Source organism: Streptomyces sp. NPDC007863 (assembly GCF_040633895.1).
Lineage (GTDB): Bacteria > Actinomycetota > Actinomycetes > Streptomycetales > Streptomycetaceae > Streptomyces.
The window spans coordinates 112,005-169,675 of the sequence record NZ_JBEYEI010000012.1 but is presented as its reverse complement, the minus strand read 5'-3'; the positions used below and the strand labels follow the sequence as shown (position 1 = coordinate 169,675).

The 57,671-nt window shown below is 74.3% G+C and carries 44 protein-coding genes, 3 tRNA genes and 1 pseudogene (2 of these 48 cut by a window edge); 20 read left to right on the top strand and 28 right to left on the bottom strand.

Features of this window, described 5'->3' with window-relative positions:
- The 4 genes and pseudogenes from ABZ621_RS20415 to ABZ621_RS20400 form a co-directional block, all read left to right on the top strand.
- A pseudogene (locus ABZ621_RS20415) lies at positions 1-589 on the top strand (rod shape-determining protein) (its annotated part extends 440 nt beyond the left edge of the window); the annotation flags it as partial.
- 147 nt (positions 590-736) lie between these two features.
- Positions 737-2,215 carry a GAF domain-containing protein gene (locus ABZ621_RS20410; RefSeq protein WP_360606396.1) on the top strand — a complete coding sequence of 493 codons (1,479 nt, stop codon included), beginning with the start codon at positions 737-739 and terminating at the stop codon, positions 2,213-2,215.
- 124 nt (positions 2,216-2,339) lie between these two features.
- A complete protein-coding gene (locus tag ABZ621_RS20405) occupies positions 2,340-3,524 on the top strand; it encodes an MFS transporter (protein WP_360606558.1) in 1,185 nt (394 codons plus the stop codon).
- A gap of 60 nt (positions 3,525-3,584) precedes the next feature.
- Entirely contained in the window at positions 3,585-5,027 is a 1,443-nt protein-coding gene (locus tag ABZ621_RS20400; RefSeq protein ID WP_360606394.1) for an acyl-CoA synthetase, read from the top strand.
- Between the two features lie 48 nt (positions 5,028-5,075).
- Here ABZ621_RS20400 and ABZ621_RS20395 read toward each other — a convergent pair whose 3' ends face one another.
- From ABZ621_RS20395 to ABZ621_RS20380, 4 genes are all read right to left on the bottom strand, one after another.
- The gene (locus ABZ621_RS20395; RefSeq protein WP_360606392.1) at positions 5,076-8,744 is read right to left on the bottom strand and encodes a S8 family serine peptidase; all 3,669 of its coding nucleotides are present in this window, start codon (positions 8,742-8,744) and stop codon (positions 5,076-5,078) included.
- Between the two features lie 143 nt (positions 8,745-8,887).
- Positions 8,888-10,183, bottom strand: a complete 1,296-nt coding sequence (locus ABZ621_RS20390; RefSeq protein WP_360606389.1) for an MFS transporter — start codon at positions 10,181-10,183, stop codon at positions 8,888-8,890.
- Positions 10,180-10,674, bottom strand: coding sequence for a GNAT family N-acetyltransferase (locus tag ABZ621_RS20385; protein WP_360606387.1), 495 nt, complete (start codon positions 10,672-10,674; stop codon positions 10,180-10,182). Before ABZ621_RS20385 ends, ABZ621_RS20390 begins: the two co-directional genes overlap by 4 nt.
- A gap of 82 nt (positions 10,675-10,756) precedes the next feature.
- On the bottom strand, positions 10,757-11,242 hold the full coding sequence (locus tag ABZ621_RS20380) for a MarR family transcriptional regulator (RefSeq protein WP_360606385.1): 486 nt from the start codon (positions 11,240-11,242) through the stop codon (positions 10,757-10,759).
- Positions 11,243-11,353: 111 nt separating this feature from the next.
- Between ABZ621_RS20380 and ABZ621_RS20375 the strand changes: the two genes are divergently transcribed.
- From ABZ621_RS20375 to fxsT, 4 genes are all read left to right on the top strand, one after another.
- Complete coding sequence (locus ABZ621_RS20375) at positions 11,354-11,770, top strand: organic hydroperoxide resistance protein (protein ID WP_360606383.1); 417 nt, start codon at positions 11,354-11,356, stop codon at positions 11,768-11,770.
- Positions 11,771-11,926: 156 nt separating this feature from the next.
- Positions 11,927-13,480, top strand: a complete 1,554-nt coding sequence (locus ABZ621_RS20370; RefSeq protein ID WP_360606381.1) for a hypothetical protein — start codon at positions 11,927-11,929, stop codon at positions 13,478-13,480.
- Positions 13,477-14,607, top strand: coding sequence for a MoxR family ATPase (locus tag ABZ621_RS20365; RefSeq protein ID WP_360606379.1), 1,131 nt, complete (start codon positions 13,477-13,479; stop codon positions 14,605-14,607). The genes ABZ621_RS20370 and ABZ621_RS20365 overlap by 4 nt, the downstream gene beginning before the upstream one ends.
- Complete coding sequence (gene fxsT / locus ABZ621_RS20360; RefSeq protein ID WP_360606377.1) at positions 14,607-19,037, top strand: FxSxx-COOH system tetratricopeptide repeat protein; 4,431 nt, start codon at positions 14,607-14,609, stop codon at positions 19,035-19,037. The genes ABZ621_RS20365 and fxsT overlap by 1 nt, the downstream gene beginning before the upstream one ends.
- A 67-nt stretch (positions 19,038-19,104) precedes the next feature.
- Here fxsT and ABZ621_RS20355 read toward each other — a convergent pair whose 3' ends face one another.
- The gene (locus ABZ621_RS20355) at positions 19,105-20,472 is read right to left on the bottom strand and encodes a cation:proton antiporter (RefSeq protein WP_360606375.1); all 1,368 of its coding nucleotides are present in this window, start codon (positions 20,470-20,472) and stop codon (positions 19,105-19,107) included.
- 125 nt (positions 20,473-20,597) lie between these two features.
- Between ABZ621_RS20355 and ABZ621_RS20350 the strand changes: the two genes are divergently transcribed.
- The 4 genes from ABZ621_RS20350 (at position 20,598) to ABZ621_RS20335 (ending at position 24,986) form a co-directional block, all read left to right on the top strand.
- Entirely contained in the window at positions 20,598-21,788 is a 1,191-nt protein-coding gene (locus ABZ621_RS20350) for a hypothetical protein (protein WP_360606373.1), read from the top strand.
- Positions 21,785-22,903 carry a caspase family protein gene (locus tag ABZ621_RS20345; protein ID WP_360606371.1) on the top strand — a complete coding sequence of 373 codons (1,119 nt, stop codon included), beginning with the start codon at positions 21,785-21,787 and terminating at the stop codon, positions 22,901-22,903. Before ABZ621_RS20350 ends, ABZ621_RS20345 begins: the two co-directional genes overlap by 4 nt.
- An 83-nt stretch (positions 22,904-22,986) precedes the next feature.
- On the top strand, positions 22,987-23,169 hold the full coding sequence (locus ABZ621_RS20340; RefSeq protein WP_360606369.1) for a hypothetical protein: 183 nt from the start codon (positions 22,987-22,989) through the stop codon (positions 23,167-23,169).
- A 17-nt stretch (positions 23,170-23,186) separates the two neighbouring features.
- Positions 23,187-24,986, top strand: coding sequence for an HEXXH motif domain-containing protein (locus ABZ621_RS20335; RefSeq protein WP_360606367.1), 1,800 nt, complete (start codon positions 23,187-23,189; stop codon positions 24,984-24,986).
- Here ABZ621_RS20335 and ABZ621_RS20330 read toward each other — a convergent pair.
- The 17 genes from ABZ621_RS20330 to ABZ621_RS20250 all read right to left on the bottom strand — a co-directional run bounded on the left by ABZ621_RS20330 (position 24,967) and on the right by ABZ621_RS20250 (position 39,671).
- Entirely contained in the window at positions 24,967-25,707 is a 741-nt protein-coding gene (locus ABZ621_RS20330) for an alpha/beta fold hydrolase (protein ID WP_360606365.1), read from the bottom strand. The two genes, ABZ621_RS20335 and ABZ621_RS20330, sit on opposite strands and share 20 nt — an antisense overlap.
- Positions 25,708-25,787: 80 nt before the next feature.
- The gene (locus ABZ621_RS20325) at positions 25,788-27,485 is read right to left on the bottom strand and encodes a class I adenylate-forming enzyme family protein (RefSeq protein ID WP_360606363.1); all 1,698 of its coding nucleotides are present in this window, start codon (positions 27,483-27,485) and stop codon (positions 25,788-25,790) included.
- A gap of 1 nt (position 27,486) precedes the next feature.
- Positions 27,487-27,774, bottom strand: coding sequence for a phosphopantetheine-binding protein (locus ABZ621_RS20320; RefSeq protein WP_360606361.1), 288 nt, complete (start codon positions 27,772-27,774; stop codon positions 27,487-27,489).
- On the bottom strand, positions 27,771-28,676 hold the full coding sequence (locus tag ABZ621_RS20315) for an alpha/beta fold hydrolase (RefSeq protein WP_360606359.1): 906 nt from the start codon (positions 28,674-28,676) through the stop codon (positions 27,771-27,773). The genes ABZ621_RS20320 and ABZ621_RS20315 overlap by 4 nt, the downstream gene beginning before the upstream one ends.
- Positions 28,677-28,678: 2 nt before the next feature.
- On the bottom strand, positions 28,679-29,785 hold the full coding sequence (locus tag ABZ621_RS20310) for an SDR family oxidoreductase (RefSeq protein WP_360606357.1): 1,107 nt from the start codon (positions 29,783-29,785) through the stop codon (positions 28,679-28,681).
- Positions 29,782-30,621 carry an aminoacyl--tRNA ligase-related protein gene (locus tag ABZ621_RS20305; protein WP_360606355.1) on the bottom strand — a complete coding sequence of 280 codons (840 nt, stop codon included), beginning with the start codon at positions 30,619-30,621 and terminating at the stop codon, positions 29,782-29,784. Before ABZ621_RS20305 ends, ABZ621_RS20310 begins: the two co-directional genes overlap by 4 nt.
- Positions 30,618-31,796, bottom strand: coding sequence for an acyl-CoA dehydrogenase family protein (locus ABZ621_RS20300; RefSeq protein ID WP_360606353.1), 1,179 nt, complete (start codon positions 31,794-31,796; stop codon positions 30,618-30,620). The genes ABZ621_RS20305 and ABZ621_RS20300 overlap by 4 nt, the downstream gene beginning before the upstream one ends.
- Entirely contained in the window at positions 31,793-32,071 is a 279-nt protein-coding gene (locus ABZ621_RS20295; RefSeq protein ID WP_360606351.1) for a phosphopantetheine-binding protein, read from the bottom strand. Before ABZ621_RS20295 ends, ABZ621_RS20300 begins: the two co-directional genes overlap by 4 nt.
- A 10-nt stretch (positions 32,072-32,081) precedes the next feature.
- Positions 32,082-33,011, bottom strand: a complete 930-nt coding sequence (locus tag ABZ621_RS20290) for a BtrH N-terminal domain-containing protein (protein ID WP_360606349.1) — start codon at positions 33,009-33,011, stop codon at positions 32,082-32,084.
- Positions 33,008-34,117: a DUF3419 family protein gene (locus ABZ621_RS20285; protein ID WP_360606347.1), complete on the bottom strand. Its 1,110-nt coding sequence runs from the start codon at positions 34,115-34,117 to the stop codon at positions 33,008-33,010. Before ABZ621_RS20285 ends, ABZ621_RS20290 begins: the two co-directional genes overlap by 4 nt.
- A gap of 144 nt (positions 34,118-34,261) precedes the next feature.
- Positions 34,262-35,551 carry an ATP-grasp domain-containing protein gene (locus ABZ621_RS20280; RefSeq protein WP_360606345.1) on the bottom strand — a complete coding sequence of 430 codons (1,290 nt, stop codon included), beginning with the start codon at positions 35,549-35,551 and terminating at the stop codon, positions 34,262-34,264.
- Positions 35,552-35,561: 10 nt separating this feature from the next.
- On the bottom strand, positions 35,562-36,863 hold the full coding sequence (locus tag ABZ621_RS20275) for an MFS transporter (RefSeq protein WP_360606343.1): 1,302 nt from the start codon (positions 36,861-36,863) through the stop codon (positions 35,562-35,564).
- Positions 36,841-38,133 carry a hypothetical protein gene (locus ABZ621_RS20270; protein ID WP_360606341.1) on the bottom strand — a complete coding sequence of 431 codons (1,293 nt, stop codon included), beginning with the start codon at positions 38,131-38,133 and terminating at the stop codon, positions 36,841-36,843. Before ABZ621_RS20270 ends, ABZ621_RS20275 begins: the two co-directional genes overlap by 23 nt.
- On the bottom strand, positions 38,130-38,924 hold the full coding sequence (locus ABZ621_RS20265) for a methyltransferase domain-containing protein (protein ID WP_360606339.1): 795 nt from the start codon (positions 38,922-38,924) through the stop codon (positions 38,130-38,132). Before ABZ621_RS20265 ends, ABZ621_RS20270 begins: the two co-directional genes overlap by 4 nt.
- Positions 38,925-39,272: 348 nt before the next feature.
- Positions 39,273-39,346 (bottom strand) — tRNA-Ile (locus tag ABZ621_RS20260).
- 174 nt (positions 39,347-39,520) lie between these two features.
- Positions 39,521-39,593, bottom strand: a tRNA-Asn gene (locus ABZ621_RS20255).
- Positions 39,594-39,598: 5 nt separating this feature from the next.
- A tRNA-Asn gene (locus tag ABZ621_RS20250) sits at positions 39,599-39,671 on the bottom strand.
- 147 nt (positions 39,672-39,818) lie between these two features.
- Here ABZ621_RS20250 and ABZ621_RS20245 point away from each other — a divergent pair.
- The 5 genes from ABZ621_RS20245 to ABZ621_RS20225 are packed head-to-tail and all read left to right on the top strand — an operon-like array spanning position 39,819 to position 46,715.
- On the top strand, positions 39,819-40,133 hold the full coding sequence (locus ABZ621_RS20245) for a YtxH domain-containing protein (RefSeq protein WP_360606337.1): 315 nt from the start codon (positions 39,819-39,821) through the stop codon (positions 40,131-40,133).
- A gap of 36 nt (positions 40,134-40,169) precedes the next feature.
- On the top strand, positions 40,170-41,609 hold the full coding sequence (locus ABZ621_RS20240) for an FGGY family carbohydrate kinase (protein WP_360606335.1): 1,440 nt from the start codon (positions 40,170-40,172) through the stop codon (positions 41,607-41,609).
- A gap of 51 nt (positions 41,610-41,660) precedes the next feature.
- Positions 41,661-43,394: an ABC transporter ATP-binding protein gene (locus tag ABZ621_RS20235; RefSeq protein ID WP_360606333.1), complete on the top strand. Its 1,734-nt coding sequence runs from the start codon at positions 41,661-41,663 to the stop codon at positions 43,392-43,394.
- Complete coding sequence (locus ABZ621_RS20230; protein ID WP_360606331.1) at positions 43,394-45,322, top strand: ABC transporter ATP-binding protein; 1,929 nt, start codon at positions 43,394-43,396, stop codon at positions 45,320-45,322. Before ABZ621_RS20235 ends, ABZ621_RS20230 begins: the two co-directional genes overlap by 1 nt.
- A gap of 46 nt (positions 45,323-45,368) precedes the next feature.
- Positions 45,369-46,715, top strand: coding sequence for a TerD family protein (locus ABZ621_RS20225; protein ID WP_360606329.1), 1,347 nt, complete (start codon positions 45,369-45,371; stop codon positions 46,713-46,715).
- Here ABZ621_RS20225 and ABZ621_RS20220 read toward each other — a convergent pair.
- The 6 genes from ABZ621_RS20220 to ABZ621_RS20195 form a co-directional block, all read right to left on the bottom strand.
- Positions 46,712-47,710 (bottom strand): RNA polymerase sigma factor, encoded by a 999-nt coding sequence (locus tag ABZ621_RS20220; protein ID WP_360606556.1) that lies wholly within the window; start codon positions 47,708-47,710, stop codon positions 46,712-46,714. The two genes, ABZ621_RS20225 and ABZ621_RS20220, sit on opposite strands and share 4 nt — an antisense overlap.
- Before the next feature lie 134 nt (positions 47,711-47,844).
- A complete protein-coding gene (gene dnaG, locus ABZ621_RS20215) occupies positions 47,845-49,737 on the bottom strand; it encodes a DNA primase (RefSeq protein WP_360606328.1) in 1,893 nt (630 codons plus the stop codon).
- Positions 49,738-49,766: 29 nt separating this feature from the next.
- A complete protein-coding gene (locus ABZ621_RS20210; RefSeq protein WP_360606326.1) occupies positions 49,767-51,026 on the bottom strand; it encodes an FAD-dependent oxidoreductase in 1,260 nt (419 codons plus the stop codon).
- Between the two features lie 128 nt (positions 51,027-51,154).
- Positions 51,155-52,456 carry a deoxyguanosinetriphosphate triphosphohydrolase gene (locus ABZ621_RS20205; protein ID WP_360606324.1) on the bottom strand — a complete coding sequence of 434 codons (1,302 nt, stop codon included), beginning with the start codon at positions 52,454-52,456 and terminating at the stop codon, positions 51,155-51,157.
- A gap of 35 nt (positions 52,457-52,491) precedes the next feature.
- Positions 52,492-53,346 (bottom strand): sirohydrochlorin chelatase, encoded by an 855-nt coding sequence (locus ABZ621_RS20200; RefSeq protein ID WP_360606322.1) that lies wholly within the window; start codon positions 53,344-53,346, stop codon positions 52,492-52,494.
- Positions 53,347-53,594: 248 nt separating this feature from the next.
- On the bottom strand, positions 53,595-54,293 hold the full coding sequence (locus ABZ621_RS20195; protein WP_360606320.1) for a hypothetical protein: 699 nt from the start codon (positions 54,291-54,293) through the stop codon (positions 53,595-53,597).
- A 75-nt stretch (positions 54,294-54,368) separates the two neighbouring features.
- Between ABZ621_RS20195 and ABZ621_RS20190 the strand changes: the two genes are divergently transcribed.
- The 3 genes from ABZ621_RS20190 to ABZ621_RS20180 form a co-directional block, all read left to right on the top strand.
- Positions 54,369-55,091: an aquaporin gene (locus ABZ621_RS20190; RefSeq protein WP_360606318.1), complete on the top strand. Its 723-nt coding sequence runs from the start codon at positions 54,369-54,371 to the stop codon at positions 55,089-55,091.
- A gap of 38 nt (positions 55,092-55,129) precedes the next feature.
- The gene (locus tag ABZ621_RS20185) at positions 55,130-55,807 is read left to right on the top strand and encodes an ElyC/SanA/YdcF family protein (RefSeq protein ID WP_360606554.1); all 678 of its coding nucleotides are present in this window, start codon (positions 55,130-55,132) and stop codon (positions 55,805-55,807) included.
- A gap of 73 nt (positions 55,808-55,880) precedes the next feature.
- A protein-coding gene (locus ABZ621_RS20180) for a molybdopterin oxidoreductase family protein (protein WP_360606316.1) crosses the window boundary here: on the top strand, positions 55,881-57,671 show its 5' portion. It continues 297 nt past the right edge of the window; only the first 1,791 of its 2,088 coding nucleotides appear in the window; it begins with the start codon at positions 55,881-55,883; the stop codon falls past the right edge of the window.

Here is a 57,671-nt window from a genome sequence, read left to right as displayed (position 1 = left end):
CTGCGGCCTGCCGGTGGAGCAGCCGACCGCCACCATGATCATGGTGTGCGGGGCGGCGACGACGCAGGTCGCGGTGCTCTCGCTCGGCGCGATCGTGACCGCCGAGCGGATCCCGGTCGGCGGCGACGCCATCGACCACGCGATCATCCAGCACCTGCGCCACCACCACGAGCTGATGCTGCCGAGCCAGTCGGTGCGCCCGCTCCAGCTCGCGCTGAGCGGCAACGGCCTGACCCCGCACGGCCCGGCCTCCACCGAGATCCACGGCCGGGACGTCGCCACCGGTCTGGCCCGCTCGGTCACCGTCGACACGGCCGCCGTGCGCGAGGCCATCCACACGCCGCTGACGGCGGTGCTCGACGGCATCGGGAAGGTGCTGCGGGACTGCCCGCCCGACCTGGTGGCCGACCTCGCGGACCGCGGGATCATGATGGTCGGCGGCAGCGCGCTCCTCCCGGGCCTGGACCAGATGCTGCGGGACGCCACCGGGATGCCGGTGCACATCGCCGAACGCCCCGACGTCTGCGCCGTGCTCGGCCTCGGCGCGATGCTGGAGGGCAAGGTCCAGCCGATGGTCCTCGACCCGCTGGGCGACCACCGCGGCCTGGCGGACGACCGGGACCGGGACCGGGACCACGACGGGGGCCGCGACCGCGACCAGGCGTACGCCGACGACCTGACGGAGTGACCAATCCCGACATCACCCGATTCATGCGTGGATGAGACCATGGTGATCATGGACGAGGACGTGACCGGGGAGGTGTCCGGGGAAACGGCCGGGGAAGCGGCCGGGGGCACGGAGCCGGAGCAGGCCCGCCTGCCCCTGCTGCTCGAAGCCGTCCTCGGCGTCGGCACGGACCTCGAACTCCGCGCCACCCTCCAGCACATCGTGGACTCCGCCACCGAACTGGTCGGCGCCCGCCACGGGGCGCTCCGGGTCGTCGACCCCGAGCGCCCCCGGCTCACCGGTCTGTTCACCACCGGGATGACCGAGCAGGAGCGGGCCCGCGTCGGCCCGCTCCCCGACGGCGCCGCCGAGGGCCTCGGCGTCCCGATCCGGGTCCACACCCAGGTCTTCGGCAACCTCCACCTCACCGGGAAGGAGGGCGGCTTCACCGAGGAGGACCTGGCCCTGCTGCGGGTCCTCGCCGCCCAGGCCGGCATCGCCATCGGCAACGCCCGGCTCTACGAGACCGCCCGGCAGCGCGAGCGGTGGATCGAGGGCGCGGCGGCCGTCACCACGGCGCTGCTCACCGGCGAGTCCGCCGAGGACGCCCTGATGACCGTCGCCGAGCAGGCGAGGATCCTCGCCGGCGCGGCCGCCGGAGTGATCCTCCAGCCCACCCCCGAGGGCGGCATGGAGATCGTCACGGCCTCCACGGCCGGCGACCCCGGCGAGCTGGTCGGCACCACCATCCGGCCCGGCTCCGCCGTCCTCGTCCAACTGCTCGGCGGGGAGCCGGTCTTCGTCGAGGACTCCGCCACCGACCCCCGGATGACCACCCCGGTCCGCTCCCGCTTCGGCCCCTCGATGATGCTGCCGCTGCGCAGCGGCGGGCGGCTGATCGGCACCCTGGCGCTCCCCCGCCACCGGGACGCCGAGCCGTACTCGGCGGTGGACCGGCTGCTCGCCTCGCAGTTCGCCTCGCAGGCGGCGCTCGCGCTGGTCCTGGCGGACGCCCGGCACGACCGGGAGCGGCTCGCCGTCTTCGAGGACCGCGACCGGATCGCCCGGGACCTCCACGACCTCGTCGTCCAGCGGCTGTTCGCCACCGAGATGATGCTGGAGTCGACCCGCCGCCGGGCCGGCGGCTCCTCCGCGGAGGACGAGCTCCTGGGGAGGGCGGTGGACGAGCTGGACTCCACGATCCAGGAGGTGCGGACGACGATCTTCGCCCTCCAGCAGCCGCCGGCCGAGGCGCCGACGACCTTCCGGGGGCGGGTGCTGCGCGAGACCGGCGGGGCGGGGGTGCTGCTCGGCTTCCAGCCGTCGGTGCGGTTCACCGGCGCGGTGGACACCCTGGTGGCGGAGCCGGAGGCGCGCAGGCTCCTCGCCGCGCTGCGCGGGGCGCTGGCCGCGGCCCACCGGCGCCCCGGGATCGGACGGATCACGGTGGACGTCGGCGTCGGCGAGCGCGACGGCGGCACCGGCGGGGGCGCCTGGCTGCGCGTCGAGGACGACGGCACCCCGCCGACGACGGTGACCTGGCCCTGAGCCCGCCGCCGGGGCTCCCCCGGACGGAGCAGTCCGGCGCGCCGGGCCGCGGTGCCGGATCTTGACTGAGGGGGTGAACTCCGACGCCAAGCCCCCGACCGCCGCGGCCTACCGCAACCTGGTGATGGCCACCATCGGCTTCACGCTCACCTTCTGGGCCTGGGACCTGATCGCACCGCTCGGCAGCTGGTACGGCGAGCGGCTGGGCCTCAGTTCGTTCCAGCAGTCGTTCCTCGTCGCCGTGCCGGTGCTCGTCGGCTCGGTGGGCCGGATCCCGGCCGGCGCGCTCACCGACAAGTACGGCGCGAAGCTGATGTTCCCGCTCGTCTCCGCGCTGACGATCATCCCCGTGCTGCTGCTGATCGTGGTGAAGGACTCCTACGGTCTGATGCTCGTCGTCGGCTTCCTCCTCGGCCTCGGCGGCACGACCTTCGCGATCGGCATCCCGCTGGTCAACTCGTGGTTCCCGCCGGAGAAGCGGGGCCTGGCGCTCGGCGTGTTCGGCATGGGCATGGGCGGCGTGGCGCTCTCCGGCTACTTCACGCCCCGGATCGCGAAGCACGGCGAGAACCTGCCGTTCGTCGTCGTGGCGGTCGCGCTCGCGGTGTACGCGGTGCTCGCCGCCGTCCTCATCACCGACCGCCCCGACCGCCCGGTGCCGACCGCCTCGCTGGCGACCCGGCTGGGTTCGGCGGGCCGGCTGCGGGTGACCTGGGAGCTGTCGGCGCTGTACGCGATCGGCTTCGGCGGCATCGTGGCCTTCGGCGTCTACCTGCCGACGTACCTGAAGACCTGGTACGACCTCGACCCGACCGACGCGGGCACCAAGGCGGCCGGATTCGCCCTGGTCACCGTCGTCTTCCGGCCGTTCGGCGGCTGGTTGTCGGACCGGGTCCACCCGGCGGTCGTGACCTCCTGGGCGCTCGGCACCGTCGCGCTCCTCGCGATCGTCCAGGCCTTCGACCCGAAGCTGAACCCGGGCGGCACGATCGCCCTGCTGATCATGGCGGCCGGTCTGGGCACCGCGAGCGGTTCGGTCTTCGCGCTGGTCTCGCAGGTGACCCCGCAGGCGCAGGTGGGCTCCGTGACCGGCATCGTCGGCGCCATGGGCGGCCTCGGCGGTTTCGTCCCGCCGCTGGTCATGGGCGCGATCTACAGCGCCAAGGACTCGTACTCGATCGGCTTCATGCTCCTCTCCGACCTGGCGCTCGCGGGCTGCGTGTACGCGTACGGGCGGATGCGCGGGATCCGGCCGGACGGCGGCGAGCCGGCGCCCGGGGCGACGAAGGTCACGGCCGCGAAGCCCTGACGGAGCGGCAGAATGCCCCTCGGCAGCCGCGTTTTCCGCCCGACCCGAGGAGTACGACCGGTGAGTGCCCTCTTCCCGGCCCTGGAGGCCCCCACCGACCGCCCCGCCCTGCGCCACGGCCCGGTCTCGCTCTCGTACGAGGAGCTGGCCCTGGCCGCCGGCGGGCTCGCGGCCCGGCTCGGTGACGTCCGGCGGGTCGCCGTGTGGGCCGTGCCCACCGCCCGGACGGCGGTGGCCACCGTGGCGGCGCTGCTCGCCGGCGTCCCCGCCGTGCCGCTCAACCCGCGCTCCGGCGAGCGGGAACTGGCGCACATCCTCGGGGACAGCGCGCCGGACGCGGTGCTCGCGGGCCCGGAGGACGAGCTGCCGGCCGCGCTCGACGGCCTCCCCCGGATCGCCGTGGAGCTCGACGGGCCCTCCCCCGCCCCGGCGCCGAAGGACGTGGACCCGGAGGCGACCGCGCTGATCGTCTACACCTCCGGCACCACCGGCCCGCCGAAGGGCGTGCTGCTCTCCCGCCGGGCGGTCGCCGCCTCCCTCGACGCGCTCGCCGAGGTCTGGTCCTGGACGGCGGACGACGTCCTGGTGCACGCGCTGCCGCTCTTCCACGTGCACGGCCTGGTCCTCGGGATCCTGGGCCCGCTGCGGCGCGGCGGCGAGGTCCGCTACCTGGGCGCGTTCTCCGCCGAGGGCGTCGCGCGGGAGCTGGCGGACGGCGGCACGATGCTCTTCGGCGTCCCCACCATGTACCACCGGCTCGCCGACGCCCTCCCCGGCGACCCGGCGCTGGTGACGGCGCTGTCGGGGGCGCGCCTGCTGGTGTCGGGCTCCGCGGCGCTGCCGGTGCACGACCACGAGCGGATCACGGCGGCGACGGGCCGGACGGTGGTGGAGCGGTACGGGATGAGCGAGACGCTGATGAACACCAGCGTCCGGCCCGGCGGGCCGCCGCGTCCCGGCACGGTGGGGACGCCGCTGCCGGGCGTGGAGGTGCGGCTCGTGGAGGAGGACGGCTCGGTGCTCGCCGCGTCGGACGGGGAGACGGTCGGCGAGGTGCAGGTGCGCGGACCGAACCTCTTCTCCGGCTATCTGAACCGGCCGGAGGCGACGGCGCAGGCGTTCCGGGACGGCTGGTTCCGCACCGGCGACATGGCGGTCCGGGAGGCCGACGGGACGATCCGGCTGGTGGGCCGGAAGGCCACCGACCTGATCAAGAGCGGCGGTTACAAGATCGGGGCGGGCGAGATCGAGAACGCCCTGCTCGACCACCCGGGGGTCCGGGAGGCGGCCGTCACCGGCGAGCCCGACCCGGACCTGGGCGAGCGGATCGTGGCCTGGATCGTCCCGGCGGATCCGGCGGACCCGCCGGGCGCGGAGGAGCTGGCGGACCACGTGGCCCGGCTGCTCGCCCCGCACAAGCGGCCCCGGGCGGTCCGCCTCCTCGACGCGCTCCCCCGCAACGACCTGGGGAAGATCCTGAAGAAGCAGCTGCCCCGGGGGTGACGGCGAAGGGCCGGACCCGACGGGTCCGGCCCTCCCCCGCGCGGCGGGCTACTTCACGCCGACCGCGTGGATCAGCTCCTGGGTGACGGAGCCGCCCCGGTCGTCGGTGGCACCGGCCCGCAGGGAGACGGCCGCCGCGCCGGACGGGACGCGGAGCTCACCGGTCCAGGAGGCGCCGTGGCCCTTGCGGAGGGACACCGTGCGCCAGGTGGCGCCGTCGTCGTACGAGACCTCCAGGGTGCCGCCGGTGATCGTGCCGGTGCCGGTGGCGCCCTTCACGTACTCGGCGAAGACGCCGACCGGGATCCGGGAACCGGCCCGGACGTTCCCGTACAGGTCGGTGTCGAGTTCGAGGCCGAGGTTGAGCATCGGCAGGAAGGCGTACCGGCCGGCCGGGGTCTCGGCGGAGCGGACGGTCCACTCGCTGTGGCCGCGGGCGGCGAGCCGCCAGCGCGCCGGGTCGAGCGCGGTCTCGGTGACGACCTTGTACGTGGCCTCCTGCGCGGGCGCGTCCCAGAGGTTGTAGCCGGAGCCCTTCTTGCGGCCCTTCGAGACGCCGTCCACGAACACCTCGGTGGTCTGGCTCACGGTGGGGTCGCCCCACACGTCGCCGAAGCCGGTGTGGTCGGAACCGGAGTCGCCCCAGCCGGGGGTGTTGAAGCGCAGGTCGTTGCCGGCGCGCTGCTGGCCCCAGCCGAGGCCGGTGCCGAGCCAGGGGTGCCAGACCGGGCCGAACCAGTCGAGGCGCGGGGAGGTGCCGCCGCGGTAGGCGGAGAGGCCGCCGCGCTCCTCCAGGGAGGTGCCGAGGTCGACGGACTCGTGCCAGCGCTGGCCGGTGCCGGTGGAGACGTACTCGGTGCGCTCGGCGGGGAAGGCGATCCGCTCCTTGAAGCCGACGCCGACCGGGAAGGCGTCGGTGATCGAGTAGCGGAACTCGCCGCCGTCCTCCGTGCGTCCGGTGGGGGCGTGGAAGGTGGAGCGGACGGCGGCCAGGTCGCGGTCGCCGGGGCGGAAGACCAGGTCGGTGCCGATGCGGCCGGGGTGGCCCTCGGAGAGGTCGTAGACGTACGGGGTGAAGCGGGTGCCGGTGAGGTCGACCGACCCGCCGCGGGCGGCGCCGGCGGCGATCCGGGCGGCGTCGGCGCGGTTCACGGTGGCGACGGCGAGCGGGCGGTCCTCGTACGCGGCGGTGCCGAACCACTTCATCAGCCGGCCCGGGGCGTCGTCGGTGACGATCAGCGCCTTGGCGCCCGCGTCCTGGGCGGCCTGCGCGATCCCGGCCGGGTCGGCGCCGGGGGCGAGGCGGACGAGGACGGCCTTGCCGGTGACGTCCTTGCCCGCGTACTCGGCGGGGGTGCCGGTGCCCGCGTCGGCGAGGGCGAGGCGGTGGCGGCCTTCGAGGAGGCCGGCGCCCGCCTGCGGGCGCAGGTCGGCGAGGCGGTCGCCGTCGACGCTCGCCTCCAGGACGGGCTTGCCGAGCCGCCAGACCGTCCGGTACTCGAAGGTGCCGTTCGCGACGGGCGCGGTGGGCGCGGCGAAGAGCGAGTCGTAGGTGAGGGGCACCTGCACGATGTCGGTGTAGGAGACGCCGTTCGCCTCGCGGTCGTACTCCATCACCAGCTGGCGGCTCTCGGTGCGCCGGCCGGCCTCGGCGCGTATCTCGCGCAGCTGCCGGCCGTCGAGGGTGATCTCGCGGTCGCGGTCGAGGACGACCTCGGGGGCGGCCATGAAGCCGAGGCCGAGGGAGTCGGCGCCGTGGGCTCCGCGCACGTCGAGGAAGGTGTCGACGGTGTACGTGCCGGGCTTGAGGCGCAGTTCGACGGTGCCGGAGTCGCCGACGGAGGCCGGGAAGGGGTCCGTGCCGGTGGTGAGGTTGCGCAGGCCGAGGCCGGCGGCCGTGGCGGCGCCGTCGCGGTCCTTGACGTGGACCGTGAGGGTGTAGCGCTCCTCCTCCTTGACCAGGCCGAGGGCGGTGTGGGCGACCGGGGCGCCGCCGGCGGTGGCGGTGACGCGGCCGGAGCTGGTGCCGACCGGGGCGCCGGTGCCGTCTCCGGTGACGGTGGTGGAGGCGGTGCCGTGCGCGGGGACGGTGAGGGTGGTGTCGGCGAGGGTGGCGGTGCCGGCCGGCATGCCCTCGACGGCGAGGTCCAGCTGGACGGCGGTGTCGGAGGCGTTGGTGTAGGTGACGGTCCTGGTGACCGGCTCGTTCGCCTCGTACGGCCAGGCGAAGAAGCCGAGGTCGGCGGAGCCGGTGGCGGTGACGTCGGCGGCGATCGCGGCGGCGACGTCGACGCGGCCGGCGCCGAGGGCGTACGCGGAGGCGTCGAGGGTCTTGGAGCTGGACATGAGGGCGTCCTTGAGGCGGGCGCCGGTCCAGTCGGGGTGCCGCTCGGCGAGGAGCGCGGCGACTCCGGCGACGTGCGGGGTCGCCATGGAGGTGCCGTTCATGGAGGTGTAGAGGCCGGTGCCCTCGGTGAGCTGGGAGCGGGCGGCGAGGATGCCGACGCCGGGCGCGGAGAGGTCCGGCTTGAGGGCCTGGTCGCGGTAGCGGGGGCCCTGGCTGGTGAAGTAGGCGGCCTCGTCGGCGGAGTCGACGGCGCCGACGGTGAGGGCGGAGTCGGCGGCGCCGGGCGAGCCGATGGTGCCGGGGGCGCCGGAGTTGCCGGCGGCGATGACGAAGAGGGCGCCGGTCTCGGCGGAGAGGGTGTTCACCGCCTGGGCCATGGGGTCGGTGCCGTCGCTGCCCTCGCGGGAGCCGAGGCTCATCGAGACGATCTTCGCGTCGATGTCCTTGGCGGCCCACTCCATGCCGGCGATGATCTCCGACTCGCTGCCGAAGCCCTCGTCGCTGAGGACCTTGCCGACGGCGAGGGTGGCGCCGGGGGCGACGCCCTTCTCCTTGCCGTCGGAGCCGGCGCCGCTGCCGCCCACGGTGGAGGCGACGTGGGTGCCGTGGCCGTTGCGGTCGGCGACCTCCTGGCCGGCGATGAAGGACTTCGACTCGGCGACCCGGCCGGCGAGGTCGGGGTGGGAGGCGTCGACGCCGGTGTCGAGGACGGCGACCTTGACGCCCTTGCCGGTGAGTCCGGCCTCCCAGGCCTTGGGGGTGCCGATCTGCGCGTTGGAGTCGGCCATCGTCGCCCGGACGCGGGCGTCGAGCCAGACCTTGGCGGGGGCGGCGGCGCGGGCCTGCCGGGAAGTGAGGGACTGCCAGAAGGCGGCCGGGTCGGTGGCGGTGACGGCGGCGCCGGAGACGCTGGGCAGCGCGCGGACGGTCTCGGTGCCGCGCGGGGCGCCGGCGGCGCGGGTGCCCTTGCCGTAGGTGACGATCAGCGGGAGTGCGCCGGTGACGCCCTGCTCGGCGAGGCCGGTGACGTCGAAGAGGCGCGGGTCGAGGACGCCGGAGGCGAGGAGGGCGCGGGCCTCGTCGGGGACGACGGTGACCCGGCCGTCGGTGACCTGGGTGCGGACGGCTCCGGTGGCGCCCTCGGCCCGGTCGACGGTGACGGTCTGCCGTCCGCCGTCGAGGGTGGTGAGGGTGACCCGGTCGCCGGTGACGAGGGTGACGGTGGTGGCGGTGGCCGGGCCCTTGAAGGTGTCGGGCACGGCGGCGGCCGTGGCGCCCGGCGCGGCGGCGGTCTGCCCGGCCGAGAGCAGCACGAGGGAGACGCCCGCGGCGATCAGCCCGGCCCTTCCCCTGGTCAGCGGTGCGGTCATCGAACGACTCCTCGCGGACCCGGGGTTCGGGGGTGGAGATTCCGGATCCGCGAGGAGTCTGGACGCTGGGAGGGGGAGTTGACCCCCGTCCCGGCTGGCGGCTATGTGCCGTGGCGGCCAACCGCCAGGTGGGCCGGGCCCGTTCAGGGCTTCGGGTCGAGGGCGTCGTACCGCCGGAAACCGCGTGCGTACAGGGAGAACGCGCCGATGCCGAGGACGCAGGCGAGGCCGCCGCCGGTGATGGCGACCATGGGCGAGGTGAGGTCGGCGACGGAGCCGGCCACGAAGTCGCCGAGCCGGGGCCCGCCGGCGACGACCACGATGAAGACGCCCTGGAGCCGGCCGCGCATCTCGTCGGGGGCGGCGACCTGCATCATCGTGTTGCGGAAGATCATCGACGAGGTGTCGGCGTAGCCGGCGACGGCGAGGCAGAGCAGCCCGATCCAGAGGTTCCGGCTGAGGCCGAAGGCCGCGATCGCGAGGCCCCAGGCGGCGACGGAGACGAGGATGGCCTGCCCGTGCCGGCGGATCCGGCTCTGCCAGCCGGAGATCACCCCGCCGAGGAGCGCGCCGAACGCGGGCGCGGCGACGAGGAGTCCGGTGGTCTTGGCGTCGCCGCCGAACCAGAGGACGGCGACGGCCGGGAAGAGCGCCTTCGGCTGGGCGAGGATCATCGCGAAGAGGTCGGAGACGAAGGTCGCCCGCAGGTTGGGGCGGGTGCCGAGGAACCGCAGCCCGTCGAGGACGGAGGCCCTCTCCCGAGCTCTCGGCTTCGCCCCCGCAGGGGGGACCCCCACGGCGCCGGTGTGCTCGGGCGGCATGGAGGGCAGCCGCCACATCGCGTACAGGCTCGCGAAGAAGGCGAGGGCGTCGATGGTGTAGGCGGTCTGGTAGCCGGCGAAGCCGACGACGACGCCGCCGAGGCTGGGCCCGACGAGGGTGCCGAAGGTCATGACCATGGAGTTGAGCGCGTTGGCGGCGCGCAGCTGCTCGGGCGGGAGCAGGCGGGGGATCATGGCGCTGCGGGCGGGCGCGTTGAGGGCGCCGCAGACGGCCTGGAGGGCGACGATCGCGTAGAGGAACCAGACGCGGTGGAAGCCGGCGAAGGCGGCGGCGGCGAGCGCGGCGGAGAGGGCGGCGGCGCCGGTGGCGCCGACGAGTCCGAGGGTGCGCCGGTCGACGGTGTCGGCGATCGCCCCGCCGTAGAGGCCGAAGACGACGAGCGGGACGAGGGAGAAGAGGCCGACGAGGCCGACGGAGAAGGCCGAGCCGGTGATGTCGTACACCTGGAGGGAGATCGCCAGGGTGGTCATGCCCTGGCCGACCCAGGAGACGGTGTTCCCGAACCAGAGGCGGCGGTAGTCGGCGGAGGTGCGCAGCGGGGTGAGGTCGGCGAAGATCCGCCGCTTCTCGTCCTGCGGTGCCTCGACGCCGGTCACGAGGCGTCCGCGACGGCGGCGGAGGCGTCGGCGGGGTCCGTGGGCCCGGTGAGGTCGTAGGTGAGCTCGGGGCGGTGCCAGTGGACGCGTCCGGAGGCGGCGACGGTGCCGGTGCGGCGGGCGCCGGTGCGGAGGTAGAACTCCTCGGCGGGCGGGTGGGCGACGACGCGGACGGCGGTGAGGCCGGCGGCGCGGGCCACCGAGCCCATGTGGGCCATGAGCAGGCGGCCGATGCCGAGCCCCTGGGCGGAGTCGGCGACGAAGGCGAGGTCGAGCTCGGCCTCGTCGAGCAGGAGGGCGTAGAAGCCGAGGACGCGGTCGTCCGCGTCGACGGCGACGTGGACCGGGTGGTGCTCGATGTAGGCCCCGCCGACCCGGTAGCCGTCGACCATGACGGCGTACGGCCCCCGGTAGGCGGCGGAGCCCCGGACGAGCCGGGTCAGCCGCTTGGCGTCGGCCGCGGTGGCGCGGCGGATGGTGATCTCGGACATGGGGCGAGTATAGGAACGCCTCCGAGATGCGGGCCTTACATTTCTGTGACGCCGGGGCGTCCGGGGGTGCCGGGGGCGGCGGTCAGCCGCAGGAGGGGCGCAGCGCGTCGGGGTCGATGCCGTCGAGGCGGGCGGCGAGGGCGCCGAGCCGGTCGCGCAGCTCGGCGATCTCCGCGAGGTCGAGGCCGGTGGCGGCGGCGATCCGGCGGGGCACGCCGAGGGCCCGCTCGCGGAGCCCGGCGCCGGCCGCGGTGGCGCGGACGGTGACGGAGCGCTCGTCCTCCGGGCTGCGCCTGCGCTCGACGTATCCGGCCGCCTCCAGGCGCTTGAGCAGCGGCGACAGGGTGCCGGAGTCGAGCCGCAGCCGCTCGCCGATGCCCTTCACGGGCAGTTCGCCGTGCTCCCAGAGGACGAGCATGACGAGGTACTGGGGGTAGGTGAGCCCGAGTTCCTTGAGCGCCTCGCGGTAGACGCCGTTGAAGGCGCGGGTCGCCGCGTGCAGCGAGAAGCAGATCTGGTGGTCGAGCCGGAGGAAGTCCTCGTCCGGGACCGTGTCGAGCGTCTCCATGCCCCCAGGGTACGCGAGGCACCCTCGTCACGCGATTCAGTTGTGCACAACTAAATAGTGCGCTACAAATGAGGGGCCACCCCTTCCCGAGGAAAAGGAACGGAAGACTTCATGGACGCCATCTACACCGCCGTCGCCACCGCCAACGGCCGCGAGGGCCGCGCCGTCAGCTCCGACGGCCACATCGACCTCCCCCTCGCCCACCCGCAGGCGCTCGGCGGCAACGGCCAGGGCACCAACCCCGAGCAGCTCTTCGCCGCCGGCTACGCCGCCTGCTTCGCCAGCGCCATGGGCGTCGTCGCCCGCCAGGAGAAGATCGACATCTCCGAGGCCTCCGTCACCGCCGAGGTCTCCATCGGCAAGGACGCCGCCGACGGCGGCTTCGGCCTCGCCGTCGTCATGCGCGCCGAGTTCCCCGACCACCTCCAGGGCGAGGCCGGCCTCGCCCTCCTGGAGAAGACCCACGCCTTCTGCCCCTACTCCAAGGCCACCCGCGGCAACATCACCGTGGACCTCGTCGTCGAGTAGTCCGCCGCGCCGTCCGCCGACTACTCCGGACGATTCCGGGGGAGGAACCCGTCGAACAGGGTGGCGACGTCTCCGGACCTCGCCATACCCTGGACGACAGGGCGAAGGCGCCCGAACTGCCCAGGCGCGATCGGGAGTCGGAGAAACACCGGAGCCGTGACGGGGGGGCTTTTGTACGACGAGGGCCACGGCGCCCACGCGTCGGATCTCACGCGTGAGCTCGTCGACCAGCTGAGCGCGGTACCGGGCCTGGAGACCACCGAGGGCCGCGGGCTCCTCATCGACACCCTGGCGGACCGCTTACCCTCGGCCGCCGACATCCCCCGCCACAACCGCCCCCGGTCCGGGATCCTGGAGATCGTCCGGTACTGCCGCCGCGAGCCGGGCGGACTGCACGAACTGGCCGCCGCCCTCGCCCTGTACGACCCCGGCTCCACCCCCGCCCTCCGGGTCCGCGAGCTGATCGCGGCCACCCCGCCGGCGGAGGTCCTCCCCGTCCTCCCCGACACCGAGACCCTCACGGTCACCGGCCTCCTCGCCCGCGTCCGCCACCTCGACGCGCACGGCCTGCTCTACGCGGCCGCCGACGGCCTCCCGCTGCCGGGCCGGCCCGTCGCCACCCTCACCGAGGCCTTCGACTACCTCACCCGCGCCAACACCCGCCCCGACGGCCTGCTCCCCACCATGGTCCTGGTCGAGCACGTGGCCGCCGGACTCGACGGCGGCGGCCCGGCCGACGCGCGGACGGCCGCCGAACTGCGCGAGTGGAACGACATCCGGGCCAAACGGCTCGAACGGCGCGCCGCGCTGGTGGCCGTGCGGACCGAGCTCTCCGAGCAGCGCCCGGCACAACCCGCCCCCGCCTGCGTCGTTGTCCAGTTGTGCAGAAGCGCCATGGACCCCGACCGCTACCTGCTGTCGCACTGGCGGCAGATGCGCCCCGGTCCCTGGCGGCCGGAGCGCGGCGAGGACCGGCTCGCCTCCCTCGCCGAGGTGCCCGCCGCCGTGGAGCGGCTGCTCCAGCGGGCCGAGCACGACTGGGCCCGGCAGCCGGGACGGCCCGTCCTGGAGTTCGTCCTCCCGGTCGACCTGCTGAACGAACCCCTGGAGTGGACCCAGGTCGCCTTCCGGCCGCACGCCTCCACCGCCCTCTGCCTCACCTACCCCGTCGTGCTGCGCAGCCTGGAGCGCATGCGGGCCAAGGAGTTCCACCGGCGCTGGCACAACCGCTGGCAGCGGGCGCTGGACAGCCCCGACACCACCTGCCACTGGGACACCGCCGGCGACCGCAACCACGACCGCGAGCGCTGGAACAGCACGCTGACCGCCGAGGAGCGGTACGTCTCCGTCGTCCTCAGCGCCCCGCCGCTGCCCACCGAGCGGGACCGGGACGGCAGCCACGCCTCCCTGGTCGAGGCCCTCTACGCGGGCGTGCCGATGGCCGTCTGGGACCGGCGCCCGGCGGCCCCCGCCGACTTCCGCAAACGGGCCAAACGGCTCCTCAGAGGAAAAGCGATCGAACTGCCGCAGCGCGTCCAGCAGTTGCGCAAGGACGCGGCCACCGCCGCCGCCGGGCAGCGGGACGTCCACGTGGGGCGGCACCTCGCCGTCCTCTTCGACGACCCCAACCGCCTCGTGGACTGGTCCGGTTCACCCGGGGCGGACCCCGACGGCGTCCGCGGCGGACACCACGAGGAGGGGGAGACATGAGCGGTGTCCACCACCCGGCCGAGAACGGCCGGACCACAGGCCCGGTGACCAGCCGCAGCTGGTGGATCTACCGGGGCACCGGGCAGCCGCTGGCCGACATCCGGCTCGGCGACGTGCTGCCGAAGCCACCCGGCTGGCGGAGCTTCGACGGCGGCCCGGTGCTGCCCCCGGTGCCGGCGAACAGCGCCGAGACCGACCGCAGGCTCGGCCGCGCCGGCCGCGCCACCCCGCGGCAGGACGCCCACGACATCGACCTGGTCAACACCGCGCTGCTGCTGCGCCGGCCGCTCCTGGTCACCGGCCGCCCCGGCATCGGCAAGTCCACCCTCGCCTATCTGGTCGCCCGCGAACTGGGCCTCGGGCGCGTGCTGCACTGGGGCATCACCTCGCGCAGCACCCTGCGCTCCGGGCTGTACGAGTACGACGCCATCGGCCGCGCCCAGGCCTCCCTCGGCCACCTCAGGCCCGGCGCCTCCCCCGCCCCCGTCCCCGTCCCGGCGCCCGCGCCGGACCCCGGGGCGGGCGCCGAGCAGGCGCCCGAACCCGGCGCCAGGATCGGCGACTTCGTGCGGCTCGGGCCGCTCGGCACCGCCCTGCTGCCGTACGAACTGCCGCGCGTCCTGCTCATCGACGAGCTGGACAAGAGCGACATCGACCTGCCCAACGACCTCCTGCACGTGCTGGACAACGGCACGTACACCATCCCCGAGCTGGTCCGCGCCCGCCGCCGGGAGCCGGTCTCCCACGTCCACACCGACGACCCCGAGGGCACCGTCCCCGTGGTCGACGGCCTGGTCCGCTGCCGGGCCTTCCCCTTCATCGTCATCACCAGCAACGGCGAGCGGCAGTTCCCGCCCGCCTTCCTGCGCCGCTGCGTCCGCCTCGACGTCTCGCCGCCCCGTGAGGACCAGCTCGCCGCCATGATCACCGCCCACTTCCAGGACCAGGAAGGCCGCCACGACCGGCTGGTCCAGGAGTTCGTGGAGCGCAGCAGGGACCACGGCGGACTCGCCGCCGACCAGCTGCTCAACGCCGTCTATCTGCGCACGGCCGGCGTCCGCGGCGACGACACGGCCTGGAACGAACTGCTCGACGCGCTCTGGCGCCGGCTGTCGGGGGCACCCTGATGGACGACGACGCCCGCTCCCTGCCCGAACCCTTCGAGGTGGCGGAGATCCTCTGGCTGCACGCCTACCAGAAGCTCGCGGCGGCGCTCCCCGAGTCCACCGAGCCGCCGCAGCCCCGGCCCAAGACCCCGCCCGAGCTGATCCCGCCGCCCCCCGGCCCGCCCGCTCCCCCCTTCGGCCAGGGGGACGATCCGCCCGGCCGGCCGGAGGCCGCCCCGCCCCCCGACCGCCGCCCCGGCACGCCTCCCCCGCCGGGCGGGCCGTCCGGCACCCCGCCCGGCGGACGGCCACCCCGGACCCCGGACCGCGTCGCGGGCGTCCGGCACGCCGTCCCCGTCGGGGCCGAGACCCTGCCCGACCTGCGGGACGCGCCGGACATCGGCCGCCGGCTGCGGCCGCTGAGACAGCTGGCGCCCTCCACGACCGAGGTCGAGCTCGACGAGGAGGCCACCGTCGAACGGGCCGCCGAGGACGGCCTCTGGCTGCCGTACACCCGGCCCCTCGGCGAACGCCGCTTCGACCTCGTCCTCGTCGTGGACGACCACGCCACCATGGCCATCTGGGAACAGACGGTCGCCGAGCTCACCGCCGTCACCGAACAGCTCGGCGCCTTCCGGGACGTCCGGGTCCACCGCCTCGGCCTGCGCGAGACCCCGGACGGCCCCCGGGCCGTGCTGCGCCGCCAGGGCGGGGACGACGATGCCGGCGGCGACCCCGCCGAACTGGTCGACCGCACCGGCCGGCGGATCGTCCTCGTCCTCACCGACGCCCTCGGCCCGCTGTGGCGCGGCGGCGCCGGCCAGGCCGCCCTGGAGCGGTGGGCGGCGGCCGGACCGACGGCGGTGGTCCATCTGCTCTCCCAGCGGGACTGGCACCGCACCGCCCTCGTCCCCTGGCGGGTACGGCTCCACAGCCCGCGCCCCGCCGCCCGCAACGACGAACTCTCCGTGCGCTTCCCGCCCGAGGAGCGCGACCCCTTCGCTCCGCCGCCCGCCACCTGGCGGATCCCGGTCCCCGTCCTCGGACTGGACGCCGACTGGCTGGGCCGGTGGGCCTCCCTGGTGGCCGGCGAGGTGTCCGGCTGGACGCCCGCCGCCGTCCTGCTGCTCGGCGCGGCCGAACGGGCCGCGCCCCCGCCCGAGGAACCGCCGCCCGTCCCCTCCCCGCCGAGCGTGCAGGAGCGGCTGCGCCGCTTCCGCAGCCACGCCACCCCCACCGCCTTCCGGCTCGCGACCCACCTGGCCGCCGCCGTCCTCGACCCGCTGCTCGTCCGGGACGTGCGGCGGCGGCTCGTGCCGGAGGCCCAACCGGTGCACGTGGCCGAGCTGTTCCTCAGCGGACTGGTCGAGGAGCCCGCCGCCGAGACCGACACCGGGCCCGCCGTCCCGGCGCCGCTCGACTTCGTCGCCGGGGCGCGCGAGGCGCTCCTGGCCGGCGCCATGCGCGCGGACACGGCGCGCGTGGCCCGCTCGGTCGCCGACTTCTTCGGCGACCGCTCCGAGGCGGCGCGCGGGCTGCGCGGCGCCCTCCTCACCCCGGAGCAGACGCCGGTCGCCCCGCCGACGCCGGAGAGCCTCCCCTTCCTCCGCGTCGAACTGGCGATCCTGCGCGCCCTGTCCGGCCCCTACCTCCAGCGGGCGAACCGGATCAGCGCGGCCCTGGAGGGCAGTTCCCCGGGAGTGTCCGTCATGGAGGACCCTCCCTCTGTGGTCCACGATGTCCCCATCAATCCCGTAGATCCCGACATGGACGGCCTCATGACCGACATCACCGCCTCTCAGCAGCCGACCGAGAACACCCCGACCGTCAACGGCTCCCCGGGGACCTCGATCCCGGCGCCGAGTCCCGGCGCGGTGCCGGAGCCCGTCCCCGTCCGCCCGGCCCCGCACGACGGGACGCCCGCTCCCGCCGCGGCCCGGCCGGGCGCGAGGCAGCGCCAGGCCGTCCCCGCCATCTGGGGCAACGTCCCCCCGCACAACCCGAACTTCGTCGGCCGCGAGTACCTCCTCGACCAGGTCCGCGAACAGCTGCTCACCGGCGACACCTCGGCGGTCCTCCCGCACGCGCTGCACGGCATGGGCGGCGTCGGCAAGTCGCAGATCGCCATCGAGTACGTCTACCGCTACGCGCACGACTACGACATCGTCTGGTGGATCCCCTCCGAGCAGCCGACGATGATCCTGACCGCGCTCACCGAACTCGCCCAGCGGATGGGCCTGAACGTGAGCAACGAGGCCAACCAGGCCGTCCCCGCCGTCCGCGAGGCGCTGCGCCGCGGCGCCCCGTACGACCGGTGGCTGCTGGTCTTCGACAACGCCGAGAACGTGGAGGCGGTCCGCCCCTACTTCCCCACCGGCGGCACCGGCAAGATCCTCATCACCTCACGGAACCAGGAGTGGGACCGGGTGGCCAGGACGCTCTCCGTCGACATCTTCACCCGGGAGGAGAGCAAGGCCCTCCTCCGCCGGCGCGCCCGCGACCTCAGCGACACCGACGCCGACCTGCTCGCCGAGGCGCTGGGCGACCTCCCCCTCGCCATCGAGCAGGCCGCCGCCTGGCAGGCCGTCACCGGCATGGCGGTCCCCGAGTACCTGCGGCTGATCAAGGAGAAGATCGCCGAGCTGATGCTCGAACTGGTGCCGTCGCCCGACTACCCCATGTCGGTCGCGGCCGCCTGGGACGTCTCGCTGCGCCAGCTCGAACAGCGCAACCCGGCGGCGCTCCAGTTCCTCCAGGTCTGCTCCTTCTTCGCCCCCGAACCGATCTCCCGCTCGTTCTTCAACAACTCGCGGACCACCACCATCGCCCCCGAGCTCAACGAGGCGCTGCGCGACCCGATCCGGCTCAACCGGGCCATCCGCGAGATCAACATCTACGCCCTGGCCCGCATCGAGCACCGCCACAACACCATCCAGCTGCACCGGCTGGTCCAGGCCGTGCTGGTCAACCGCATGTCCCCGCAGCAGCAGGCCGACATGCGGCACGGCGCCCATCTCCTGCTCGCCGACGCCAACCCGAACAACCCCACCTCGCGGGCGCTCTGGCCGCGCTACCAGCAGCTCCTTCCCCATGTGACGGGCTCGCGGGCGGTGGAGTGCGAGGACCCGTGGGTGCGCCGGCTGATCCGCGGCATGGTGGAGTTCCTCCACACCTGGGGCGACCACGCGGGCGCGGCGGCGATGGCCCGCGAGGCGCTGCGGATCTGGACCGAGAAGTTCGGCGCCGAGGACCAGCAGACGCTCCAGATGGCGAAGTGGCTGGCCTTCGTGCTGCGCGCGCTCGGCGAGTACCAGGAGGCCGCCGCGATGATGGAGCGGACGGCCGACACGTACATCCGGACCATGGGCGAGGACCACGAGGGCACCCTCGACGCGCTGATCCAGCTCACCAGCGGGCTGCGGCTGCGGGCCGAGATGGCGCGCGGCCTGGAGATCGACCGCTCGGTGTACGAGCGCTCGCTGCGGGCCTTCGGCGAGGAGGACCCGGCCACCCTCAGGGCCGCCCACAACCTCGGGATCGGGCTGCGCCTGATGGGCCTGTACGAGGAGGCCAGGACGGTCGACACGGAGACCGCCCGGCTGCGGGCGCTCCACATGGGCGAGAACCACGCCACGACCCTGAACACGCTCACCGGTCTGTCCATCGACATCCGGGAGACCGGCGACTACCTGGAGGCCGCCGCCCACCAGGAGAGCGTCTACGCCCGGCAGAGCGCCGCCTTCGGCGAGGACGCGCCCTCCGCCCTCGGCGCCGCGCGCGTCCTGTCGGTGTGCCGCCGCCGGGCCGGCGACCACGAGGGAGCGCTGGCGCTGGCCGAGTCGGTGTGGTCGAAGTTCGTGGACCGGTACGGCCCCGACCACCCGGACGCGGTCGCCTGCGCCGCCAACCTGGTGGTGGACCTGCGCCAGGACGGCCAGTTGCAGCGGTCGCGGGAGCTCGCCGAGGCCACCATCGACCGGTACACCGCGAAGCTCGGCGGCCACCACCCGTACACCCTGTCGGCCCGGGTCAACCTCGCCCTCACGCTGCGGCAGATGGACGAGCTCGCGGCCGCCCGGGAGCACCTGGACGCGGCGCTGCCGGGGCTGCGCGACTCGCTGGGCGAGGAGCACGTCCTCACCATGACGGCGGCGGTCGGCATGGGCAGTCTGCTCGCCGACGAGGGCCGGCACGAGGAGGCGCTGGCGCTCGACGCGCGGACCCTGGAGCTGCTGCGGGACGGCTTCGGCGAGACCCACCCGACCACCCTGGCCTGCGCCACCAACGTGGTGCTCGACCTGCGGGCGCTGGGCCGGGACGCGGACGCGACGCCGCTGCACACCGACACGCTGGCGCGCTTCCGCGAGCGGCTCGGCGAGGAGCACCCGGCGACGGTGGCGTCCGCGAGCGGCCGCCGGGCGGACGTGGACATCGCGCCCGTGCCGTTCTAGGGCGCGTGCGGAGGGCCGGCCGGACCCGTCGGGGTCCGGCCGGCCCTCCGTCGTCTCCGGCGCCCGGTCAGGCGCGGGGCGCGGGCTCGCCCCCGGCGGACGGGTCCGGTACGGGCCCCGCCGGGGCGGGGCCGGGGACGGTCTCGGGGCCGGACCAGATCTCCGGCGTGCCCCCGCCGGTGCGGCTGCCCTCCCTGGGGGCGGGCAGCGGGTCGGCCGGGTGGCGCAGGAGCCGGATCATCGGCCCGGCGGCGGCGGTGGTGACCAGGGCCATGACGACCAGGAGGGCGTACAGCCGGGGACCGATCACACCGGCCTGGAGGCCGACGTTGAGCACGATCAGCTCGGTGAGGCCCCGGGTGTTGAGCAGCACCCCGATCAGCAGCGACTCGCGCCAGGGCAGCCGTCCGGCCCGGGCGGCGAAGGCGCCGGCGGCCACCTTGCCGACCACGGCGGCGGCGATTATCACCGCGAGGAGCAGCAGGTCGGAGGAGCGCAGCCCGTCGAGGACGACGGCCATGCCGGAGACGGCGAAGAACATCGGCAGCAGCAGCCCGCCGGTGTCCTGGAGGGGGCGCAGCAGCCGTCCGTCCGGGGCGCCGTCGGGCCTGCGGGGCATGATCACGCCGGCGAGCAGGGCGCCGAAGATGACGTGCAGGCCGAGGGCGTTGGTGGCCCAGGCGGAGGCGAGGGCGACGGTGACGGCGACCGGGACCTGGCGGGAGACGGGGGTGCCGGGGCGGCCGATCCAGCGTGCCATCAGGGGGCGTACCGCGAAGAGCATCAGCAGCACGTAGACGACGAGGAGGACGGCCTTGACGGCCCACTCGCGGGCCGAGCCGTGCACCCCGCCGACGAGGACGACGGCGAGGACGGGCCAGCTCAGCGCGTCGATGACGCCGGCGGAGGCCATCGCGACGGTGCCGGGCCTGGTCCCGGCGAGGCCCTGGTCCTTGATGATGCTGGCGAGGACGGGGACGGCCGTGACCGACAGGGCGATCGCCATGTAGAGGAGGAAGGTGAGGTCGGTCGGCCGGTCGCCGTTGGCGGCGGCGAAGGGGCCGGGCAGGAGGAGCACGATCGCGGCGCCGAGGAGCATCGGGAGGACGAAGCCGCTCACCGAGACGGTGGTCACCGAGCGTTGCCCCCGGAGCATCCCGAGGTCCAGTTCGTAACCCACGGCGAACAGGAAGAAGACGAGCGCCACTTGGGCGAGGGCGTTCAGGATCGGCTGGATCTCGGTCGGGAAGAGCGTCTCGTGGACACTGCCGGGGACCAGACCGAGCAGACTGGGCCCCAGGGCGATACCCGCGAACAGCTGTCCCACGACGGGGGGTTGACCGATTCTTCGGGCGAGCGCGCCGAGCGCGTGGGAGGCGGCGACGACCACCGCGAGAGCCGCGACGACGTGCGTGACGACGGAATCCGAACTCACCGGCGATCCCCTTCCGGCCCGCCTCCCCGTTGGGGCACGGCCCCTACGGAGTGTAGCCGCCCGGCGGCCAAGTGACCTATCGTGGAAGCCGTTTGGCCTAGACGGCCGTGGACGGGGGGTCGCACGTGACGACGGTGCTGTTCGTACACGGCACGGGGGTGCGCGAGCCGGGGTACACCGCCTCGCTGGAACGGGTCAGGGAGGGGATCGCGGCGGTCCGCCCCGAGGTGGCCGTGGCCCCCTGTTACTGGGGCGGGAGCGCGGGCTCTGACCTGCGCGCGGGCGGCCTGTCGGTCCCGGGGTACGGCTCCGGGCGCGCCGCGCCGGGTGCGGAGGGGGACGCCGGGGACGTCGAGTTCTGGGGCCTGCTCTATCTGGACCCGCTGCTCGAACTGCGGCTGCTCGCCTCGGAACCCGGCGGGCGGACCGAGCTGGCGCCCGGCGCCGCACCCCCGGGCGAGGGCCTCAGGGCGGCGGCCGTGGCGCTCGCCGGGGACGACGCCCTGCGCGGGCCGCTCGACGCGGCGGGGATCGGCGGGGAGTTCGCCGCGGCCGTGGCCGCCGTGCTCACCTCACCGGACTGCCGGGACTTCCTGCGCTCCCCCGTGGCCGACGCCGAACCGGACGCCCTCGCACGGGCGTTCACCGCCGAGGCGGTCCGCCGGACGGCCGAGCGCGCGGCCGCCCCGCCGGCCTTCGACGGCGCCGCCCGGGACGCCGTCGTGGAGCGGATCACCGCCCTGCTCCCCGGCGACGGGGCCGGCGCCCACCGGGGGCCGGTGACCCGGCGGGTGGGGAAGCTCGCCGGGCGGCTCGTCCTCGGGCTCGCCTCGGCGCAGGCGGTGAAGCGGCGGTCGGCGCTGACCGACGCCGCCCACCCGGCCGCCGGGGACGTGCTGCTCTACCTGGCGCGCGGCGAGGCGATCCGGGAGGCCGTCGCCACGGCCGTCGCCGCCGCGGAGCCGCCGGTGGTGGTCCTGGCGCACAGCCTCGGCGGCATCGCCTCCCTCGACCTGCTGGTGCTGCGGGCGCTGCCGGAGGTGGCGCTCCTGGTCACGGTCGGCTCGCAGGCGCCGTTCCTGTACGAGCTGGGGGCGCTGCCGAGCCTGGAGCACGGCGCCCCGCTGCCCCCGCACGTACCGCCGTGGATCAACGTGTACGACCGCCGCGACCTGCTGAGCTACCTGGGCGCCGGGATCTTCCCCGGCCGGGTGCGGGACGTCGAGGTCGACGGGCGGCAGCCCTTCCCGCTGGCGCACAGCGCCTACTGGGGCAATCCGGAGCTGTACCGGCTGCTCGCGGCGGAGCTGCCGTGACGCCGGCCCGACCGGAGCGGACGCACGCCCTGGTCGTCGGGGTGGAGCGGTACGCGGCGGGTCCGGCGTGGGACCTGCCGGGCCCGGCGGCGGACGCCCGCCGCTTCGCCGCCTGGCTGCGGCGGCGCGGGGTGCCGGCGGAGCGGATCTCGCTGCTCCTGGCGCCGCTGCCGGGGGCGGGCGGGCCGGCCGGCGACGTCGCCGAGGGGCCCGCGGGGCGGGAGGCGGTGCAGGAGGTGCTGACCCGCCGGCTGCCCGCCCTGGAGGGCGATCTGCTGTGGGTGTTCTGGGGCGGCCACGGCGTCACCGACCCGCGGGGCCACCGCCGGCTCTTCTACGCCGACGCCACCGGGGACGACCGGCGCAACCTCGACCTGGACGCCTGGCTGACCGCCTTCACCACCGATCTCTTCCCCGGCTTCCCGCGCCAGATCTGGGTGGTGGACTCCTGCCAGACCTTCGTGGAGGACCTGGGCTTCGCCCGCGCGCTCCCCGCCGAACTGCCGCCGGGCGGCGAGCGGCTGCCGGGCCGCGCGCAGTCCGTGCTGCTCGCGGCCGGTCCCGGCCAGCGGGCCGGGAACGATCCCGTACGGCAGACCGGGGCGTTCTCCGAGGTGGTCCTCGCCGCCCTGGACGCGGCGGACGGGGCGGTGTGGCCGCCGGACCCGGACGGGCTCGCGGAGACGGTCGCGGCGCGGTTCACCGGGCCGGGGGCCGCCGCCGGGACGGGCCAGCGGCCCACCACGATCCGGTACGTCTCCGCGGCGGGCGACGAGCGGCTCCTCACCGTCCCCGCGCCCCGGAGCGCCGGGCGGGAGGTGCCGGACGCGGCGCTGTCCGAACTCATCGGGGTGCTCAGCGCCGCGCCGGGCATGGCGGACCACCAGCAGCGCCAGCTCATCGTGACCATGCTCCCCGTCGAACTGGCCGGTTCCATCCCCCGGTTCGGGGCGCCCCGGCCGGACATCGTCTCCATCGTCCGGTCCTGCCGCCGCCACCCCGGCGGCCTGGCCGCCCTCGTCGAGGCGGTCGCGCTGATCGGGGCGGGCACCCCGGAGGAGGAGGCGGTGACCCGGTGGGCGGGACGCTGGCTTTGGCCGGATTCGAGGGGTTGACCGCCCTGATCACGCCCTTCCCGAACCACCCGGCCTGGGTCATCATGAAAGGTGACGGGGTTCAGCGTGGTGAGGGGGAACCGATGCACACGCCCACGGAGCAGATGGGATCCGAACTGGTCGATCTGAGCGAGGTCCCCCTGTCGGCCCTCCGCACCCAGGACCCCCTCCTGCACGCCCCCGCCCTCGACCGGCTGCTGCGTCAGATCGAGCGGCCCCGGATCAACTTCGGCGGAGGAGGCGGCGAGGGACCCTCGGGCGACTGACGGTCCCGGAGCCCAGGGTGCAGTACGCCACAGGCCACGGGCCCGCCCGCGCCGCGCACCACCTCGTCCCCACCGAGCACTTCGACGCCCTCGCCGCGGGCCGGGGCGACGCCGGCGCCGTCCGCTTCCTGTCCACCACCGAGTACAGCCGGCGGCTCCTGCTGCTGCGGGCGCTGCTCGACGGCGCGGCGCGGACGCCCGGGGCGCTGGGGCCGCTGCCGTCCCCGGACAGCGCCTGGGACGCGCTGACGGCGGCCCAGGAGCGGGCGCCTGCGGAGTTCCGGGAGCTGCTGCTGCATCCCCAGGTCGGCGCCTGGCTGGCCTACGGGCTGCGCCGGCTGCACCACACGGCCTGGGGAGACGGGCCGCTCTGGACCGACCTCGGGCAGCTCTTCGCGTTCTGCGCCGCCGCCTCGGTCCGGGCCGGGCTGCCGCTGCGCACCACGGTGCCGCTGCGCGACGGCGCCGTGATGTTCCCGGCCCTGGGGCTCGCCCGGCTGCCGGGCCGCCCCCGCTGGGCGACGGCGGAGGTGGCGGTGGAGGCGGGCCGGCTGACCGTGGAGCCGCACCGCGAGGCCGTGGGTCCGCCCCGGGGCCGGCCGGGCGGCGACGCGCCCGGGTGGCTGGGGCTGCGCCGGCTGCGGGCCCCGGTGGCGGGGCGGGCGGCGGAGGTGTGGCTCGACGACCTGGACCCGTACCGGGACCTGAGCCGGACGCTGCCGCCGGAGCGGCTCGCGCCGGAGCGGGCGGCCCGCTGGGAGGAGGGGTTCGGGCAGGCCCTCCGGGTCCTGGAGGAGTGCGATCCGGAGGCGGCGGGGGCGCTCGCCGAGGGGCTGCGCAGTCTGACGGCGGTCGGCGGGCCGCCGGGCGGGGCGGTCCGCACCATCTCCTCCGACGACGCCTTCGGGGGGCTGCTGCTGTCGCTGCCGCCGGACCCGGTGGCCTTCGCGGTGGCCCTCGTCCACGAGTTCCAGCACAACAAACTGGGCGCGCTGATCCATCTGCTGACGCTGGAGCGGGACGACGGGCAGCCCCGGCACCACGCGCCCTGGCGCAACGACCCCCGCCCGCTGAGCGGGCTGCTGCAGGGCGCGTACGCCTTCCTGGGGATCACCGAGTTCCGCTCCCGCCACCTGGACCGGGTGGAGCGGGCCGGGCGGGCCGCCGCCGAGTTCGAGTTCGCGCTGAGCCGCCGTCAGACCCGGGAGGCGGTGCGCACCCTCGCCGCCGATCCCGCGCTCACCGCCCACGGCCGCCGCTTCGTGGCGGGCATGGCCGCCCGCCTGGACGCCTGGGAGGCCGACGCGCGGGTCCGGCCGGGCGTCGACGCGTGGGCCGCGCTCGCCGCCACCGACCACCGCACCGAGTGGCGGGTCCGCCACCTGGCCCCCGCCCCCGCCGACGTACGCGCCCTGGCGAGCTCCCACCGGGCGGGGCTCGCCCCGCACGCGGTGGCCGCCGCCACCCTCGCCCCCGACCCGGACACGCCCTGGTCGCACCCGCGCACCCGGCTGATCCGCCGGCTCCTCGCCCCGCCCCGGGACCCCGCCGCGCCGCCCGCCACCGAACCGCCCTGCCCCGCGGACCTGGCCCTGCTCTCCGGCGATCCGGCCGCCGTCCCCGCCTACACCCGGCTCCTCGCCGAGGACCCGGAATCGCCCGAGGCCTGGACCGGCCTGGTCCTCGCGCTCGCCACCGCCGCCCCCGCGACCCGGCCCCTGCTCCACCGCCCCGAGCTCCTGCGCGCCCTCCACCGCGAACTGCGCGCCACTCCCCCGGACCGGCTGGCCCGCTGGCTCACGGGCGCGCCGCGGTGAGCCACTCGGCCGTCCGGCGCATCAGGGCGGTGGAGGCGCCCGCTTCCGCGTGGCCCATGGCCGCCTCGACCCAGAGGCGTGCGGAATCGCCGGCCGCCTCCTTGAGGGCGCGGGCCGTCGCGAGGGGGTAGTAGGGGTCCCGGTCGCCGTGGATCAGGAGGAGCGGGGTGGGGGCGACCTTCGGGACCGCGTCCAGGGGGGACTCCGTCGCCGGGTCCCACGGGACGGGAGAGAGGCGGGTGCCGGTCGCGAGCCGCAGGGCGGCGCGGCCGGGGCCGGTCGAGGTCAGCCCCTGCACCAGGCGCATCCGCCGGGTTCCCCGGTACTGCCAGCGGGCCGGCGCGCTGACGGCCACCGCGGCGTCCAGCAGGCCCGGTTCCGCCGCGGCCAGGCGGATGGCGCACGCCGCGCCCATCGAGAAGCCGACCGCCGCCACCCTGGCGTGGCCCCGCGCGCGGGCGAACTCCACGGCGGCCGCGAGGTCGTGGACCTCCGCCGCGCCGCCCGTGGAGAGGCCCGACGAGCGGCCGTGGCCCCGGAAGTCGAAGGTCACCACCGACGCGGCGCGGTGGAGCTCCGCCGCAAGGCCGCGGAAGGCCTTGCCGTGGCGGCTGCCCGCGAAGCCGTGCGCCATGACGACGCAGAGGTCCGAACCGGCCGGACCGGGCAGATGGGCGGCGTCGAGCCGTTCGCCGTCGCGGGTCGGCAGGGTGATGCGCACGTGGTCCTCCGGTCGGTCGGGCGGGGGCGGGCCGTCCCCGGCGGGATGAGCGCCGAGGACGGCCCCGTACGGTCCGGCCGTCAGGTCCAGTTGCCCAGACCGATGGCCGACGAGCCCTCGAAGAGCTGCTCGCGGAGCATCACCCGACGCACCTTCCAGGTCGCCGTGCGCGGGAACTCGTCCCAGCGGATGTGGATCGGCTCCGCCATCGCCGGCAGGTCGGCGGTGACGCGGGCCCACGCCGCCGCGGTGACCGGCTTGTCGCCCTGCGTGCTGTAGACGGGCTGCGGCTTCGAGCCGGCCACGGCCAGCACGATGACCTCGGTCGTCTCCGGCAGCCGGTCGAGGAGGACGTCCTCGATCTCCAGCGCGCTGCCGCCGGGGATCCGGTCGATCTCGCGGTCGATCAGCCGGACGGCGCCCCAGCGGTTGATCAGCGCCAGGTCGCCGAGGTTCCACCACTGGCCGTCGCGCTTGTTGTCGTGGCGCTCCTGCTCGCCGACGTACGCGAGACAGCGGCCCGGCGCGGAGAACTGGATCAGGCCGACCTCGCCGCGGCGCACCGGCCGTCCGGTGGCCGGGTCGAGGGCCCGGATCTTCCCGAAGCCCGGGACCGGCCAGCCGAGCACCTGGGTGGGCGGCGGCCGGTGGCCGCGGCGCTTCACCGAGCCGCGCAGATACGGGCGGATCGCCACCGCTCCGGCCTCGGTCTGGCTCCACGACTGCACCCAGACGGGCAGCTTGCGGTCGGTGGCCGCGAGGAAGGTCCGCACGGTCCGGGTGTGGATGGCGTCGAAGGAGTTCACGTAGACGCGGACGTTCCGGAAGGGCCGCTCGGGGTCGCGCGCCAGCTCCTCCCAGGCGAGGAAGGCGTTGGGCAGCGTCTCGACCAGCGTCGGCCGGTGCTCGACGAGCAGTTCGCGCACCCGCGGCGAGAGCGGGTCGGACATCATGACCAGCTTGGGCGCGACCGTCGCGAGCGGCAGCAGTCCGGTGATGACCCGCTGGTGGGAGTACGGCTCGCAGAAGGCGACCGTGTCGTCCTCCCGCAGCCGGAAGAACGGCCAGCGCTCGGCCTCCACCAGGGCCAGCGAGTACAGCGACTCGGCCGAGTGCATCACCAGCTTGGGGATGCCGGTGGTGCCGGAGGTGTGGGTGATGACCATGGGCTCGTGGTGGGCGCGCAGCGCCGGTGCGGGCACCGGGCCGCCGCCGAGCTCCGCGAACACCCGGAGGTCGGGCCGGTCCTGAGGCACCTCGCCGAGGCACGCCGTGGCCTCGGTCAGCTCGGCGAGGGTGTCCTTGTCGAGCCGCATGCGCTCGACGGTCACCGCGTCGGTGATCAGGTACGGCCGCTCCAGGCGGCCCAGCATCACGGTGATCGTCTCGTGCGGGTGGTTGTTGGTGATCAGCGCGGGCACGGCGCCGATGCGGGCGGCGGCGGAGGCGAGGAGCGCCACGTCCAGGTGGTTCTCCTTGACGACGGCCACCCGGTCCCAGGGCCGGACGCCGAGCGCCACCAGCTTGACGGCGAGCTCGTCGACGAGGGCCGCCCACTGGCGGTAGCTGCGCTCCCGGGGGCCGTCCGGGTCCACGTCGGGGGCCCGGTCGACGATCACCGGGTTGCGCGGGTTGCGCTGTGCGGCGAGGTGCCACACCTCGCCGATCCGCCCGGTGATGGGCATCCGGGAGAAGGGCGTGAGGCGCTGCCGGAAGCGGGTCGGGGCGTAGTCCGTGAGGAACTTCGGGAGCGTACGCACGGAGGATGTCGAGGTCATGTCAGTCTCGATTCATGGGGGCCGGGGCGACACCGGCGGCGCTGATGTGGGCGGCCATCGCGTCGAGGGAGCCGATGACCGACTCCTCCACGTCGTCGTCCCAGACATGGCCGAGCTCGTCCTCGATCGCGACGAGGAACTCGAGCAGCTTCACGGAGGTCAGGCCGAGCCGGCGCAGCGAACCCGGCCCGGTGTCGGTGACGGGCCCCTCCAGCACGTCGGCGGCGACGTGCTCCAGGAGGGCCACGAGGCGTTCGAGGACGGCGTCCTCGTCCGTCAGGGTGCTCATCGGCCCTTCCCTTCGGTCGCGGGGGCGGTCCACGGGGCGGGGAACGTCCCCTCCTCCACCGAGGCGACGAAGCGCGCGACGGCGTCCTGGAACGCCTCCGGCTGCTCGAAGTACGGCAGGTGGCCGCACTCCCGGATGATCTCCACCGCCGCGCTCCGCATGATCGCCGCGGTGGCGTCGAGCGTCGACTCGGTGGTGGAGAAGTCGTCGTCGCCGGAGAGCAGGAGCGTGGGCGCCTCGATGGAGGTGAGCCGCTCCACCTGGTCGCCGGCGCCGAGCGCCTCGCGCAGGTTGGCGCGCAGCTGGGCCGCCGAGTTGATGGCGAGGAATCGTTCCCTCAGGGCGAGATACGCGCCCGATCCGCCCTCGGCGATCGCCTTGTCGCCGAACACCAGCGGGTAGATCAGGTCGAACAGGGCGCGCGGGCCGCCCGCGTCCAGCGCCGCCAGCCAGGACTTGGCGACGCGCCGGCGGCGCGAGGAGCCGCGGGGGCTGAACGGCGGCCCGACCAGGACCAGGCCCGCCACCCGCTCGGGGTGGGCGTTGGCGAAGTCCCGGCAGATCAGCGTGGAGATGGAGGTGCCGACGAGGTAGGTGCGCTCGATGCCGAGGTCGTCGAGGAGCGACTTCAGGTCCTCGGTGTGCTGCGCGAACTCCGCGGGCTGCCCCTCGGAGGCGCCCTGGTTGCGCAGGTCGTAGGAGAGCAGCCGGTGGTCGCCGGCGAGGTTCCCGGTGAAGTTCCGCCAGGCGGTGCTCACCACGTAGATCGTCGACACCAGGGTGACGACCGGTCCCCCGGTGCCGCGCAGCTCGTAGTAGAGCTCGCTGCCGTCCTCGGTGCGGTGCAGCGCCTGCCGGCCGTCGTAGGCGAGGTCCCACGACTCGATGCCCTTGACGTGCATGGTCAGTCTCCTCTCAGCCCGCGGCGGTCCAGGTACCAGCCCATGAAGTCCGCGAGTCGCTCCGGGGGCAGGGGGTGGTCGAGGACGTCGTCGCCGACGAGCTTGTTCACGTTCGCCAGGTCGAAGTCCTTCGAGCCGTGGATGTACGAGCGGTAGAACTCCAGGCGCTCGTCGACGCGTTCGTCGATGAGCGTGAACTCCTCCGCGTCCGTCACGTACACGGGCTTGCGGATGGCGAGGAGCTCGCACAGCACGGAGAGCGACTCGCCGACCGTGGGCTGGCGTGAGTTGGCCAGGTGGTAGACGTCCGAGTCGCCGTCGGCGAGGCTCACGCCGACCGCCGCCGCGACCACCCGGTCCACGGGGATGAAGTTGATCCGCGCGTCGGCGGCGGCGCGGATCCGCAGCGGCCGGAAGACCAGCATGTCGCCGAGGTGCCGGCGCACTTCGGCGCGGGCGGCGGACAGGCCGTTCACGAAGCCGTACATGCCGGTGAAGCTGGTCGCGGCCAGGGTGCGGCTGTGGCCGATGACGATGCTGGGGCGCAGGATCCGGGTGCGTTCGAAGCCGCCGGCGAGGACCACCGCCTCCGCCTGGATCTTGCTGTGCTCGTACGCGTTGTTGCTGGTGGTGCCGGCGGGCACGGGCCGCGCCGGGATCCAGCCGGTCCGCTCGCCCGCGACGTACGCGGTGCTCACGTAGTTGAAGCGGGGCGCCCCCAGCGCCTCGGCGAGGGCCACGACGTGCCGGGTGCCGTCGAGGTTGTCGCGCAGGATCTCGTCCTTGTGGCGCTCCTCGAAGTCCAGCGAGGCCGCGGCGTGCCAGACCTCGTCGACGTCCGGCAGGCCCGTGGTGTCGACGCCGCAGCGTTCCTCGGTGACGTCGCCGGCCACCGCCCGGCAGCGGGTGGCGAAGAGCGGGATCAGGTCCTGCTCGCCGTACGCCTCCGCGGCCGCGGTGAGCGCGGCGTCGAGGCGCTGCCGGGCGGGGCGGCCCGGCCGTTCCCGGACGACGCAGGTGAGGTCGGCGTCGGTCCGGCGTAAGAGTTCCAGGACCAGCGCGGCGCCGACGAAGCCGGTCGCGCCGGTCACGAGGTGGTGCGCGGTCATATGACCTCCTCCGTGAGGGACGGCCAGTTCGCCCGGTCGTCTCCGTGGGCGTGGACCAGGGCGAGGGCGACGCGCTCCAGGCCGAAGGCGGTGCACGCGCTGTGCGCCGTGCCCCGCCCCGCGTAGGCGATGGCAAACCGGGCGCCCAGGTGGTCCTTGTGGTAGTTGGCCGAGGCGATGGCCGTGCCCTCGTCGTCGTCGGCGACCTTGGCGACGAACTCGTACTTGAGGGACTGCTCCAGCTGGCTGGCGCGCATGAACCGCCCGCCGGGACCGAAGAACGGGTCGGTCGCCGACTGCACGGAGACCTTCACGCCGAGCCGCGAGAAGAGCGCCTCGCCGCGGGCGATCCACTCGTCCCGCCAGTCGACGGTGGTCTCGGGGTCGCCGACCCTGACGAACTCGCGCATCCGGAAGGTGCGGAAGCGCCCGAGTTCGGTGGTCGACTCGTGCCGGTAGCAGTAGCCGGCCACGTCCACCTGCGCGGGCTCGGTCAGCTCCCGGTCGGCGAAGGACGGGTAGACGCTGTAGCAGGCGGCGGGGGCCAGGGCCACGCCGGAGGAGGAGGGGCCTTCGGCCCGGTCGGATCCCTCGGCCAGGGCGTGCACGGTGCCGAGGAGGTGCGGGAAGGACTCGGCGTACTCCGCGCGTTCGAGGAGTGCCTGGGGGACGACCGGCGGATACCAGACGGGGCCCGGCGAGGGCACCGCGCCCGCGGTGTTCAGGGCCTGCTGTAATCCGGCGATCACCTCCTCGAAGCGCGGGGTGAGGCCGAGGGCGCCGGGCAGCCCCGTGGGGGCGGTCCAGCCTTGGTGCGTCCGCTCGTACGCGGTCATGCGTCGATCACGCTCCCTCCGAGGAGCAGGAGTTGGGAATTGGACTGGTCCAGACGGGAGTTGGCGATCATCAGCCGGGCCGAGTGGAGGTCCCGCAGATGGCGGGCGACCGAATGGGGGCCGGACTCGCCGTAGCCGGCCATGCCGCAGATCTCCAGGGTCTGTTCGACCACCCGCAGGCAGCCGGTGGACACGGAGGTCTTCAGGGCGTTGGCCCGTACCGTGATCGCGGTGGTGTCGGCGTCCGGCTCGGCGGTGAACCGGGTGTAGTCCGCGCCGAACTGCCGTACGGAGTCCTGCAGGACGCGCAGCGAGGCGTACGCCTGCCCGAGGCGCGGGTCGTCCACGACGGTGCCGGAGCGCAGCTGGGCCCGGGCGCGGGCGCGGGCGAACGACGCGGCGCGGCGCACCGCGTCGGCCGCGATGCCGGTCCACACCCCGGCCCACAGCAGGTGCGACAGCGGCACCATGCAGCGGGTCGCGATCTCGCCGAACGGCACGGGCAGCACCTGGGCGGCGGGGACGCGGGCGGAGAGGGAGTGCGCGGGGCTGGAGGTGCCGCGCATCCCCAGGGTGTCCCACTCGCCGGTCCGGGTGAGCCGGGCCTGATCCGCCCTGACCAGCACCAGCACCTGGTCGGTGGGCGCGGCGTCCGGGCGGGCGCGGGCCGTGACGAGGAAGGCGTCGGCGTACCCGCCGTAGGAGACGGTGGTGGCCTCCTTCTCCAGGAGCAGTTCCGCGCCGTCCGGCACCAGCGCGCAGCGGCTCTCGCGCAGGCTGCCGCCGACCCCGGCCTCGGAGGTGACGGAGGCCACGAGCAGCTGTTCGGCGCAGGCCTCCCGGAGGTAGGCGACGAGCTCCGGCGACGTGCCGGCGGCGCCCGCCAGGCAGGCGAGCTGCAGCTGGTGCATGGCCCAGACCATGGCGGTGGAGCCGCAGCCGCCGCCCAGGACGGCGGCCAGCGCGGCGAGTTCGTCCGGGCCCAGGCCGTGGCCGCCGTACTCCTTCGGGACGGCGGCGGACAGCAGCCGCTCCGCGCGGAGGGCGGCGACCGGCTCGGCGGGGAACGCGGCCTCGCGGTCGGTGGCGCGTGCGTGCTCGGCGAGGACCTCGCGGGCGCGCAGCGCGGCCTCGCGTGCCTCGGCGTACGACAGCACGTGGTCGGAGGCCGTCACCGGGCGGCTCCCGACGTGCTGCCGGTGATGTCCAGGAGGACGTCGTTGAAGTGGCCGATCGAGCTGAACAGGGCCCGGCCCACGTGCTGTTCCGGGATCTCCACGCCGAGCGTGTCCTCCACGGAGAGCAGGACGCGGACCGAGTGGAGCGAGGTGAGGCCGATCGCGTACAGGTCGGCGTCGCGGTCCACCTCCAGGGCGGTGTCGCCCAGGTCGGAATGGGTGACGAGCGCCTCGCGGATGACGGCGTCGTACTGCCGTGCGGTGTCGTTCATCAGTTCCTCTTCACCGGGCCTGTGCGGCGAGGGCGGACACGAGCGCGTCCACCGCCTCCGTCAGGCGTGCTTCTCTGTCGCCGAGGTCGGCCAGCATGCGCAGGAGCCGGGCGCGGCCCGTGGCGCTGCCGCCGCTCTCGCGGGACAGGGTGTGCAGCAGGTACCAGCGGCGGGAGAGCGAGGTGAAGCCCTCCGCCACGGCGGCCGCCTCCTCGCCGGAGCCCGCTTCGCCCGCCAGCCGCTTGAACAGCTGCCCCAGGTAGAGCCGTTCGGCCGCCACGCCGCTGACGTCGAGCACCTCCGCCGGGCCGGCCGCCTCCGCCTCTCGGGCGGCGAGGTAGCCCTCGAAGGCCGCGCGGTCGGCGCTCCGGTGGGAGCGGGCGTCCTCGCGTACCGCCGTGGCCAGTTCCAGGGGCGTGGCCGGGTGCCGGGGTCCCGAGGTGAGCAGCAGGGTGCGGTAGGAGCCGGCCGCCTCGGCGGAGCGCATGCGCCGCCACGCCTCGGCGGAGTACGCGGTGGGCTCGGGCCGGTTCATGGGGTCGCTGATCCACACCCGGTCCCCTTCGTGGGCCAGCAGGAGCACGCAGTGCGCGATGTGCTCCCGGTCCTCGTAGGGGGACGGCAGGTGGAAGGCGTCCACGGCGGCCGCCACGGGGTGGCCGGCGTCGAGGGACGCGCGTGCGGCGTCCTCGGCCGCGTCCCAGGAGCCGAAGGTGCGGTCGGCGAGGTCCATGCGGTGGACGGCGCCGGCCGCCGCGCTCCAGCGGCCGCTTCCGTCCAGGACCGGGCCGCCGCCCCAGGAGAACCCCCAGGTGGTGCAGAGGGTCTCCGCCGCGTGATCGAGCCCCTTCCAGGAGGCGAGGTTCGCGGCCGCCTGCTGGTAGCAGCTGCCGAAGGGCGCGGTGCCGGTGAGGGCGGGCGTCAGGCCGAGCAGGCTCACGCCTTCAGCTCCCAGAGCTGGTAATGCGGGTAGTAGCCGACGCGGTCGGCGTCCTTGGCCGCCGCCTCGGCCTCGGCGTCGCGGACCCAGCCGAGCTTCGCGGCGTGCGCGGCGAACGGGCGCTCCTTGAGGAAGGAGCGGACGAAGACGCGGGCACCGGGGGCGGCGGCGCGGGTGAGCTGGTCGAAGGTCTGCTCGACGTAGTCGTTCTCGCACCAGTCGAGGACGTTGCTCAGGTTGAAGCCGCTGACCTCGCCGTCGGCGAGGCCGCCGAGGAACTCCAGGAGGTGCCCGGTCGCCCACTCGACGCGCGGGAGGGCCTCCTTCAGCCGGTCGTTCTCGTCCGCCCGGAGGTACGGCGGCAGGGCGCCGTCCGGCAGGTAGCCGCCGAAGTTCCAGCGGTGCATGTAGTAGTTGCCGGTCGGGTCGTCCTCGACGAGGCGCCGCTCGATGACGGAGAGCAGGAACTCGGGGAAGGGCGAGCAGTCGAAGATGTCGTGGAAGCTCGCCGGGGTGAAGACGTCCTTGAGCGAGTCCTCGGCGAAGAAGAGCCGGAACACCGGCAGCAGCTTGGCCGCGATGTCCTCGTCCTTCCATATGCGCAGCCGCTCGGCGCGGTCGGGCTCGGTCATCAGGGCGCGCAGCACCCGGTCGGGGACCGCCTGGTGGATCTCGGCCCGGACCACGCCGACCAGCTGCTCGAAGGCGCCGATCTGCAGCAGCCCGCGCTCCAGGGCGAGTTCACGGGCGGCGGGGTCCTCGACGGTGGTCCCGGCGGCGGTCAGCACCTCGTCGAGCAGCGCCGCGCGCTCCTCGGCGGGGGCGTCGTGGACACCGAGGAGCCGCATCGCGGCGTCGTGCGAAAGTCCGCCGAGGGCGGCCGACTTGGCGCGACAGTAGGCGGTCTGGGCGGGGCTGATGTCGAGGCCGTAGACCTTGGCCGGACCGTCGAGGGCCAGGTTGAGGACGTTGTCGCCGCCGGAGGCGATGCTGAAGACGGTGTCGCCTGGGCCGGCCCGCAACCAGGAGCGTATGGGCCGTTCGTCCTCCAGGACCTCGCTGTAGACGGGGGGAAGCGCCGTGATGCTGGCGAAGGTTCCGTGCAACGCTGAACTCTCCTTCTATTCCAGGGTGTTGGAGCTGTCGAGTGCCACTTCAGTCGCCCGGTGGCCAGAATTCAACAGCTTGTTGATCAAGGGGGGTATGGACAATCTCACAACATCGCCGTCCCACATCGTGGACGTGACGTTTCAGTGGTCGGATCGCTCGGGGTCGTTCTCGCCCGGCATCAGCGGCAGCCCCAGCATGCGCTCGAAGCGCCCGGTGATCTCCCTGACGGTCGCCGAGACCTCGGCGTGGTCGCGGCCGAGCAGCATCACCCGGCCGAGCGACGCGCCCGCCGCGACCTCGCTGCCCGGGCCCACGCCGAACTGCGCGAAGGTGTCGTACTGGACGAGCGCGTCCCCGTACTCCCCCAGCCACGTCACGTCGAGCCGGTCGGGCAGCACGCCCGCGCGGCGGGTGAGCAGCCGCCGGCTCATCGCCACCCCCGTCGCCTCCGGGACCGTGACCGGCGCGCCGCTCAGCAGCTCCAGGTAGGCCGTGTAGACGCTCCGGCCCGTGGCGTGCCGGTAGAGGGCCGGCATCACCCCGCCCATGATGCGGGCGTTGGCCTCCACCAGGACCGGTCCGCGCTCCGTGCGGATCATCTCCAGGTGGAAGATCCCCCGGTCCAGGCCGATCGCCCGGCACACCTGACGCGCGTAGGCGACGCACTCGTCCCGCTCCCGCGCGGCCAGCGGCTCCGGAATGTGCGCGCCGAGCTCGATGACCTCGTCGTCGGCCGAGCGGGTGCGCCCGCTGACGGCGAACGGGAAGAACTCGTCCCCGCGCACCCCGATCTCCACCGAGACCAGCGGGCCGACCAGCAGCTCCTCGACGAGGACGCCCCGCGAGTACTGCTCGCGCCACAGCTCCGGCACGGAGTCGAGCCGGTGCAGCACCTGATCGGCGGCGGCCCGCGCCTCCTCCTCGGTGCGCGCGACGAACGACAGGGCGCTGTCGGCGCCGGACGGGGGCTTGATCACGACCGGGTACCCGATCTCCCCGGCGGCGGCCAGCGTCCCGGCGGTGGAGTCCGCCGTGGCGAAGCGGGCCGAGGGCAGCCCGGCGGCGTCCAGCGCCCGCCGGCACAGGTCCTTGCGGCGCGCCGTGAGCGCCGGACCGGACGCGGGCCCCGGCACGCCGGCCTTCTCGCAGGCCAGGGCCACCGCCTCGACCGTCAGGTCGAAGTGGGTGGAGACGAAGTCGACCGGGTGCTCCGCGTGGGCCTCGGCGATGACCTCCGCGACCGCCGAGGCGTCGGTGGTGACCACGCCGTCCCTGAACCAGTCGGCCAGGCCGATCAGTTCGCGCTCGCGCTCGCCGAGCCGGTAGTACGGCGTGTGCGACTGCACGTAGCCGACCCGGTGGCCAGCCTCCTTGGCGCAGCGCAATGCCTCCAGGGAGGCCGCGTTCGAGTCCACGAAGAGGATGTGCATGCGTCGTTCCTTACGATCCTGAGGGGGCCTTGGGCGCGTCCGCCGGCGTCTCGGCGGCCGTGTCCTCGGTGAGCCGCGGGGCCCGCAGCAGCCCGGTGGCCAGGGCGAGTCCGCCCGTGCACAGGAACACCCAGGCCACGCCGAAGGCGTCGGCGAGCAGACCCGCGACCAGCGAGCCGAGGGGCAGGACGCCCCAGATGATCCAGCGGTAGGCGGCGTTGACCCGCCCGAACAGCCGGGGAGGGATGGAGGTCTGCCGGTAGGTCACGCTCATGACGTTGATCGCCATCAGCAGGGCCCCGGAGAGGGTGAGCGCCACCGCGGCCGCGGCGACGTGCGGAATCGCGAGCGCCATGTAGCAGGCGCCGACCAGCGGCGCGCAGACGCGCAGGACGCTCCCGCCGCCGAACCGCGTCAGGGCCTTCGCCGCGAAGCGCCCGGCCAGCACCCCGCCCACCGCGGGCGCGGCGAGCAGCACGCCGTACGCCCAGGAGGGCAGCCCGAGGCGGCCCGGGTCGATGGCCCACAGCGGCAGGATGGTGATCGCGGCCGCGTAGGCGAGGTTCACGCAGGCCGTGACCCCGGCCAGGTGCAGCAGGTCGCGGCGGCTCCGGAAGTGGCCGAGGCCCTCCCGCAGGTCGGCGAGCACGGACTTCGGCGAGCCGCCGCGGACCTCGGCCGCCGGACCGTCGCCGGGCATCCGCAGACCGCCGAGGACCAGCAGGGTCACCACGTACAGCACCGTCGCGGAGCCGATGCCGCCGCCCGCGCCGAGCGCGGCGACGACGCCGCCCAGGGCGGGCCCGAGGAACTGCGCCATCACCGTCTGCACGGACTGCAGGCTCGCGTTGGCGCGCGGCAGCGCGGCGCCGTCCACCAGGCGGGGCACCAGCGACTGCGCGGCGATGTCCACCACGGTGCCCGCGGCCCCGACCGCGAACGCGCCGAGCGCCAGCGCCCACACCGAGAGGTGACCGGTGAACGCGACCGCGGCGAGCAGCAGCACCAGCGGCATCCGCAGCCAGGAGGCGGCGCGCAGCACCCGGTGCGGGTGGTAGCGGTCGACCACCACACCGGCCGGCAGCGTGACCAGCAGCCACGGCAGGCGCATCGCCACGCCCACCGCGCTGATCGCGAGGGCCGAGTGGGTCAGCTGCAGGGCGAGGAGCGGGACGGCGACGCGGTAGACGCCGTCGGCGAGGTCGGAGGAGAGCACCGCCGCCTGGAAGATCCGGAAGCGGCGGCCGAGCCGTAAGCCCCCGGACACCGCGCCGTCGCTCCGGCCGCCGTCAGAGGTCGCGGAGGTCGTCATGCGTCTCCGTCAGCAGCGCGGTGTTGAGGAAGGCCCCGTGCCGGGCGTTCAGCACGGCGCCGCCGCCCGGCACGCCGTGCCGGACGAGCACGGAGGACGGCCGCCCCCCGAAGACGTACGGGCCGATGACGTACGGGACCTCCACCGTGCGGATCTCGCCGGATGTCGCGTGGCGGAAGCCGATCGGCACCCGGTCCCCGGCGACGTACTCCTGGAGGATGTGCCCGCCGTCCCGCGCGGCGCGGTCGAGCGCCGCCCGCCACTCCGCGTCGTCCACGGCGGCGCCGAGGACGACCCCGCTGCCGCCGTAGCCGTCGGCCGGCTTGAGCACGAGCTCCGCGCGGCGCTCCGGCGCCCGGGCCGTCAGGTCGCCCGCGTCACCGGTCCAGGGGATGTGCCGGTGGACGAACTCCCGGTCGGAGGCGGGGAGTCCGTCGGCGTCCTGCCAGAGCCAGGCCAGTGTCAGCTTGTGCGCGAGCAGCATGGCCGCCTCGGAGGTGAACATGCGGACCGTGCCCGCCCGCAGGGCGCTGACCAGGGCTTCCATCCCGGCGCTCGGCGGCTGGCTGTGGCTGACGAACATCCGGAGCACGGCGTCCACGGGACGTCCGTCCACGAGCAGCCGCCCGTGCCCGTCGGTGGCGAGCCGGTCCAGCGAGTACGTCACCGCGTCCAGGCCCTGCCGTCCCGCGCTCTCGCACACCGGCCGCATCCACGCCGTGAACGCGGCGAGATCCTCCAGGCCGGGCATGACCCCCCCGGAGAAGGCGGGCACGACCAGGCGGGCGCCTTCGGCGAGCCCGAGGGTGGTGCGCACCGCCTCGGACCGGGCGTCCACCGCCGAGGGAGGCACCCGGAGGCCGGGCCTGTCCCCGTACAGCGCGAGGAAGCGCTCGCCGAGGAGCGCGGCGTGGGACGCGCCGCCCAGGGCGCTGTCGATGTTCAGCTCGACGAACCGGGGCGTGCCGTCCCGCAGGAGGATGTCGGGGCGCACGGCGGCCAGGAGGTGGTCGCCCAGCGGCTCGTCGTCGCCGAGCAGCGGCCATCGGTCCGCCGGTACGCCGAGGGCGCGGCGCAGCTCGCCGGCGGTGGCGGCGCGGCGGCGGCAGGCGTCGAGGACGAGGCGGCTCGCGCGCAGCGTGAGCTCGCCCAGCTCGCGGAAGCGGTCCGCGGAGAGGAATAAGGGCCGGACGGGGCGCCAGGTGCCGTCGGCGCCGGCGATGCCGTCGAAGAAGTCGTCGGGGGCGGGGGCGAGCGTACGTAAGGTCATGCGGCGGCCCGCGCGGAGAGGTGCGCCCACGTCTGGGTGAACCACAGCTCCCCGTCCCTGCGCAGCGGGCGCAGGCCGGTCGCGGGCCCGCCGTCGAGCTCCTCGGCCAGCTCCCGCTCGATGGCGCGCGCGGTGTCCTCGGGGGTCAGGGACTGCTCCAGCCACGGGGCGAGGGGCCGTTCCACGTCGAAGACGTCGGCGGGCCCGGCGGCGGCGCCGGCGGAGGTCAGCAGGCCGGTGATGTGCTCCACGGTGAGGAGCGTGCCGTGCGAGGGGTCGCGCAGCCGCTCCAGCCGGTCGGCGTCGCCGGGCAGCTCGGGGCGCGCCACCATGTCGGCGACCACGACCCGCCCGCCGGGCCGGCACACCCGCACCAGTTCGGCGGCGACCGCCTCGGGGGAGGCGACGTGGTGCAGCGAGAACCGCGTCACGACGAGGGAGAAGGAGTCGTCCGGGAAGGGCAGCCGGGCGGCGTCGCCCTGCTGGAACACGACGTTGGCGACGCCTTCCGCGTCCGCCTGCGTCTTGCCCTGCGCGATCATCTCGGGCGTGGTGTCCAGGGCGGTGACGTGGCGCACCCGGGGGGCCAGGGCGCGGGCCACGATGCCCGTGCCGCAGGCGGAGTCCAGACAGACCGCGTCCGCGTCGGGCGCGATGAAGTCGACGAGACCGGCCAGGTGCATCGTGAAGGCACCATTGAGACGCGAGTCCTCGAACGTGTTCGCTTGGCGGGCGAACTCCCTGTGCACCAACTCGGTCCGGCCGGGGGCGCTTTCCACTGACTGCTTCACGATCCTCTTCCTCAACGGTCCAGGTTCGACAGGCTATTGACATGTAAATGAAACAAGGGTCCGAAAAAGCTATCACTGATCATCCGGACTTGGCTCGTGACATGATCAAGGACGCGACAGCCGTTCACGGCGTTGACGTGCCAGGACGCGGGGATGTGACGGAGGTCATGGGCAGCGCCCGCGGCGGAGCGGCCACGGCGGGGAGGGAGCCTCGGCGGCCGATATGCGACCCTGACGTCCGCCAGGAGGGTGACCGTGAGACGGCTTGGCGTGGCGTTCGTACGGCGAACGCCACCACCGAGCTAGCGTGAAACCGGCTTCTGGCTGGTCACGACGTTTCTTCTGCTGTGGGGCGGGTGGGACTCGAACCCACGGCCGACGGATTATGAGTCCGCTGCTCTAACCGGCTGAGCTACCGCCCCCGGGCGATGCGCGTACAAGTGTGCGCGCCGTCCTGCCGCAGCATAGCCGCTCATACGATCTCCTGCTTCGGGTGATCGGCACGATCGGTGCTGCTCGACCAGGAAGACCGCGCGCGGGGGCCGATGGTTCCCGGAAACGCGAAAGAGGACCCCTGAGGGTCCTCTTTCACTCTGCTCCCCCGACTGGACTCGAACCAGTAACCCTCCGGTTAACAGCCGAATGCTCTGCCAATTGAGCTACAGGGGATCGCGCTCCCCCGACTGGACTCGAACCAGTAACCTGCCGGTTAACAGCCGGCTGCTCTGCCAATTGAGCTACAGGGGATTGCTGCGGTTGCACCGAACGGTCCTGCCCGGGGTCTCCCGGGCGGCGGGCGCTCGCTGCGAGACATACATTAGCGCAAGCAGGGGGGTGCTCCGCCAATCGGTATCCCCGGGACATCCCCAGGACCCTCCAGGGAAGGATCGCAGCGTGCGGTACAAGCTGACGTTCGTCGCGGGTCTCGCGCTCGGTTACGTGATCGGTACGCGCGCGGGACGCGAGAAGTACGAGCAGATGAAGAAGGCCGCCAAGGACTTCGCGCGCAGCCCCGCCGTGCGGAACGCGGCGGAGACCGCCGCCCACACCGGCCGCCAGTACGCGGGGAAGGCCGCGCACGTCGTCGGCGACAAGGTGGGCGACCACCTGCCGCCCGCCGTCACGAACCGGGTGTCCGCCCTGCGCGGCCGCGCCTACGCCAACGGGCAGATCGGCGAGGACGACGACTGGGGCACGAGCAACACCTGAGCCGTAACCGGCCCGCGTGATGCAGAATCGGGTGTCATGGGGATAGTCGCCGGACTCGACAGCTCTTCGGACGCCACGCGCATCGTGGTCTGTGACACGGACACCGGGGCCGTACTGCGGCAGGGGCACGCCCCGCACCCGGTCGACGCCAAGGCCACCGAGGTCGATCCGCAGACCTGGCTGCTCTCGCTCGGGGAGGCCGCGACCGGCGGGCTCCTCGAAGGCGTGGAGGCCATCGGCGTCTGCGCGCAGGCCCACGGCGTCGTCCCGCTCGACGCGCAGGGCGGCCTGGTCCGCCCCGCGCTCGTCGGCAACGACAAGCGGGCCCAGGTGGCCGCCGCCGACCTCGCCGAGGCGCTCGGCGGGCGCGAGGCCTGGGGCGAGGCCGTCGGCGCCGTCCCCCAGTCCGGACTCCCGATCGCGAAGCTCCGCTGGCTGGCCAGGAACGAACCCGAGCACGCCGCCCGGATCGCCGCCGTCCTCCAGCCGCACGACTGGCTGGTCTGGCAGCTCCTCGGCCGCCCGGCCCGCCGCACCACCGACCGGGGCGCGGCCTCCGGCACCGGCTACTGGTCCGCCCGCACCGGCGCCTACCGCCCCGACCTCGTCGAGCTCGCGCTCGGCCACCAGGTCGCGCTCCCGGAGGTCCTCGGGCCCGCCGAACCCGCCGGCACCACCCCCGAGGGGCTGCTGATCTCGGCCGGCACCGGCGAGACCATGGCCGCCGCCTTCGGGCTCGGGCTCGGCGCCGGCGACGCCGTCGTCTCCCTCGGCGCCTCCGGCTCCGTCATGGCCGTCCACCACGAGGCCTTCGACCGGCCGGGCACCGCCGTCACCTCGTACGCCGACGCCACCGGCATGCACCTGCCGGTCGTCTCCGTCAGCAACGCCGTCCGCACCCTGCGCGGCACCGCCGAGATGCTGGGCGCCGAGTCGCTGGAGGAACTCTCCGCGCTCGCCCTGAAGTCCACCCCCGGCTCCTCCGGTCTGGTGCTCCTCCCCTACCTGGAGGGAGAGCGGGTCCCGAACCTGCCGCACGCCGCCGGCACCCTCACCGGGCTGCGCCGCGAGGCGATGAAGCCCGAGCACCTGGCGCGGGCCGCCTTCGAGGGCATGCTGTGCGGGCTCGCCGACGCCCTGGACGTCGTGCGCGGCCGCGGCGTCGAGGTCCGGCGGATCTTCCTGCTCGGCGCCGCGGCCGCGCTGCCCGCCGTCCAGGCCCTGGCGCCCGCGCTGTTCGGCACCCAGGTCGTCGTCCCCCAGCCGGCCGACTACGCGGCGCTCGGCGCGGCCAAGCAGGCCGCCTGGGCGCTCGGCGTCGCCCGCGGCACCCTCTCGCCGTCCACTCCCCCGGCCTGGCAGGGCGCCGCCGCGCAGATCCTGGAGCCGGGCGAGGAGCTGGCCGTCGGGCAGGCGGTGCGCCAGCAGTACGTGGCGACGCGGGAACAGATCCACCCGGGGGCCTTCGGCGGCTGACAGGCCTAAACCAGTCGTAACGCCCGGCGCCCGCGGGCGATAGTGGGAACCGTGCTCATAAGACTTCTCCGAACCCACCTGCGGCCCTATCGAAAACCCATCGCCCTGCTCGTCCTGCTCCAGTTCCTGGCGACCTGCGCGAGCCTCTACCTGCCCACCCTGAACGCCGACATCATCGACGAGGGCGTCGTCCACGGGGACACCGGCTACATCCTGCGGTTCGGCGCGCTGATGATCGGCGTCTCCGTCGTCCAGGTGCTCTGCAACATCGGGGCCGTCTACTACGGCGCGAAGACCGCCGCCGCGCTCGGCCGTGACGTGCGCGGCGCCGTCTACGACCGGGTGCAGTCCTTCTCCGCGCGCGAGCTCGGGCAGTTCGGCGCGCCCTCGCTGATCACCCGCACGACCAACGACGTCCAGCAGGTCCAGATGCTGGTCCTGATGGCCTTCACCCTGATGGTCTCCGCGCCCATCATGTGCGTCGGCGGCATCGTGATGGCCCTCGGCCAGGACGTGCCGCTCTCCGGCGTGCTGCTCGCGGTGGTCCCGGTGCTCGGCGTCTCGGTCTCGCTGATCGTGAAGCGGATGCGGCCGCTGTTCCGGACCATGCAGGAGCGGCTCGACACGGTGAACCGGGTGCTGCGCGAGCAGATCACCGGCAACCGCGTGATCCGCGCCTTCGTGAAGGACGGGTACGAGGAGGAGCGTTTCCGCGGCGCCAACGGCGAGCTCACCGACGTGTCGATGTCGACGGGCCGGCTGATGGCGCTGATGTTCCCGACCGTGATGACGGTCGTGAACGTGTCCAGCGTCGCCGTGGTCTGGTTCGGCGCGCACCGCATCGACAGCGGCGGGATGGAGATCGGCGCGCTGACCGCCTTCCTCGCCTATCTGATGCAGATCGTGATGGCGGTCATGATGGCCACCTTCATGTTCATGATGGTGCCGCGCGCGGAGGTCTGCGCCGAACGCATCGAGGAGGTCCTGGCGACCTCGTCGAGCGTGGTGCCGCCGGCCGAGCCGGTGACGGCGCTGGAGCGGCGCGGCCACCTGGAGGTCAGGGCGGCGGACTTCCGCTACCCGGGCGCCGAGGAGTCCGTGCTCCGGGACGTGGAGCTGGTGGCCCGCCCCGGCGAGACCACCGCGATCATCGGCTCGACCGGCTCCGGCAAGTCGACGCTGCTCGGCCTGGTGCCGCGGCTCTTCGACGTGACCGGCGGCGAGGTGCTGGTCGACGGGGTGGACGTGCGGACGCTGGACCCGGGGCTGATGGCCCGGACGGTCGGGCTCGTCCCGCAGAAGCCGTACCTGTTCTCGGGGACGGTGGCGTCGAACCTGCGGTACGGCAATCCCGACGCGACCGACGAGGAGCTGTGGCACGCCCTGGAGGTGGCGCAGGCCGCCGACTTCGTGCGGAAGCTCGAACGGGGCCTGGACGCGCCGGTGGCGCAGGGCGGCACCAATGTGTCGGGCGGTCAGCGGCAGCGGCTCGCGATCGCGCGGACGCTGGTGCAGCGGCCGGAGATCTACCTCTTCGACGACTCGTTCTCCGCGCTCGACTACGAGACGGACGCCCGGCTGCGGGCGGCCCTCGCGGACGAGACCTCGGACGCGACCGTGGTGATCGTCGCCCAGCGGGTGTCGACCATCCGGGACGCCGACCGGATCGTGGTCCTCGACGAGGGCCGGGTCGTCGGCACCGGCCGGCACCACGAGCTGATGGCGGCGAACGAGACGTACCGGGAGATCGTGCTCTCCCAGCTGACCGAGGCGGAGGCAGCCTGATGGCCGGTCCTGGCGGACGCATGATGGCCGGGGGTGCCCCGGGTGAGCGGTCGATGGACTTCAAGGGTTCGTCGAAGCGGCTGCTGAAACAGCTGGCGCCGGAGCGGACCCCGCTCTGGGTGATGCTGGTCGCCGGCGTGCTGTCGGTGGCGGGCGCGGTCGTCGGCCCCAAGATCCTCGGCCGGGCGACGGACCTGATCTTCGCGGGCGTGGTCGGGCGGGGGCTGCCCGAGGGCATGACCAAGGCGCAGGCACTGGAGAAGCTGCGCGCGGACGGCGACGGCGGCATGGCCGACATGCTGTCCGGGGTCGACTTCACGCCCGGGCACGGCATCGACTTCGGCGCGGTCGGCGAGGTGCTGCTGCTGGCGCTGGCGGTGTACGTGGTCGCGGGCCTGCTGATGCTGGTCTCCACCCGGATGTCGATCAAGGTGATCAACCGGACCGTGTACCGGATGCGGGAGGACGTCCAGACCAAGCTGTCGCGGCTGCCGCTGTCGTACTTCGACAAGGCGAAGCGCGGCGAGGTGCTGTCGCGGGCGACCAACGACCTCGACAACGTCGGACAGACGCTGCAGCAGTCGATGGGCCAGCTCATCAACTCGCTCCTGACGATCGTCGGCGTACTGGCGATGATGTTCTGGATCTCGCCGCTGCTCGCCCTGGTCGCGCTGGTCACGGTGCCGGTGTCGGTGGTGGTCGCGGCGCGGATCGGCAAGCGCTCGCAGCCGCACTTCGTGCAGCAGTGGAAGTCGACGGGCCGGCTCAACGCGCACGTGGAGGAGATGTACACCGGGCACACCCTGGTGAAGGTCTTCGGGCGGCAGGACGAGGCCGCGCGGGACTTCCGCGAGCAGAACGAGGCGCTGTACGAGGCCGGGTTCAAGGCGCAGTTCAACAGCGGCATGATGCAGCCGGTGATGTTCTTCGTCTCGAACATCAACTACGTCCTGGTGGCCGTGGTCGGCGGTCTGCGGGTGGCGAGCGGCACGCTCTCCATCGGTGACGTGCAGGCCTTCATCCAGTACTCGCGGCAGTTCTCGATGCCGCTGACGCAGGTGGCGTCGATGGCGAACCTGGTGCAGTCGGGCGTCGCCTCGGCGGAGCGCATCTTCGAGCTCCTCGACGCCGAGGAGCAGGCGCCGGACGCGCCCGCCGCCGAGGAGGAGCGCGACTTCAAGGGCAAGGTCGCCCTGGAGCACGTCTCCTTCCGCTACGAGCCCGACAAGCCGCTCATCGAGGACCTGTCGCTCACCGTGGAGCCCGGCCAGACGGTCGCGATCGTCGGCCCCACCGGCGCCGGCAAGACCACGCTGGTCAACCTCCTCATGCGGTTCTACGAGGTGACCGGCGGCCGGATCACGCTGGACGGCACGGACATCGCCGCGATGTCCCGGGAGGAGCTGCGGGCCGGGATCGGCATGGTCCTCCAGGACACCTGGCTCTTCGGCGGGACGATCGCCGACAACATCGCGTACGGCGCCACCCGCGAGGTGACCCGGGCGGAGGTCGAGGAGGCCGCGCGGGCGGCCCACGCCGACCGTTTCGTCCGCACCCTGCCGGAGGGCTACGACACGGTCGTCGACGACGAGGGCGCGGCGGTCAGCGCGGGCGAGAAGCAGCTGATCACCATCGCCCGGGCGTTCCTCTCCGACCCGGTGATCCTCGTCCTCGACGAGGCGACGAGCTCGGTGGACACCCGTACCGAGGTGCTGATCCAGAAGGCGATGGCCCGCCTCGCCCAGGGCCGTACCTCCTTCGTGATCGCGCACCGGCTCTCCACCATCCGGGACGCGGACGTGATCCTGGTGATGGAGGACGGCTCGATCGTGGAGCAGGGCACCCACGGGGAGCTGCTCGCGGCGGGCGGCGCCTACGCCCGCCTGTACGCGGCGCAGTTCGCGGAGGCGGTCGCCGAGGTCGACTGACCCGGATGATCGACCCGGTGGTGACCCGTGCCGCATCATGTGCGGCATGGGTCACACAACCGAGAGTTCCTGGGTGCCTTCGGTCACCCTGCGGGTCGGCGTCGGGACCGAGGACGTGGCGGCGCTGCTGCTCGGCTCGGACGGCCGGGTCCGGGGGGACGCGGACATGGTCTTCGCCGGGCAGCCCGCCCACCCCTCCGGCGCGGTACGGCACGACAAGGCGTCGCTGTCCCTCGCCCTGCACGAGGTGGAGCCGGAGGTCGAGCGGATCGTGATCGCCGGTGCGGCGGGCGGCCAGTCCCTGGCCGCGATGGCCCCGGACAGGGCGGTCGTCCTCGCGTACCTGGTGCCGGCTCCGGACGACGCGAGAGCCGTCGTGTTCGGCGAGTTCTACCGCGAGTCCGGCGGCTGGAAGTTCGCCGGGATCGGGAAGGGATACGCCTCCGGGCTCGCCGAACTCGTCACGGCGTACGGCGTCGAGGTCGCGGAGGAGGAAGAGGAGGCGGCGGCGGAGCCGGTCGCGGGTCCGGCGGAAAAGCCGGCCCCGGGGCTGGTGAAGCAGCCGGTCGCGGCGCCGGCGGCGGCCGGTCCGGTGTCGCTGACCAGCGTGGAGAAGCTGCCCGCCGGGGGCGGGACGGCGGGCGACGACGGCGGTCACCCGGCCCCGACGGGTACCGCGGGCGGTGCGGACGCCTCCACGAGGAGCGGGAAGTCCGGGTGGGCCTCCTCGGTCGCCGGCCGGATGCAGGGGTGGGTGTCGGGCGGCGGTGCCCGGGCGCTCGACGAGGGCGGGGAGTCCGGGGTGTTCGGGCCGGACTTCAAGCCCTTCACGGCCAAGGGCGAGGGCGACTCGGTCGTCACCGTGGACTCCCGGGTCCCGGCCGGCCCGGTCCTCGTCGAGGCGACGCACCAGGGCGCCGACACCTATTTCGCGGCCTTGGCCCTCGACGCGAACAACGAGGACGACGGGCCCTCCCTCTTCAGCAGCCAGCTCCCGGACTTCACGGGCAGCACCGTCGTCGAGGCCCCCGAGGGCCGTCCCCTGCGCCTGCGGCTGGCCGCGTACAACGCCTGGACCGTGCGGGTGCGGCCGGTGGGCGCCGCCCGCCGGCTGCGCGGGACGCTGAAGGGGTACGGCCCCGAGGCCCTGCTGTTCACGGGCGCGCCCGCCGACCTGGCGATCGACTTCAAGGGCGACAAGGACGGCGACGGCCACGTCGCCCTCTGGTGCCACAAGGTCGCCGACGGCACGGTCCTCTCGCCCCGCCCCACCCTGCTCCTGAACAAGACCGGACGGCGGCAGGCGACCGTCCCGCTCCCCGGAGGACCGCTGCTGCTGCTCTTCCTGGGCGGGGGCAGGTGGTCGCTGACGGTCCGCGAACCGGACTTCTAGTCCAGGTAGCCGCGCAGCTGGTCCGCGTAGGTGTGGTCGCGCAGCTTGGAGAGGGTCTTGGACTCGATCTGGCGGATCCGTTCGCGGGTGACCCCGAAGAGCTGCCCGATCTCCTCCAGGGTGCGGGGGCGGCCGTCGTCGAGGCCGTAGCGGAGCTGGACGACCTTGCGTTCGCGCTCGCCGAGGGTGGACAGGACGTCCTCCAGGTGGCGGCGGAGCAGCAGGAAGGCGGCGGACTCGACGGGTGAGGCGGCGTCGCCGTCCTCGATGAGGTCGCCGAGGTCGACGTCCTCCTCCTCGCCGACGGGGGTGTGCAGGGAGACGGGCTCCTGGGCGAGCCGGAGGACCTCGACGACCCGCCCGGGGGTGAGGTCGAGGTGGGCGGCGACCTCCTCGGCGGTGGGCTCGGTGCCGCGTTCCTGGAGGAGGTGGCGCTGGACGCGGATGACCCGGTTGATGAGCTCGACGACGTGGACGGGGACGCGGATGGTCCGGGCCTGGTCGGCGAGGGCCCGGGACATCGCCTGGCGGATCCACCAGGTGGCGTAGGTGGAGAACTTGTAGCCGCGGGCGTAGTCGAACTTCTCGACGGCCCGGATGAGGCCGAGGTTGCCCTCCTGGACGAGGTCGAGCATGGTCAGGCCGCGGCCGACGTACCGCTTGGCGACGGAGACGACGAGCCGCAGGTTGGCCTCGATCAGCTTCCGCTTGGCGATCCGGCCGAGGACGACGAGCCGGTCGAGGTCGTACGCGAGCTGCGAGTCGAGGTCGGGGGTGCGGGCCAGTTTCTCCTCGGCGAAGAGGCCGGCCTCGACGCGGCGGGCCAGGTCCACCTCCTCCTCGGCGGTGAGGAGGGGGATGCGGCCGATCTCGCGGAGGTACTGGCGGAAGAGGTCGGCGGAGGGGCCGTTGCCGCCGCCGGGGTCGGCGGCGCGGCGCCGCTGGGCCGGGACCTCGGGGAGCGGGGGCAGTTCGTCCGGTTCGGTGGTCTGGATCTCGGTCTGCACGGCGGGCGACCTCCAGGAGGGGCGGAACGGCTCCGTCACCCGGCCCAGTGTGGGGTACGACACATCGCCGCCACGAGGGGCGTGCGGTGACTTTTTGAGTCCGGTCCGTGACCGAACGTGCCTCAGAGCGCGGCGGCACCGTGCGCTTGCAGCGCCGCTTTGTACTGCTGGAGGACGAAGACCTCCTGTTGGGCAGCGGCCACCTGCTCCGGGCTCGTGTGTCCCAGCCGCTTCAACGCGCCGTTGAGCTGCTCGATACGTCGGTCCACCGCGCGGAGCCGGACCGTGACCAGCTGCATGGACGCGTAGACCTCGTCCGGGCCCTTGCCCCTGGGCGTGAGGATGGCCTCCACGACGAGCTCGCGCACGAGGGTGCGCACCGCGTCGTTGGGTGCGGCTTCGAGGACGGCGTCCACGTAGTCGGCGGGGGCGCCGTCGGCGCCGCCCGCGTCCTGGATGCACTGCCGCACGGCGGCATAGGGCGGTGCGGTGAACTCGTCCACCCCGTACGCGTCGAAGAAGGGGGAGACCAGCTCGGGCCGTTGCAGCGCGAGCTTGAGGAGTTCCCGCTCGGTGCGGTGCGCGGGGCTGCGCAGATTGAGCGCGGGCCCGGCGGGGGCCGAGGGGGCCGGTACGTCGTCGTACGAGCGCTGCCGCCGAGCGGGTTGCGGGGCCCCGCCCTTGCCGCGCTGCCACTGGGCGATCTGGCTGATCCGCCGTACGACGAACTGGTCCTCCATGATGCCGAGCAGGCCCGCGAGCTTCACCGCGACCCTCTGGCGTACGGACAGGTCCTTCAGCTTCGCGACGATCGGGGCGGCCTCGTCCAGGGCGGCCGCCTGCCCCGCCGGGGTGTCCAGGTCGTAGCGGTTCACGATCTGGCGGAGGGCGAACTCGAAGAGCGGGGTGCGGGGCTCGACCAGGTCGGCGACGGCGTCGTCGCCCTTGGCGAGGCGCAGCTCGCAGGGGTCCATGCCGTCGGGGGCGATGGCGATGTACGTCTCCGCGGCGAACTTCTGGTCGTCCTCGAAGGCGCGCAGGGCGGCCTTCTGGCCCGCGGCGTCGCCGTCGAAGGTGAAGATGACGCGGGCCGAGCCGTTGTCCATGAGGAGCCGGCGGAGGATCTTGATGTGCTCGCCGCCGAAGGCGGTGCCGCAGGTGGCGATGGCGGTGGTGACGCCGGCCAGGTGGCAGGCCATGACGTCGGTGTAGCCCTCGACGACGACGGCACGGCTGGTCTTGGCGATCTCCTTCTTGGCGAGGTCGACGCCGTAGAGCACCTGGGACTTCTTGTAGACCGGGGTCTCGGGGGTGTTGAGGTACTTGGGGCCGTTGTCGTCCTCGCGCAGGCGGCGGGCGCCGAAGCCGACGATCTCGCCGCCGACGTCCCGGATGGGCCACATGAGGCGGCCGCGGAAGCGGTCGATGGGGCCCCGGCGGCCTTCCTGGGAGAGGCCGGAGACGATCAGTTCCTTGTCGGAGAAGCCCTTGCCGCGCAGGAAGCGGGTGAGGTGGTCCCAGCCGGCCGGGGAGTAGCCGACGCCGAAGTGCTCGGCGGCGGCCTGGTCGAAGCCGCGCTCGGCGAGGAACTTCCGGCCGATCTCGGCCTCGGGCGAGGCGAGTTGGGCGACGTAGAACTCGGCGGCGGCCTTGTGGGCCTCGATCAGGCGGATGCGCTCGCCGCGCTGGTGGCCGGGGTTGTAGCCGCCCTCCTCGTAGCGGAGGGTGATGCCCGCCTTGGCGGCGAGGCGCTCGACCGTCTCCGAGAAGGAGAGGTGGTCGATCTTCATCACGAAGGCGATGGTGTCGCCGCCCTCCTGGCAGCCGAAGCAGTGGAAGAGTCCCTTGCTGGGGCTGACCTGGAAGGAGGGCGACTTCTCGTCGTGGAAGGGGCAGAGTCCCTTGAGGTTCCCGCCGCCGGCGTTGCGGAGCTGGAGGTACTCGGACACCACGGAGTCGATCGGGACCGCGTCCCGGACCGCCTTCACGTCGTCATCGTTGATCCTGCCTGCCACGCGTAGAGTCTACGGCTCACCCGTACGTGTCAGAGCAGGCTCTCCAGGGGGACCGAGGGATCGCAGAGGGCGTCCGGGTCCACGGTGGCGCGGGAACGGATGAGCTTCTGGACCGGCTCTGTGACGTCCCACACGTTCACGTTCATCCCGGCGATCACCCGGCCCTCGTGCAGCCAGAAGGCGATGAACTCGCGCTTGCCGGTGTCGCCGCGGACCACGACCTGGTCGTACGAGCCCGGGGGCGCCCAGCCGGAGTACTCCATGCCGAGGTCGTACTGGTCGGTGAAGAAGTACGGGATCCGGTCGTAGGAGACCTCCTGGCCGAGCATGGCGCGGGCGGCGGCGGGGCCGCCGTTGAGGGCGTTGGCCCAGTGCTCGACGCGGATGCGGTGGTGGAGGAAGGGGTGCTCGAAGGCGGCGACGTCGCCGGCGGCGTAGATGTCGGGGTCGGTGGTGCGCAGGGAGGCGTCGACGGCGATGCCGCCGCCGTCGGCGCGGTCGACGAGGGCGAGGCCGGCGTTCTCGGCGAGGGCGGCGCGGGGGGCGGCGCCGACGGCGACGAGGACGGCGTGGGCGGGGTGCTCCTCGCCGTCGTCGGTGCGGACGGCGAGGACCATGCCGTCCTGGCCGGTGATCTCGGTGATGCGGGCGCCGAAGTGGAAGCGGACGCCGTGCTCGGTGTGGAGGTCGGCGAAGAGCTGGCCGAGCTCGGGGCCGAGGACGCGGTGGAGCGCCGTCGGCTCGTACTCGACGACGGTGACCTCGGCGCCGTAGGTGCGGGCGGCGGCGGCGACCTCCAGGCCGATCCAGCCGGCGCCGGCGATGACGAGGTGGCCGTTGTCCCGGCCGAGGGCCTTCAGCTCGTCGCGGAGGCGCTCGGAGTGGGAGAGCCGGCGCAGGTGGTGGACGCCGGCGAGGTCGGTGCCGGGGATGTCGAGGCGGCGGGGCTCGGAGCCGGTGGCGAGGAGCAGCTTGTCGTAGCGGATGACGGTGCCGTCGCCGAGGCGGACGGTGTGGGCGTCCCGGTCGACGGCGGTGACGCTCTGGCCGAGGTGGAGTTCGACGTCGTGGGCGGCGTACCAGGCGGGCTCGTGGACGAGGGTGGAGTCCCGGTCCTTCTTGCCGAGGAGGTAGCCCTTGGAGAGCGGGGGGCGTTCGTAGGGGTGGTCGCGTTCGTCGCCGATGAGGATCACCCGGCCGTTGAAGCCCTCGGCACGGAGCGTCTCCGCCGCCTTGGCGCCGGCCAGGCCCCCGCCGACGATGACAAAGGTCTGATCTGCGTCGACCACGTTGATTCCTCCTCGTTGCGACCGATTCTCTACGCTACGCCTCCGGGCCCGGCCCCGGTCGCACCGCCCGGGGACGTGCATGCGAGGGTCCCGCACGGCGCCGGAAGGCGAAAGAGGGCGAACGGCCCCTACGCCCCGGGGGTTCGGAGGCGGGCGTGCAGGGCCCGGGCGGTGGCGTCGGTGAGGGAGGCGATCTGGTCGACGATCACCCGCTTGCGGGAACGGTCGTCGGGCGCGGCGGCGAAGAGGGCGCGGAACTGCGGTTCGAGTCCGTCGGGGGCGCGGGCGACGAGCACCTCGGCGAGTTCGGCGACGACGATCCGCTGGTCGGCGCGGAGCGCCTCCTGTTCGGCGCGCTGCATGACGTACCGGTCGGCGACGGCCTTGAGGACGGCGCACTCGTTGCGGGTGGCGCGGGGGACGACGAGTTCGGCGCCGTAGCGGGTGAGGCGGCCCGATCCGTAGGCCTGCCGGGTGGCGCCCTCGGCGGCGAGGCAGAAGCGGCCGATGAGCTGGCTGGTGGCGTCCTTGAGCCGGGCCTGGGCGACGGCGGAGCCGTCGTAGCCGTGCGGCCACCACTCCTGGTCGAGGAGGCGGTCGAGGGCCTCGGCGAGTTCGGCGGGGTCGGTGTCCTCGGGGACGTAGCGGCCGAGGGCGACGGCGAAGACGTCGGCGCGCTCGGGCTCGGCGTGCAGGAGGTTGGGGTCGATGTGGCCGGCGTGCAGGCCGTCCTCGAAGTCGTGGACGGAGTAGGCGACGTCGTCGGACCAGTCCATGACCTCGGCCTCGAAGCACTTGCGCTGGTCGGGGGCGCCGCGCCGGATCCACTCGAAGACGGGCAGGTCGTCCTCGTACACGCCGAACTTGGAGGAGCCGGGGTCGGTGGGGTGGTCGCCGCGCGGCCAGGGGTACTTGGTGGCGGCGTCGAGGGCGGCGCGGGTGAGGTTGAGGCCGACGGAGACGGGCTCGCCGTCGGGGCCGGGGACGAAGCGCTTGGGCTCGATGCGGGTGAGGAGGCGGAGCGACTGGGCGTTGCCCTCGAAGCCGCCGCAGTCCTTGGCGACGTCGTTGAGCGCCTGTTCGCCGTTGTGCCCGAAGGGCGGGTGGCCCATGTCGTGGGAGAGGCAGGCGGCTTCGACGAGGTCGGGGTCGCAGCCGAGGGCGGCGCCGAGCTCGCGGCCGACCTGGGCGCACTCCAGGGAGTGGGTGAGCCGGGTGCGGGGGCTGGCGTCCCAGGCGTACCCGCGGGTGCCGGGGGTGACGACCTGGGTCTTCCCGGCGAGCCTGCGCAGGGCGGCGGAGTGCAGCACGCGGGCGCGGTCGCGCTGGAAGGCGGTGCGGCCGGGGCGCTTGTCGGGCTCGGTCGCCCAGCGCTCGGTGGCGGTCGGGTCGTACCCGGGGGTCTCGCTGGTGCCGTCGTAGCCTGCCATGCCTCGACGGTAACCGGCGGGACCGACACATGGGTTCAGATGGCGGCGAGTTCCCGCGAGGGAGTGGCGGGGGCGGCGGGGCGGCCGGTGCGGGCCCGGTCGGCACCGTCGTAGCGATGCAGGACGAGCCGGGCGAGGGCCGGGTGGGCGCCGAGCGGGTCGGCGGCGATCCAGGGGGCGTGGGCGGCGGCGCGGGCGGCGAAGAGGCCGGGGGCGGTGAAGCAGGAGGCGACGGCGATCCGGTGGCGGCCGCGGGCGGTGAGCGCGGCGACGGCCTCGGGGACGGTGGGGGCGGCGGCCGAGGCGTACGCGGCGACGACCGGGGTCACGCCGAGGCGTTCGCCGAGGGCGGCGGCGATCCGCCGGAGGGTCGCGGCGGAGCGGGGGTCGCGGGAGCCGGCGGAGGCGAGGACGACGCCGGTGGTGCGGGAGGCGGAGTCGGCGGGCGTCCAGCCGGCCTGGGCGAGCCGGTCGGCGAGGGCCTCGACGAGCAGCGGGTGCGGGCCGAGGGGGCCGGCGACGCGGGCCCGGAGGCCGGGGACGGCGGCGAGGGCGGCGGGCAGGTCGTGGGTGACGTGGTAGCCGGGGGCGAGGAGGAGCGGGACGAGCACCGCCTCGCGCCCCTCGGCGGCGAGGCCCGCGAGGGTGTCGTCGAGGAGCGGCGCGTTCAGCTCGACGTGGGCGAGCCGCACGTCGAGCCCGGGACGCAGCTCGCGGACCCGGTCGAGGAGCCGCGCGAGCGCGGCACGCGCGCGTGGGTCCCGGCTGCCGTGGCCTACGGCGACGAGCACGGGTGCGGCGCCGGACGTCCGGACGTCGGTGCCGGTTCGGGAACCGGCGCCGGGCCGGGGGGCGGTGGCGGGGCCGGGGAGCTGTGTGAACGGCTGCATGGGCGGCGTACCTCCTGCTCGGGCTTCGCCGCCGGGGCGTCGTACGGACGCACCCGGCGGAGCTGGAGTCCGAGCTGCCGCGCGACCCGCCCCAGGAGGGCGGCGGCGTCCGCGAACGTGCTGTCCGGCTCCGTCATGGACCGATCCTGGCCCCGGCACGTTGCCTGCCCGTTGCGCGCCGGTCACGGATCTTTTCCAGGACCGCACACGGGTGTTTCACCGGGCTCACGCGCGCGTGGGGACGGCTGTCAGGCGGCGAGCCAGACGCGGAGGGGGCCGAGCTCCGTGAAGCCGGCGGCGAGGGCCGGGGCCAGGTCGTCGCCGGACTCGTAGCCGACGACGGGCACGGCGGGGTCGGCGGCGGCGAGGGCGGCGGCCCAGACGGCGGCCGGGTCGGTGCCGTCGGCGGCGAAGAGGTTGGAGACGCCGGTGGCGCCGGCTCCGGTGGAGAGGACGGCCCCGCCGACGACGCGGCCGTCGGCTCCGGGGACGGCGAGGACGGTGACGGCCGGGTCGTCGAGGAGGGCCGGACGGAAGAGGGCCGCCTCGTCGGCGTCGCCGCCGCTCCAGGCGTGCGCCCAGGCGGCGAGGGCCTCGGGGCTGCCGGCGCGGGTCCAGGAGGGGGCGGGGACGGCCGGGGCGCCGGCCGGACGGCCGATCCAGGTGGCGTCGAAGAGCGGCCGGAAGCCCTCGGGGGCGAGGTCGAGGCGCGCGTAGGAGTCCTTGACGGAGGCGCCGGGCCCGGTCAGGTCGATGCCCGTGACGACGTCGGCGGCGGTCGCGTCCGCGGCGAGGGAGACGGCGTCGGGGTAGTACAGCGGGGTGCGGTGGGGGCTGGTCCAGGCGCGGGGGCCGGTGGCCGTGGTGAGGCCGTGGGCCCGGCACATGCTCCCGCACCACTCGGCGTTGTTCCGCACGGCGGCGGTCAGCAGCTCTTCGTTGATCACCGCCGGATCGTACGGAGGACCCGCCCCTCTCCTCCCCTCTTTTTTCGTTCCGAATCACGGAATATCTTTTCCACTATGAGAATGTCCCCCGCGTCGCTCCCCCGGCGCGTCACCGCCGAGTTCACCGGCACCGCCGCCCTCGTCGCCGTGATCGTCGGCTCCGGCCTCCGCGCCGACTCCCTCAGCCAGGACATCGGGGTCCGGCTGCTCGCCAACGCCACCGCCTCCGCCCTCGGCCTCGGGCTGCTGATCGCGCTCCTCGGGCCGCTCTCCGGCGCCCACTTCAACCCCGTCGTCACCCTCTCCGAGTGGTGGGGCCGCCGCCGCGAGCAGGAGGGCCGCGAGGTCCTCGCCTACGTCACCGCCCAGGTCGCCGGCGCGGTCGCCGGCGCCCTGCTCGCCGAGGCGATGTTCGGCCGGGCGCCCGGCTCCTGGTCCACCGAGCCGCGCGCCGCGCTCCACCTGCTGCTCGGCGAGGCCGTCGCCACCGCCGGGCTCGTCCTCGTCGTCCAGGGCCTGCGGCACATCGGCCGCCCCCAGCTGGCCCCGGTCGCCGTCGCCGGGTACATCGGCGCCGCGATCTGGTTCACCTCCTCCGGCTCCTTCGCCAACCCGGCGGCCACCGTCGGCCGCTCCCTGACCGACTCCTTCACCGGCATCGCCCCCGCCTCGGTGCCCGCCTACGCCGCCGCCCAGCTCCTCGGGATGCTGCTCGGGATGGGGCTTGCGAGTGTGCTGTACGGAACAGACGGCGGCGCGACCGAACCGCGGCAGGCTCCCGCGCGTCGGACCGGGTGACAGCCCGTCCCTTCCCCGCCCTCCTGGAGGCACAGCCGATGCAGGTCCGGTTCCCCCGCACCGTCCGGGCCCGCCGCCGCACCGTCCAGGCCGTGATGGCCGCCGCCGTCCTGGCCCTCGCCCCCGCGACCTGGATGCACACCGCCGCCGCCGGGAAGCTGCGGACCACCGCCGACGTGCCCGCCCGGGACGTCGCCGTGGTCTTCGGCGCCGGGCTGTGGAACGGCCGCCCGACGCCGTACCTCGCCCACCGGCTCGACACGGCCGCCGAGCTCTACCGCACCGGCAAGGTGAGGGTCCTCCTCGTCACCGGCGACAACAGCCGGACCGCATACGACGAACCGAGCGCCATGCGCGCCTACCTGACGGCCCGGGGCGTCCCGGACGAGAAGGTCGTCAGCGACTACGCGGGCTTCGACACCTGGGACAGCTGCGTCCGGGCCCGGAAGGTCTTCGGCGTCGACCGGGCCGTCCTCGTCACCCAGGACTTCCACGTCAAGCGGGCCGTCGCCCTCTGCGAGCGGGCCGGGGTGGCCTCGTACGGCGTCGGCGTCGCCGAACCGCACGACACCACCTGGTACTACGGCACCACCCGCGAGCTCCTCGCCGCCGGGAAGGCCGCCCTCGACGCCGCCGTCCGCCCCGACCCGCACTTCCTCGGCCCGCGGGAGCCCGGGGTGGCGGAGGCCCTCGCCTCACCCCGCACCACCCCGTGACCTGAGCGGAGAGCACCGCGCCCGTAATACGGGGCGCCGCCGCCCGTAACACGCCCGACGCACCCTGGACGGCATGTCCGACGCCACCGCGGTCCCCACCCACTGCCCCTACTGCGCCCTGCAGTGCGGCATGAAGCTCCGCCCGACCGGCACGGCGGAGCTGCCCGCCGAGGTGGTCGAGCGGACCGACTTCCCGGTCAACCGGGGCGCGCTGTGCGGCAAGGGCCGCACCGCCCCCTCCGTACTCTCCTCCCGGGTCAGGCTCACCGAGCCCCTGGTCCGCCGCCCTGACTCCGGGGCGCTCGAACCGGCCTCCTGGGAGGAGGCACTCTCCGCCGTCGCCGAGGGGCTTCGCCGGACCCGCGCCGACCACGGCCCCGACGCCGTGGGGGTCTTCGGCGGCGGCGGACTCACCAACGAGAAGGCGTACACGCTGGGGAAGTTCGCCCGGCTCGTGCTCGCCACCTCGCAGATCGACTACAACGGCCGCTTCTGCATGTCCTCGGCGGCCGCCGCCCACCAGCGGGCCTTCGGGCTCGACCGCGGCCTGCCCTTCCCGCTGGAGGACATCCCGAAGACCGGCTGTGTGATCCTCGTCGGCTCCAACCTCGCCGAGACCATGCCGCCCGCCCTGCGCTACCTCACCGAGCTGCGGGAGAACGGCGGGAAGCTGATCGTCGTCGACCCGCGCCGCACCCGCACCGCCGAACAGGCCGACCTCCACCTCGCCCCCCGCCCCGGCACCGACCTCGCGCTCGCCCTCGGCCTGCTCCACCTGGTCGTCGCCGAGGGCCGCGTCGACGAGGAGTTCGTCGCCGGGCGCACCGCCGGCTGGGAGGCCGCCCGGGCCGGCGCGATGGCCCACTGGCCCGAGCACGTCGAGCGGATCACCGGCATCCCCGTGCCCGCCCTGCGCGAGGCCGTCGCGCTGTTCTGCGACGCCCCCACGGGCATGGTGCTCACCGCGCGCGGCCCCGAGCAGCAGTCCAAGGGCACCGACACCGTCGGCGCCTGGATCAACCTCTGCCTCGCCACCGGCCGGGCCGGCCGGCCGTTCTCCGGCTACGGCTGCCTCACCGGCCAGGGCAACGGCCAGGGCGGCCGCGAGCACGGCCAGAAGGCCGACCAGCTGCCCGGCTACCGCAAGCTCGACGACCCCGCCGCCCGCGCCCACGTCGCCGGGGTGTGGGGCGTCGCCCCCGAGAGCCTGCCGGGGCCGGGCCGCAGCGCCTACGAACTCCTCGACGCGCTCGGCGGCGAGGTGCGGTCCCTGCTCCTGATGGGCTCCAACCCGGTCGTCTCCGCGCCGCGCGCCGCGCACGTCGAGGAGCGGCTGCGCTCGCTGGACTTCCTCGCCGTCGCCGACGTGGTCCTCTCCGAGACCGCCGCGCTCGCCGACGTCGTCCTGCCGGTGACCCAGTGGGCCGAGGAGACCGGCACCATGACCAACCTGGAGGGCCGGGTGCTGCTGCGCCGCCGCGCCCTCACCCCGCCGGAGGGGGTGCGTACCGACCTGGAGGTGCTGCACGCGCTCGCCGGGCTGCTCGGCTGGGAGAAGGGCTTCCCCACCGACCCGGAGGAGGTCTTCGAGGAGCTGCGGCGGGCCTCCGCCGGCGGCCCCGCCGACTACGCGGGCATCAGCTACCGGCGGATCGAGGAGGAGCAGGGCGTCTTCTGGCCGTGCCCGGAGGAGGACCACGACGGCACGCCCCGGCTCTTCCTCGACCGGTTCGCGACCGCCGACGGGCGGGCCCGCTTCGTGCCGGTGACGCACCGGCCCGCCGCCGAGGAGACCGACGCGGAGTACCCGGTGGTCCTCACCACCGGGCGGGTCGTCTCCCAGTACCAGTCCGGGGCGCAGACG

What these genes read in the sequence shown, in the direction of transcription:
- ABZ621_RS20275 (WP_360606343.1), bottom strand. Translation starts at nt 36,863, where the DNA reads ATGACGACCTCCGCGACCTCTGACGGCGGCCGGAGCGACGGCGCGGTG.
- ABZ621_RS20410 (WP_360606396.1), top strand. Translation starts at nt 737, where the DNA reads ATGGACGAGGACGTGACCGGGGAGGTGTCCGGGGAAACGGCCGGGGAA.
- ABZ621_RS20240 (WP_360606335.1), top strand. Translation starts at nt 40,170, where the DNA reads ATGGGGATAGTCGCCGGACTCGACAGCTCTTCGGACGCCACGCGCATC.
- ABZ621_RS20375 (WP_360606383.1), top strand. Translation starts at nt 11,354, where the DNA reads ATGGACGCCATCTACACCGCCGTCGCCACCGCCAACGGCCGCGAGGGC.
- ABZ621_RS20320 (WP_360606361.1), bottom strand. Translation starts at nt 27,774, where the DNA reads ATGAGCACCCTGACGGACGAGGACGCCGTCCTCGAACGCCTCGTGGCC.
- ABZ621_RS20395 (WP_360606392.1), bottom strand. Translation starts at nt 8,744, where the DNA reads ATGACCGCACCGCTGACCAGGGGAAGGGCCGGGCTGATCGCCGCGGGC.
- fxsT (WP_360606377.1), top strand. Translation starts at nt 14,607, where the DNA reads ATGGACGACGACGCCCGCTCCCTGCCCGAACCCTTCGAGGTGGCGGAG.
- ABZ621_RS20325 (WP_360606363.1), bottom strand. Translation starts at nt 27,485, where the DNA reads ATGACCTCGACATCCTCCGTGCGTACGCTCCCGAAGTTCCTCACGGAC.
- ABZ621_RS20310 (WP_360606357.1), bottom strand. Translation starts at nt 29,785, where the DNA reads ATGACCGCGCACCACCTCGTGACCGGCGCGACCGGCTTCGTCGGCGCC.
- ABZ621_RS20225 (WP_360606329.1), top strand. Translation starts at nt 45,369, where the DNA reads ATGGGTCACACAACCGAGAGTTCCTGGGTGCCTTCGGTCACCCTGCGG.
- ABZ621_RS20200 (WP_360606322.1), bottom strand. Translation starts at nt 53,346, where the DNA reads ATGCAGCCGTTCACACAGCTCCCCGGCCCCGCCACCGCCCCCCGGCCC.
- ABZ621_RS20380 (WP_360606385.1), bottom strand. Translation starts at nt 11,242, where the DNA reads ATGGAGACGCTCGACACGGTCCCGGACGAGGACTTCCTCCGGCTCGAC.
- ABZ621_RS20280 (WP_360606345.1), bottom strand. Translation starts at nt 35,551, where the DNA reads ATGCACATCCTCTTCGTGGACTCGAACGCGGCCTCCCTGGAGGCATTG.
- ABZ621_RS20365 (WP_360606379.1), top strand. Translation starts at nt 13,477, where the DNA reads ATGAGCGGTGTCCACCACCCGGCCGAGAACGGCCGGACCACAGGCCCG.
- ABZ621_RS20205 (WP_360606324.1), bottom strand. Translation starts at nt 52,456, where the DNA reads ATGGCAGGCTACGACGGCACCAGCGAGACCCCCGGGTACGACCCGACC.
- ABZ621_RS20405 (WP_360606558.1), top strand. Translation starts at nt 2,340, where the DNA reads ATGGCCACCATCGGCTTCACGCTCACCTTCTGGGCCTGGGACCTGATC.
- ABZ621_RS20385 (WP_360606387.1), bottom strand. Translation starts at nt 10,674, where the DNA reads ATGTCCGAGATCACCATCCGCCGCGCCACCGCGGCCGACGCCAAGCGG.
- ABZ621_RS20190 (WP_360606318.1), top strand. Translation starts at nt 54,369, where the DNA reads ATGAGAATGTCCCCCGCGTCGCTCCCCCGGCGCGTCACCGCCGAGTTC.
- ABZ621_RS20270 (WP_360606341.1), bottom strand. Translation starts at nt 38,133, where the DNA reads ATGACCTTACGTACGCTCGCCCCCGCCCCCGACGACTTCTTCGACGGC.
- ABZ621_RS20295 (WP_360606351.1), bottom strand. Translation starts at nt 32,071, where the DNA reads ATGAACGACACCGCACGGCAGTACGACGCCGTCATCCGCGAGGCGCTC.
- ABZ621_RS20315 (WP_360606359.1), bottom strand. Translation starts at nt 28,676, where the DNA reads ATGCACGTCAAGGGCATCGAGTCGTGGGACCTCGCCTACGACGGCCGG.
- ABZ621_RS20230 (WP_360606331.1), top strand. Translation starts at nt 43,394, where the DNA reads ATGGCCGGTCCTGGCGGACGCATGATGGCCGGGGGTGCCCCGGGTGAG.
- ABZ621_RS20185 (WP_360606554.1), top strand. Translation starts at nt 55,130, where the DNA reads ATGCAGGTCCGGTTCCCCCGCACCGTCCGGGCCCGCCGCCGCACCGTC.
- ABZ621_RS20340 (WP_360606369.1), top strand. Translation starts at nt 22,987, where the DNA reads ATGCACACGCCCACGGAGCAGATGGGATCCGAACTGGTCGATCTGAGC.
- ABZ621_RS20305 (WP_360606355.1), bottom strand. Translation starts at nt 30,621, where the DNA reads ATGACCGCGTACGAGCGGACGCACCAAGGCTGGACCGCCCCCACGGGG.